The organism is Amycolatopsis sp. cmx-4-54 (assembly GCF_046548895.1).
Lineage (GTDB): Bacteria > Actinomycetota > Actinomycetes > Mycobacteriales > Pseudonocardiaceae > Amycolatopsis.
The window spans coordinates 115344-171977 of record NZ_JAEBEJ010000008.1; the positions used below are offsets into that span (position 1 = coordinate 115344).

49 protein-coding genes, 1 tRNA gene and 1 pseudogene (1 of these 51 cut by a window edge) are annotated in these 56634 nt (G+C 68.6%); 33 read left to right on the top strand and 18 right to left on the bottom strand.

Annotated features, from left to right (window positions below):
* Together ACLJQ7_RS25865 and ACLJQ7_RS25870 are read right to left on the bottom strand one after the other, a co-directional pair.
* Positions 1-129, bottom strand: the start of a protein-coding gene (locus tag ACLJQ7_RS25865; protein WP_410650756.1) for a helix-turn-helix transcriptional regulator. Its footprint begins 504 nt before the window's first position; 129 of the gene's 633 nt are visible here — the first part of the coding sequence; it begins with the start codon at positions 127-129; its stop codon lies off the left edge, out of view.
* Positions 130-786: 657 nt separating this feature from the next.
* The gene (locus ACLJQ7_RS25870; protein ID WP_410650757.1) at positions 787-1689 is read right to left on the bottom strand and encodes a LysR family transcriptional regulator; all 903 of its coding nucleotides are present in this window, start codon (positions 1687-1689) and stop codon (positions 787-789) included.
* A gap of 494 nt (positions 1690-2183) precedes the next feature.
* Here ACLJQ7_RS25870 and ACLJQ7_RS25875 point away from each other — a divergent pair, with 494 nt between their 5' ends.
* Positions 2184-3734, top strand: coding sequence for a flavin-containing monooxygenase (locus ACLJQ7_RS25875; RefSeq protein WP_410650758.1), 1551 nt, complete (start codon positions 2184-2186; stop codon positions 3732-3734).
* 228 nt (positions 3735-3962) lie between these two features.
* Here ACLJQ7_RS25875 and ACLJQ7_RS25880 read toward each other — a convergent pair whose 3' ends face one another.
* Both ACLJQ7_RS25880 and ACLJQ7_RS25885 read right to left on the bottom strand, forming a co-directional pair.
* A complete protein-coding gene (locus tag ACLJQ7_RS25880; protein WP_410650981.1) occupies positions 3963-4169 on the bottom strand; it encodes an ATP-binding protein in 207 nt (68 codons plus the stop codon).
* 1181 nt (positions 4170-5350) lie between these two features.
* Positions 5351-5423: transfer RNA gene (locus ACLJQ7_RS25885), tRNA-Ala, on the bottom strand.
* Between the two features lie 270 nt (positions 5424-5693).
* On the opposite strand from ACLJQ7_RS25885, the gene ACLJQ7_RS25890 reads away from it, so the two are divergent.
* Positions 5694-7844 (top strand): RICIN domain-containing protein, encoded by a 2151-nt coding sequence (locus ACLJQ7_RS25890; protein WP_410650759.1) that lies wholly within the window; start codon positions 5694-5696, stop codon positions 7842-7844.
* Positions 7845-8055: 211 nt separating this feature from the next.
* Positions 8056-8610, top strand: coding sequence for an HdeD family acid-resistance protein (locus ACLJQ7_RS25895; protein WP_410650760.1), 555 nt, complete (start codon positions 8056-8058; stop codon positions 8608-8610).
* Here ACLJQ7_RS25895 and ACLJQ7_RS25900 read toward each other — a convergent pair.
* Positions 8597-9319: a hypothetical protein gene (locus tag ACLJQ7_RS25900; RefSeq protein ID WP_410650761.1), complete on the bottom strand. Its 723-nt coding sequence runs from the start codon at positions 9317-9319 to the stop codon at positions 8597-8599. The two genes, ACLJQ7_RS25895 and ACLJQ7_RS25900, sit on opposite strands and share 14 nt — an antisense overlap.
* Before the next feature lie 25 nt (positions 9320-9344).
* On the opposite strand from ACLJQ7_RS25900, the gene ACLJQ7_RS25905 reads away from it, so the two are divergent.
* The 7 genes from ACLJQ7_RS25905 (at position 9345) to ACLJQ7_RS25935 (ending at position 18238) form a co-directional block, all read left to right on the top strand.
* Entirely contained in the window at positions 9345-10997 is a 1653-nt protein-coding gene (locus ACLJQ7_RS25905; protein WP_410650762.1) for an FAD-dependent oxidoreductase, read from the top strand.
* Entirely contained in the window at positions 10994-12415 is a 1422-nt protein-coding gene (locus tag ACLJQ7_RS25910) for an ATP-binding protein (RefSeq protein WP_410650763.1), read from the top strand. The genes ACLJQ7_RS25905 and ACLJQ7_RS25910 overlap by 4 nt, the downstream gene beginning before the upstream one ends.
* Positions 12416-12554: 139 nt before the next feature.
* Positions 12555-13643 (top strand): hypothetical protein, encoded by a 1089-nt coding sequence (locus tag ACLJQ7_RS25915; RefSeq protein WP_410650764.1) that lies wholly within the window; start codon positions 12555-12557, stop codon positions 13641-13643.
* A complete protein-coding gene (locus ACLJQ7_RS25920) occupies positions 13643-14797 on the top strand; it encodes a toxic anion resistance protein (protein WP_410650765.1) in 1155 nt (384 codons plus the stop codon). Before ACLJQ7_RS25915 ends, ACLJQ7_RS25920 begins: the two co-directional genes overlap by 1 nt.
* Entirely contained in the window at positions 14794-16416 is a 1623-nt protein-coding gene (locus ACLJQ7_RS25925; RefSeq protein ID WP_410650766.1) for a substrate-binding domain-containing protein, read from the top strand. Before ACLJQ7_RS25920 ends, ACLJQ7_RS25925 begins: the two co-directional genes overlap by 4 nt.
* Complete coding sequence (locus ACLJQ7_RS25930) at positions 16413-17009, top strand: hypothetical protein (RefSeq protein WP_410650767.1); 597 nt, start codon at positions 16413-16415, stop codon at positions 17007-17009. The genes ACLJQ7_RS25925 and ACLJQ7_RS25930 overlap by 4 nt, the downstream gene beginning before the upstream one ends.
* A 131-nt stretch (positions 17010-17140) precedes the next feature.
* A complete protein-coding gene (locus ACLJQ7_RS25935) occupies positions 17141-18238 on the top strand; it encodes a peptidase inhibitor family I36 protein (protein ID WP_410650768.1) in 1098 nt (365 codons plus the stop codon).
* A gap of 50 nt (positions 18239-18288) precedes the next feature.
* Here ACLJQ7_RS25935 and ACLJQ7_RS25940 read toward each other — a convergent pair whose 3' ends face one another.
* Together ACLJQ7_RS25940 and ACLJQ7_RS25945 are read right to left on the bottom strand one after the other, a co-directional pair.
* Positions 18289-19083 (bottom strand): LmeA family phospholipid-binding protein, encoded by a 795-nt coding sequence (locus tag ACLJQ7_RS25940; RefSeq protein ID WP_410650769.1) that lies wholly within the window; start codon positions 19081-19083, stop codon positions 18289-18291.
* Positions 19084-19128: 45 nt separating this feature from the next.
* Positions 19129-19383 (bottom strand): hypothetical protein, encoded by a 255-nt coding sequence (locus ACLJQ7_RS25945; protein ID WP_093932065.1) that lies wholly within the window; start codon positions 19381-19383, stop codon positions 19129-19131.
* A gap of 175 nt (positions 19384-19558) precedes the next feature.
* Here ACLJQ7_RS25945 and ACLJQ7_RS25950 point away from each other — a divergent pair, with 175 nt between their 5' ends.
* The gene (locus tag ACLJQ7_RS25950) at positions 19559-20263 is read left to right on the top strand and encodes a class I SAM-dependent methyltransferase (protein WP_410650770.1); all 705 of its coding nucleotides are present in this window, start codon (positions 19559-19561) and stop codon (positions 20261-20263) included.
* 8 nt (positions 20264-20271) lie between these two features.
* Here the strand turns inward: ACLJQ7_RS25950 and ACLJQ7_RS25955 are convergent, their stop codons facing one another.
* Both ACLJQ7_RS25955 and ACLJQ7_RS25960 read right to left on the bottom strand, forming a co-directional pair.
* Positions 20272-20880 (bottom strand): hypothetical protein, encoded by a 609-nt coding sequence (locus tag ACLJQ7_RS25955; protein WP_410650771.1) that lies wholly within the window; start codon positions 20878-20880, stop codon positions 20272-20274.
* Positions 20881-20929: 49 nt separating this feature from the next.
* On the bottom strand, positions 20930-22399 hold the full coding sequence (locus tag ACLJQ7_RS25960) for a M20/M25/M40 family metallo-hydrolase (protein WP_410650772.1): 1470 nt from the start codon (positions 22397-22399) through the stop codon (positions 20930-20932).
* A gap of 155 nt (positions 22400-22554) precedes the next feature.
* Between ACLJQ7_RS25960 and ACLJQ7_RS25965 the strand changes: the two genes are divergently transcribed.
* Positions 22555-23739 (top strand): hypothetical protein, encoded by a 1185-nt coding sequence (locus ACLJQ7_RS25965; RefSeq protein WP_410650773.1) that lies wholly within the window; start codon positions 22555-22557, stop codon positions 23737-23739.
* A gap of 31 nt (positions 23740-23770) precedes the next feature.
* On the opposite strand, the gene ACLJQ7_RS25970 is transcribed toward ACLJQ7_RS25965, so the two are convergent.
* Both ACLJQ7_RS25970 and ACLJQ7_RS25975 read right to left on the bottom strand, forming a co-directional pair.
* Positions 23771-24952 (bottom strand): DUF222 domain-containing protein, encoded by a 1182-nt coding sequence (locus tag ACLJQ7_RS25970; RefSeq protein ID WP_410650774.1) that lies wholly within the window; start codon positions 24950-24952, stop codon positions 23771-23773.
* A gap of 110 nt (positions 24953-25062) precedes the next feature.
* A pseudogene (locus ACLJQ7_RS25975) lies at positions 25063-25155 on the bottom strand (vitamin B12 dependent-methionine synthase activation domain-containing protein); the annotation flags it as partial.
* Positions 25156-25616: 461 nt separating this feature from the next.
* On the opposite strand from ACLJQ7_RS25975, the gene ACLJQ7_RS25980 reads away from it, so the two are divergent.
* Together ACLJQ7_RS25980 and ACLJQ7_RS25985 are read left to right on the top strand one after the other, a co-directional pair.
* Complete coding sequence (locus ACLJQ7_RS25980) at positions 25617-26189, top strand: RNA polymerase sigma factor (protein WP_410650775.1); 573 nt, start codon at positions 25617-25619, stop codon at positions 26187-26189.
* Complete coding sequence (locus tag ACLJQ7_RS25985; protein ID WP_410650776.1) at positions 26182-27066, top strand: CU044_5270 family protein; 885 nt, start codon at positions 26182-26184, stop codon at positions 27064-27066. The genes ACLJQ7_RS25980 and ACLJQ7_RS25985 overlap by 8 nt, the downstream gene beginning before the upstream one ends.
* A 111-nt stretch (positions 27067-27177) precedes the next feature.
* Here the strand turns inward: ACLJQ7_RS25985 and ACLJQ7_RS25990 are convergent, their stop codons facing one another.
* Complete coding sequence (locus ACLJQ7_RS25990; RefSeq protein WP_410650777.1) at positions 27178-27744, bottom strand: TetR/AcrR family transcriptional regulator; 567 nt, start codon at positions 27742-27744, stop codon at positions 27178-27180.
* An 86-nt stretch (positions 27745-27830) separates the two neighbouring features.
* On the opposite strand from ACLJQ7_RS25990, the gene ACLJQ7_RS25995 reads away from it, so the two are divergent.
* From ACLJQ7_RS25995 to ACLJQ7_RS26005, 3 genes are read left to right on the top strand one after another with little or no spacing between them, the layout of a single operon-like run.
* A complete protein-coding gene (locus tag ACLJQ7_RS25995; protein WP_410650778.1) occupies positions 27831-29057 on the top strand; it encodes an amidohydrolase family protein in 1227 nt (408 codons plus the stop codon).
* Positions 29054-29908 carry an alpha/beta hydrolase gene (locus ACLJQ7_RS26000; protein WP_410650779.1) on the top strand — a complete coding sequence of 285 codons (855 nt, stop codon included), beginning with the start codon at positions 29054-29056 and terminating at the stop codon, positions 29906-29908. The genes ACLJQ7_RS25995 and ACLJQ7_RS26000 overlap by 4 nt, the downstream gene beginning before the upstream one ends.
* A gap of 22 nt (positions 29909-29930) precedes the next feature.
* Complete coding sequence (locus ACLJQ7_RS26005) at positions 29931-31196, top strand: NAD(P)/FAD-dependent oxidoreductase (RefSeq protein WP_410650780.1); 1266 nt, start codon at positions 29931-29933, stop codon at positions 31194-31196.
* A gap of 341 nt (positions 31197-31537) precedes the next feature.
* On the opposite strand, the gene ACLJQ7_RS26010 is transcribed toward ACLJQ7_RS26005, so the two are convergent.
* Both ACLJQ7_RS26010 and ACLJQ7_RS26015 read right to left on the bottom strand, forming a co-directional pair.
* Positions 31538-33889 (bottom strand): LuxR C-terminal-related transcriptional regulator, encoded by a 2352-nt coding sequence (locus ACLJQ7_RS26010; protein ID WP_410650781.1) that lies wholly within the window; start codon positions 33887-33889, stop codon positions 31538-31540.
* Positions 33886-35031, bottom strand: coding sequence for a molecular chaperone DnaK (locus ACLJQ7_RS26015; protein WP_410650782.1), 1146 nt, complete (start codon positions 35029-35031; stop codon positions 33886-33888). The genes ACLJQ7_RS26010 and ACLJQ7_RS26015 overlap by 4 nt, the downstream gene beginning before the upstream one ends.
* 294 nt (positions 35032-35325) lie before the next feature.
* On the opposite strand from ACLJQ7_RS26015, the gene ACLJQ7_RS26020 reads away from it, so the two are divergent.
* The 4 genes from ACLJQ7_RS26020 (at position 35326) to ACLJQ7_RS26035 (ending at position 39798) form a co-directional block, all read left to right on the top strand.
* Entirely contained in the window at positions 35326-36402 is a 1077-nt protein-coding gene (locus ACLJQ7_RS26020; RefSeq protein WP_410650783.1) for an IniB N-terminal domain-containing protein, read from the top strand.
* Between the two features lie 120 nt (positions 36403-36522).
* The gene (locus tag ACLJQ7_RS26025) at positions 36523-38289 is read left to right on the top strand and encodes a dynamin family protein (protein WP_410650784.1); all 1767 of its coding nucleotides are present in this window, start codon (positions 36523-36525) and stop codon (positions 38287-38289) included.
* Positions 38286-39491, top strand: coding sequence for a GTPase (locus ACLJQ7_RS26030; RefSeq protein WP_410650785.1), 1206 nt, complete (start codon positions 38286-38288; stop codon positions 39489-39491). Before ACLJQ7_RS26025 ends, ACLJQ7_RS26030 begins: the two co-directional genes overlap by 4 nt.
* Before the next feature lie 112 nt (positions 39492-39603).
* Positions 39604-39798 carry a hypothetical protein gene (locus tag ACLJQ7_RS26035; RefSeq protein WP_410650786.1) on the top strand — a complete coding sequence of 65 codons (195 nt, stop codon included), beginning with the start codon at positions 39604-39606 and terminating at the stop codon, positions 39796-39798.
* A 230-nt stretch (positions 39799-40028) separates the two neighbouring features.
* Here the strand turns inward: ACLJQ7_RS26035 and ACLJQ7_RS26040 are convergent, their stop codons facing one another.
* Positions 40029-40430, bottom strand: a complete 402-nt coding sequence (locus tag ACLJQ7_RS26040; protein WP_410650787.1) for a PPOX class F420-dependent oxidoreductase — start codon at positions 40428-40430, stop codon at positions 40029-40031.
* A gap of 142 nt (positions 40431-40572) precedes the next feature.
* Between ACLJQ7_RS26040 and ACLJQ7_RS26045 the strand changes: the two genes are divergently transcribed.
* The 5 genes from ACLJQ7_RS26045 to ACLJQ7_RS26065 all read left to right on the top strand — a co-directional run bounded on the left by ACLJQ7_RS26045 (position 40573) and on the right by ACLJQ7_RS26065 (position 46290).
* The gene (locus ACLJQ7_RS26045; protein WP_410650788.1) at positions 40573-41790 is read left to right on the top strand and encodes a glycosyl hydrolase family 8; all 1218 of its coding nucleotides are present in this window, start codon (positions 40573-40575) and stop codon (positions 41788-41790) included.
* 161 nt (positions 41791-41951) lie between these two features.
* Positions 41952-42920: an ABC transporter substrate-binding protein gene (locus tag ACLJQ7_RS26050; protein ID WP_410650789.1), complete on the top strand. Its 969-nt coding sequence runs from the start codon at positions 41952-41954 to the stop codon at positions 42918-42920.
* Entirely contained in the window at positions 42907-43806 is a 900-nt protein-coding gene (locus ACLJQ7_RS26055; RefSeq protein WP_410650790.1) for an amino acid ABC transporter permease, read from the top strand. Before ACLJQ7_RS26050 ends, ACLJQ7_RS26055 begins: the two co-directional genes overlap by 14 nt.
* Positions 43799-44566: an amino acid ABC transporter ATP-binding protein gene (locus ACLJQ7_RS26060; RefSeq protein WP_410650791.1), complete on the top strand. Its 768-nt coding sequence runs from the start codon at positions 43799-43801 to the stop codon at positions 44564-44566. Before ACLJQ7_RS26055 ends, ACLJQ7_RS26060 begins: the two co-directional genes overlap by 8 nt.
* Complete coding sequence (locus ACLJQ7_RS26065) at positions 44563-46290, top strand: aminotransferase class V-fold PLP-dependent enzyme (RefSeq protein ID WP_410650792.1); 1728 nt, start codon at positions 44563-44565, stop codon at positions 46288-46290. The genes ACLJQ7_RS26060 and ACLJQ7_RS26065 overlap by 4 nt, the downstream gene beginning before the upstream one ends.
* 53 nt (positions 46291-46343) lie before the next feature.
* Here ACLJQ7_RS26065 and ACLJQ7_RS26070 read toward each other — a convergent pair whose 3' ends face one another.
* Complete coding sequence (locus tag ACLJQ7_RS26070; protein ID WP_410650793.1) at positions 46344-47627, bottom strand: macrolide family glycosyltransferase; 1284 nt, start codon at positions 47625-47627, stop codon at positions 46344-46346.
* Between the two features lie 289 nt (positions 47628-47916).
* Here ACLJQ7_RS26070 and ACLJQ7_RS26075 point away from each other — a divergent pair, with 289 nt between their 5' ends.
* The 6 genes from ACLJQ7_RS26075 to ACLJQ7_RS26100 all read left to right on the top strand — a co-directional run bounded on the left by ACLJQ7_RS26075 (position 47917) and on the right by ACLJQ7_RS26100 (position 53550).
* On the top strand, positions 47917-49485 hold the full coding sequence (locus tag ACLJQ7_RS26075) for an alpha/beta hydrolase (protein ID WP_410650794.1): 1569 nt from the start codon (positions 47917-47919) through the stop codon (positions 49483-49485).
* Positions 49486-49589: 104 nt separating this feature from the next.
* Positions 49590-50555: an ABC transporter ATP-binding protein gene (locus tag ACLJQ7_RS26080; protein ID WP_410650795.1), complete on the top strand. Its 966-nt coding sequence runs from the start codon at positions 49590-49592 to the stop codon at positions 50553-50555.
* A complete protein-coding gene (locus ACLJQ7_RS26085; RefSeq protein ID WP_410650796.1) occupies positions 50552-51283 on the top strand; it encodes an ABC transporter permease in 732 nt (243 codons plus the stop codon). The genes ACLJQ7_RS26080 and ACLJQ7_RS26085 overlap by 4 nt, the downstream gene beginning before the upstream one ends.
* 20 nt (positions 51284-51303) lie before the next feature.
* Entirely contained in the window at positions 51304-51933 is a 630-nt protein-coding gene (locus ACLJQ7_RS26090; RefSeq protein ID WP_410650797.1) for a hypothetical protein, read from the top strand.
* Positions 51930-52253, top strand: coding sequence for a transcriptional regulator (locus tag ACLJQ7_RS26095; protein ID WP_410650798.1), 324 nt, complete (start codon positions 51930-51932; stop codon positions 52251-52253). Before ACLJQ7_RS26090 ends, ACLJQ7_RS26095 begins: the two co-directional genes overlap by 4 nt.
* On the top strand, positions 52240-53550 hold the full coding sequence (locus ACLJQ7_RS26100) for a DNA polymerase IV (protein ID WP_410650799.1): 1311 nt from the start codon (positions 52240-52242) through the stop codon (positions 53548-53550). Before ACLJQ7_RS26095 ends, ACLJQ7_RS26100 begins: the two co-directional genes overlap by 14 nt.
* A 98-nt stretch (positions 53551-53648) precedes the next feature.
* On the opposite strand, the gene ACLJQ7_RS26105 is transcribed toward ACLJQ7_RS26100, so the two are convergent.
* Positions 53649-54068, bottom strand: coding sequence for a hypothetical protein (locus tag ACLJQ7_RS26105; protein ID WP_410650800.1), 420 nt, complete (start codon positions 54066-54068; stop codon positions 53649-53651).
* Positions 54069-54157: 89 nt separating this feature from the next.
* On the opposite strand from ACLJQ7_RS26105, the gene ACLJQ7_RS26110 reads away from it, so the two are divergent.
* Entirely contained in the window at positions 54158-55285 is a 1128-nt protein-coding gene (locus ACLJQ7_RS26110; protein ID WP_410650801.1) for a CapA family protein, read from the top strand.
* A gap of 57 nt (positions 55286-55342) precedes the next feature.
* Here the strand turns inward: ACLJQ7_RS26110 and ACLJQ7_RS26115 are convergent, their stop codons facing one another.
* Positions 55343-56368 carry a family 2 encapsulin nanocompartment cargo protein polyprenyl transferase gene (locus tag ACLJQ7_RS26115; protein WP_410650802.1) on the bottom strand — a complete coding sequence of 342 codons (1026 nt, stop codon included), beginning with the start codon at positions 56366-56368 and terminating at the stop codon, positions 55343-55345.
* Positions 56369-56634: the final 266 nt, after the last annotated feature.

Consider the following 56634-nt stretch of genomic DNA (forward strand, 5'->3'; position numbering starts at 1 on the left):
GACCACCACCGTGGCAAGTCGGCGCTCGGTTGTGCCGACGATCCGCAGGCCACCGGCGCGCAGCATGTGCACGGTACCGGCCCGGCCAACCTCGTCGGCCGCTTCGACCAGGACTGCAACGTCGTTCACGACGCCTCCTTCGAGCTGCTACCGCTCAACTGTGCAGCTGTCGTCTTCAGTGCTTCTACAGGCGTGCCACATGGCACTAGTCTTCTGACGCTATTCGGCGGCTATCTGCTGCATCGTCTTTGACGAAGTTTGCTCAAATGAGCGAGCTGGTATCTCTCACGGGCCGGCTCGGTCAGTGCAGGCGGCGTCGATCGCGAGGCGGTGGCCGGGGTGGTCGAAGCCGGCCATCGACGCAGAGTTCGAGGTCAGCCGCATCGAGATGCCTTGGATTCTCGATTCGGTCCGGGGGCGTACGGGTCGAGTTCGATCTGCCGCAGCCGGTCGGTCACGCTGTGAGGCAAGTTGCGCGACGCATCCGGGGTGCGGCGTGTGGTGGTCATCACGTCGTCCGGTCGTACGCAACCGCGGTCCGTCCGGCGTCTGCCCGCGGCCCGAAAACGCTGATCACGCCGTGCGCGGTGCCCCGGTCATCGATGAACGGCGCGCTGACGGCGGCCAGGTCGTCGTCGCTCTCGCCATCGTGTTCGGCCGGCGCGGTGGTTGAGGATGGACTTGTAACCCTGGTCCATCCAGCACACCGACCTGCCCGGCGGGCAGCTACTGGACACCTCCACCGGGAACGCCAGCGTGGATGAATACCTGCGGCCGGGCACGGTCTTAGTTGCTCGCCTCGGTCAGCAGGGCCTGGGCGGACCGGCGAAACGCGGCCACCAGGTATGCGCTGTCCCCGGCGCGGGTGGCGAGCACCACCTGACATGGCTCGACCCCGTGCAGCGGGATCGAGGTCAGGTCCGGCCGGGTGCCCTCGGCGTGCAACCCGGCGGGCAGGATGGCGACCACCTGGCCGGACGCGATCAGCTCGAATACGTCCTCGAGGTGACTGACCAGCGGCCCTTCGGGTACCGGCGTGCCATCGGGACGGGGGTCGACACGCCAGAACGAGTCCCACTCGGCAGTGGGCAACCTCGGCACCGGCTCGGTCGCGATGTCGTCGAGGGTGACTGATTGGCGGCCGGCCAGCCGGTGGAACCGGGCGACGAGCAGCACACGGGGCTCGTGGTGCAGGACAGTGACCCGCAGTCCGTCGGTGGCGAACGGCAGCCGCGTCACGACCGCGTCCACCCGGTGGCCGAACAGGGCCGTCCGCACCTCCGCCAGCTCCAGGTGCAGTGTGTGCACCTCGGCCTCGGTGTGGTGGTGGCGCAGGTGCCGTACCGCCGGAGTGATGATCAGGCCGCGGGTATGGCCGACGGTGAGCTGATTCGGCACCGCGGCCGCACGGGCGTCCGCCGCGGCCAGTGCGGCGAGCGTCAGCAGTTGCCTGGCGTGGGGCAGGAACGCGGCCCCGGCAGGAGTCAGGCGGGTGCCCTGCCGGTCGCGGTCGAACAGCCGGGCTCCGACACGCTGCTCAAGGGTCCGGATCTGGCGGCTCAGGGTCGGCTGGGTGATGTGCAGCAGTGCCGCGGCACGGGCGAAGTGCTGCTGCTCGGCGACCACCGTGAAGTAACGGACCAGCCGGAGTTCGAACTCGGCCGACGGTACCGCGTTGGCTGTGTCCACAACACCGCAAGATAGCCCACTCGCGGCCCGTGATGCCCGGAACGCATCACGGGATGCGAAACAAGCCTTGGACGCGCCCCTGGGCAGCGTGGAGTGTGGGAACGGAGAGGAGGACGCCATGCGACTGATCTGCGTCGAAGAACATGCTGTCGCCCCGGAGAGCGTGCGGGCCGCCAAGTCCGCACATGGACCGTGTCTGCGGGCGACCGCGATGATCGCCGAGATGTTCCGAACCGGGCGACGGGGAAACGTTGGTCTTCATCGCTAGCGTGCGCTCCCCCGCTCTTTCAAGGCTTCCGGAGCTTTATCGCCACGTGGCTAATCGAGATAACGCGTCTGCCGATCGCGTCCTCGTTCTCTCTGACAGCCGTTGCCAGGGTGACCTTGTCGACCGTGCTCACAGTGCCCTGAGGGCTGGAAATCCGGACGTTGCCGACTTGGAGCGGGGTGACGGGATCGGGGTGAACTGATTCCCGCCATGCGCGACGACCGCTTTGTCAGAACTGATGTGGAGTGAAATCATGATCGAGTACCACGAGACCGTCGTTGTCGGCGGGGGTTTTGGTGGAATCTGCGCTGCGCACGACCTCCTGGAGGAGGGCCGGGGCGACTTCGTCATCCTCGAGCGTGCCGGAGAGCTGGGTGGGGTGTGGCGGGACAACCGCTATCCCAACGCGGCCTGCGACGTCCCGGCACATTTCTACAGCCTCTCGTTCGCGCCAAACCCGACGTGGACGCGCAGCTACGCGCCATGGGACGAGATCCTCGCCTACATCAACAAAGTGGCCGACGATCTGGGAGTCCGGGACCGCATCCGGTTCAACGCCACTCTGGTGTCGGCGAGCTGGGAGGAGCTCGCCGGTGTGTGGAACCTGCGTACCGCTGAGGGAGCATCGCTGTCGTGCCGGTTCCTGATCATGGCGAGTGGTTCACTCAGCACCCCTCGCGTTCCTGATCTCCCGGGCCGCGAGACGTTTCGCGGCGAGGTGATCCATACGGCGGAATGGGACGAACGAGTCTCCCTCGAAGGCCGGCGCGTGGTGGTCGTCGGTGCGAGTGCCAGCGCCGCGCAGGTTCTCCCTTACGCCGTCGACGTGGCCGAGAGCGTGCTGGCGGTGATCCGCACCCCGCCCTATGTGATGCCGAAGGACGAACAGTTCTACGACCTCGAGGCGCAGGCACGATTCCGGGACGAACCGGAGCGGATGGAAGCTATCCGCCTCGACGCCGAACACAGGTTCAACGTCGAGGCGGAAACACAGGCGGTCATGGACGAGGCCCAGCTCGCCAAGGTCGAAGGACAGTGGCGTGACTACATGGAGTCGGAGATCGTCGATCCCGGCCTGCGTAACCTCCTGACACCGTCGTACCGGTTCGGCTGTCGCCGGCCGGTCATCTCCAGCACGTTCTACCCTGCCCTCGCCGACCGCAGAACCACCGTCTGGTCGGCCGGGATCTCGTCCATGACCGCGACCGGCGTCGTGACCGACGACGGGCGCGAATGGGACGCCGACGTGGTCGTTCTCGCGACCGGCTTCACCGCGACCGACATGTACGCCGGGATAGAGTTCCACGGTGAATCCGCACGGTCGCTGAAGGCGGATGCGTGGCGCGAAGCGCCACATGCGTACAAGGGCACCCTCGTCGCGGAGTTCCCCAACCTCTTCCTCGTGACCGGTCCGCACACTCAGGCGAGTGGGTCCATCATCGCGGTCATCGAGGCGCAGATGAAGATGATCATGCAGTACATTCAGCTTGTCGACGAGAGCGGCGCCGTCTCCGTCCAGCCGTCGCAGACGGCTCAGCAGAGCTTCAACGACTGGGTCGACAGCGCGATGGCGGACTCCGTCTGGGAGGCCGGTGGGTGCCATAGCTGGTATCGCCTGGGCATGGCGGGCAAGGTCGTGACCAAATGGCCCGGAAGCCTTGCGAGCTTCCAAAAAATGACCAGCACGGTCGACCTGGGAGATCTCGTGTTGAAGTCTGGCGGGCCCGGGGCCCCGGCCCTGGCGGCCACGTCTGTCAACGACCCGGGTGCCCCGTAGGACGAGGACGTGGTGATGGTCGGTCGACACCGCAGGAACGAGCGGCGATCGAAGACCTCGCCGGAAGGCTTGAATCCCATCCCATCGACAAAGAGCCGCCGGGTGGCCTCGTAGTCCGCGGACCCGGCCACGACGTGCCCGAGCCACTCAGCTCGACCCGTCCCGGCCCGTGGTACAGGGCTGCCGTGGCCGGGATCCGCAGTACCACTCCCGCGCCCAGGATGCCGGTCATGATGCCAGCCAGGCGAGCCGGCCCGTGCGTAGTCGGAAGTACTCGGTGCCGGTCTCGATGATGGAGGCGTCGAACGTGAGCCGGTCAACGATCGCGGCGCAGAGGCGCGGGTCGGTGCAGGTGCGGGCCCATTCGCTGAACGCGGAGTTGCTCGCGATCGCGATGCTGGAGCGTTCCTCCCGCTCGGTGAAGACCTGGAACAGTAACTCGGCGCCGCGGGGCCAGGCGGGCCGCCGACGTGTGAGGTTTGTGTGGCCGTCGGTGTCCGCTCGGGATGTTGTGGCGCGCTGTCGTGCAGGTTTGCCCGTGAGGGTTCAGATGTGTGGCTGAAAGGCCTTTCCTTCGCTGACTTCATCGGTGTGCGGGTAGCGTCGGGCAAGTAGTTGATCATTGTTACGTGCTGCAGGAAGGAAGGGGCGTGGCGGATGTCCATGGTTCGCAGCGCGGGGCGGTCGGTGTGCTTACCGCTGTAGTGATCGGTGCTGTCGTATCGATGGCTGGAACGGCCGACGCGCAGTCGCAGTGGCCCCACAAGCAAGGGCACACGGGGCAGGTCGCCCCGGTCAGCTACCAGTGGCAGCACAAGGGCACCAGCGCCCAACGAGTCATGGCGCGCGGTAACCGGGCGTCGGTCAACACACTGGACGGATGGAAGGAAGATGGCTCGTGCGGGTGCGATTAGTGAAGTGCGCCACGTTTCCGCCGTTTATCTACGCAGGGCACACAGCACTCTGAGGTGCGGTCAATTTCTGACCGATATTGATCAGGTCTGTTGATTTACAAGTGCGGTCAGAACGCGCACATCTGCAGTCACTTCATACCGTCACAACCAACGCGGCCTGATCGCCGCGAGATCTGAAGGAGCGAAAGATGTCCCTAATTCGTCGGATTTCCTCAGCAAGCGTGCTTGCCGCGACGGTGGTAGGCGCCGTCCTGTCACTGGCCGGAGCGGCCAGCGCGGAGACTCCTGGAACGGACAGCACTCCGCCCGGCATCACCTGTTGTGCAATCGGCCATCCGTCCGTCGCCGCGCAGGGCACCGCCTACCCCGGCACCGAAAACTAGCCATGCCGCGCGGTCGTCGCCAGCTCCGAGTACGCCCTCGCGGCCCCGTGAGAGATCGCCTGGACCACCTCTGTCACCGCCACCACATCGTGAGCCCGAGCGGTGATAGTTGAGCTCGACGGTTGGCCACCGGTTCCTTCAAACAGCCAGTGTCGTCGAGTGATGGCCGATCGCGGCCGAGGAGCGCGCTGTCACACAAGGTCGTCACCGCAGCTACTGAACAGTAGCTGAAGTTCGCCCAGTCAATTCTCAAAGTGAAGCAGAACGAAAAAACCGCCTACCTCGGCACATGTGCCAGGTGGGCGGTGTTTCGTCACTGTGGAGCTAAGGGGACTCGAACCCCTGACCCCCTCACTGCCAGTGAGGTGCGCTACCAGCTGCGCCATAGCCCCGGAGCGGCGTTATTCTCCGCATCTCGTGTGTCCATACATTACACCGCCCGCGCAGGCCGTTCACGCGGGGGTCGCTCGATGTGTCCTTGGCGGGCGGAAATCGCGCTGACCTGCATCTTTGAGTCTTATTTTTAGCCTTGTATTGACTCTGCGTGTGACCGCCGTTACGTTTTCGACCATCGTGACGCCGAGGTCCCCGCCCGCTACGCCGCGTCTCCACTGGGCTCCGCCTCAGCTCGCCCCTGCCCGAATGACGCGGAGGAGGTCCCGATGCGGGCCAGAGCAGCCCTGGTAGCCCTGTTTTCCCTGGTCGGAGCGCTGATCGTGGTGGCTCCGGCGCAGGCGGCCATCGTCCCCGACACCTGGTACACGGTGTCGACGACCGGCGGGAAGTGCGTGGACGCGCGTGCCGCCGGAACGGCGAACGGGACGGTCGTCCAGCAGTACGCCTGCAACCAGACTTTGTCCCAGCAGTGGCAGTTCCAGCCCACCTCGGGCGGCTACTACCGGGTCAACACCCGCAACAACCCGGTACAGGTCTGGGACGTGGCCGAGGTGTCGACGGCCGATGGTGGGCTGATCCATCTGTGGGCCTATGGCGGCGGGAACAACCAGCAGTGGCAGCCGGTCGAGGAATCGAGTGGGGCGTATCACTTCGTGAGCCGCAACAGCGGCAAATGCCTGGACATCCCCGGTCTCTCGACCCAGGACGGCACGCAGCTCCAGCAGTACGCCTGCAACGGCACCGGCGCCCAGTCCTTCCGGCTCACCCCGGTCTCCGGCGCCGCGAACCCCGACCTCGGGCCGAACGTGCTCGTCTTCGACCCCGGTATGTCGCAGGCGGCGATCCAGTCCCAAGTGAACAGCGTGTTCTCGCAGCAGGAGACCAATCAGTTCGGCTCGAATCGCAAGGCGCTGCTGTTCAAGCCGGGTTCGTACAACGTGGACGTCAACGTCGGGTTCTACACGCAGGTGCTCGGGCTCGGGCTGTCTCCCGACAACGTGACGATCAACGGCGCGGTGCACGCGGAGGCCGACTGGTTCCAGGGTAACGCGACGCAGAACTTCTGGCGTGGCGCGGAAAATCTCTCCGTCACCCCCACCGGCGGCACCGACCGGTGGGCCGTTTCGCAGGCCGCGCCGTATCGGCGCATGCATGTCCGCGGCAACCTGCAGCTCGACGACGGCGGCTGGTCGAGCGGCGGGTGGATGTCCGACGTCAAGGTCGACGGCCAGGTCCGGTCCGGCTCGCAGCAACAGTGGATCTCGCGCAATTCGCAGTTCGGGAGCTGGAGCGGCTCCAACTGGAACATGGTGTTCGCCGGCGTCAACGGCGCACCTTCGACCAGTTTCCCGAATCCGCCGTACACCACGGTGAACACGACGCCGGTCGTGCGGGAGAAGCCGTTCCTCTACGTCGACGGCGCCGGCGCGTACCAGGTTTTCGTGCCTTCCAAGCGCACCAACGCCTCCGGCATCACGTGGGGCGCCGGGCAGCCGGGATCCTCGCTGCCGATCAGCCGGTTCTTCATCGCGAAGCCCGGCACGACGGCGGCGCAGATCAACGCGGCCCTCGCCGAAGGCAAAGACCTCCTGATCACCCCGGGTGTCTACCACCTCGCCGAGACACTCCGCGTCACCCGGCCGGACACCGTCGTGCTCGGCCTCGGCCTGGCGACGCTGATCCCGGACAACGGCATCACGGCGATGACGGTGGCCGACGTCGACGGCGTCAAAGTCGCTGGCGTGCTGATCGACGCGGGCACCACGAACTCCACCACGCTCATGGAGGTCGGCCCGGCGAATTCGGCGCAGGATCACGCGGCCAACCCGACCTCGCTGCACGACGTCTTCTTCCGCGTCGGCGGGGCGGGCGTCGGCAAGGCCACGAACAGCCTGGTGGTCAACAGCGACGACGTCATCGGCGACCACCTGTGGATCTGGCGCGCCGACCACGGCAACGGCGTCGGGTGGACCACCAACACCGCCGACACCGGCCTGATCGTCAACGGTGACGACATCACGATGTACGGCCTGTTCGTCGAGCATTACCAGAAGTACCAGACGATCTGGACCGGCGAGCGCGGCCGGACGTACTTCTATCAGAACGAAATGCCTTACGACCCACCGAATCAGACCGCTTGGATGAACGGCTCGACGCGGGGTTACGCGGCCTACAAGGTGGCGGACTCGGTGACGAACCACGAAGCCTACGGGCTCGGGAGCTACTGCTACTTCAACGTGAATCCGAGCGTGGTGGCCGATCGCGCAATTGAGGTGCCGAACACCCCGAACGTCCGGTTCCGCAGCATGGTCGCCGTCTCCCTCGGCGGGAACGGGACGATCAGCCGGGTGATCAACGACCGCGGCGGACCGGCGAACTCGGGATCGACCGTGGCGAATCTGGTCGCCTATCCCTGATGACCCCGGTGCGCGCCGGGATGGCGGTCGCGGCGCGCACCGGTCCTTCACTGCGGGGCGAACCGCGGGGGAGGCGGGGTTGCGAAAGCCACTTTCGCAACGTTGAAGGTTGCGAAAGTGGCTTTCGCAACGCTTGCCGGAGGCGGGAAAGGCCTCACCCCAACGGGTGGCGTGCCGCGCGCGGCCGCACAGGCGCTCCGATACTCGGGGCATGCCTCTCGCCGGTCTCACCGTCGTCGAACCCCGCCTGGCCTGGCCGCTCGCCGCCCTGCGCGGGGTTTTCGCCATCCTCTTCGGCATTCTCGCGTTGATCTGGCCGGGAACGACCGTCCTCGCCCTCGCGATCCTCTACGGGATCTACGCCATTTTCGACGGCATCGGCGGCATCATGCAGGCCTTCCGACCGGGTGACGCCGCCCATCGCGCCGCCTACGGGGTGCTCGGCGCGTTCGGGATCATAGCCGGTGTCCTGGTCCTGATCTGGCCGGGGATCACGGTGCTCGTGCTGGCCCTGCTGGTCGGCTTCTGGGCGATCTTCACCGGCATCGTCGAGATCGTCGCCGCGATCCGGCTGCGCAAGCAGATCGAGGGCGAGGCGTTCCTCATCGCGGCGGGCGCGCTTTCGCTGATCGCGGGCATCGTGATCGTGTTCAACCCGATCGCCGGCGCGTACGGGATCGCGGTGCTGGTCGGGATCTACGCCCTGATATACGGCGTGATCCTGCTCGTGCTGGCCTTCCGCCTGCGGAAGCTCACCCGAGCCTGAAAGCCTGCCGGAGATGGACCCGCGCTCCGGCGCGGCGCAGGTTCGACAGGCTCGGCGAGCCTTCCGCGGCGGTCGCGACGGCGAACCGGCGGCCTTCGCGGGCGGCCGCGGTCAGGCCGTGGAGGAGCAGCCGTGCCTGCGCGCCTTTGCCGCGATGCTCCCGCGGCGTGGCGGACCCGCCGAGGACGACACCGGAGCCGTGCGCACTCAGGGCCGCGGCGGAGATCGGCACCCCGTTCTCCATCAGCAGCGACCGCCTGATGCGCGGGTCGGCGTGTTCGGCGGCCATGAACGCCGTCACGACGTCGTCGCTTTCGTATCCGCCGAGCAGGACGCGGAGGAAGACGTCGAGGTCGGGTGAGTCGTCGACGTCCGCGTCCGACGCCGCGAAGGCGAGCGGAAGAGTCGCGATCGGACGGACACCGATGGGTACGAGACCGGCGCCGGGAAACAGGCCGGGCGGCAGCACCAGCGTCGGCGGGTCGCCGTTCCAGCACGACGCACCGGCCAGCCGGACGGCTCGCGGCAGGTTCGCTTCGGTGACGCCGGTGATCGTGCGCAGGAACCGCAACCCCGGGGCGGTGGCCAAGACGACGAACAGACCGTCTTCACGCCACGCGGAGAAGCTGCCCGGCAGATCCGCCGCCGTGGCCGCCTCGCACGCGACGGCGGCACGGGCGTAGATCACTTCTTCGGCCTCGGTCAGCATGACCCCAACGTAATAGGCTGATCCGGTGAGCCAGCCGATCCTGTTGACCGTCGACGACGATCCCGCCGTGTCCCGTTCGGTCGCCCGCGACCTGCGCAGACGCTACGGAAAGGACTACCGGATCATCCGGGCCGATTCCGGTGCCGACGCCCTCGAAGCGCTGCGCGAGATCAAGCTGCGCGGCGACGCCGTGGCCGCGATCCTCGCCGACTACCGGATGCCGCAGATGGACGGCATCGTCTTCCTCGAGAAGGCGATGGACCTGTTCCCGAACGCCCGCCGCGCGCTGCTGACCGCCTACGCCGACACCGACGCCGCGATCCAGGCGATCAACGTCGTCGACGTCGACCACTACCTCCTCAAGCCGTGGGACCCGCCGGAGGAGAAGCTCTACCCGGTCGTCGACGCGCTCGTGGAGACCTGGCGTGCGGTGGGGGAGCGGCCGGTCGACGAGATCAAGCTCATCGGCCACCGGTACTCCTCGCCGTCGTTCCACCTGCGCGACTTCCTGGCGCGCAACGCCGTGCCGTACCGCTGGTACTCCGTCGACGACGACGAGGGCCGCCGGATCCTCGAAGCGGCGGACGCCGCGCCGCAGGACATCCCGGTGCTGGTCACCCCGGACGGCACGGTGCTGCGCCAGCCGTCCGGGCCGGAGCTGGCCGACGCCGTCGGGCTGTCCACGCGCCCGGCGCAGGAGTTCTACGACCTGATCGTGATCGGCGGCGGGCCCGCGGGGCTCGGGGCGGCGGTGTACGGCGCGTCGGAGGGGCTGCGCACCGTCATCGTCGAGCGCAAGGCGACCGGCGGGCAGGCGGGTACCAGCTCCCGCATCGAGAACTACCTCGGCTTCCCGGACGGCGTTTCCGGCGCCCAGCTCACCGACCGCGCGCGGCGGCAGGCGCTCAAGTTCGGCGCCGAGGTGCTCACCGCTCGCGACGTCGTGGGCCTGGAGGCACGCGGCTCCGCGCGCGTGGTCATGTTCGGCGACGGGACCGAGATCTCCGCGCATTCCGTGGTGCTGGCCAGCGGCGTCACCTACCGGGCGCTGGAGGCTCCCGGCGTCGCCGAGCTCGCCGGCCGAGGCGTGTACTACGGCTCGGCAGCGACCGAAGCGCCCGAGTGCAAGGGCGAGCACGTCTACATCGTCGGCGGCGCGAACTCGGCGGGCCAGGCGGCGGTGTTCTTCGCCAAGCACGCCGCCGACGTCACCATCCTCGTCCGCGGCCAGTCGCTCGAAGCGTCGATGTCGCACTATCTGATCGAGCAGATCGCCGGGATACCGAACATCCACGTCCGCACCCGGACCACGGTGGCCGAGGCGCACGGCGACGATCATCTCGAACGGCTGACCCTGTGCGAAAACGGCGCGACCGAGACCGTGCCCACCGGGCACCTCTTCATCTTCATCGGCGCCGCCCCGCGCACCGACTGGCTCGGCACGGAGATCCAGCGTGACGACCACGGTTTCGTGCGGACCGGCCCCGATCTGCTCACCGACGGCGGCCCGCCGCCGGGCTGGCCGCTGGACCGCGACCCGCACTACCTGGAGTCGTCCATCCCGGGCGTGTTCGTGGCCGGTGACGTCCGGGCCGCGTCGGTGAAGCGTGTCGCGTCGGCCGTCGGCGAAGGCGCCATGGCGGTCACCCTCGTCCACCGATACTTGGAGGAGCAATGAGCGTTCTGCCCAGGGAGGAACTGCGCGGGCTCTTCCTCTTCGAGCATCTCAGCGAGGAACAGCTCGACTGGATCGACGAGCACGCCATACTGGAGCACTACACCGGCGGCGAGACGGTCATCCGCGAAGGCGAACCGGCCACCTGCTTCTATCTCCTATTGTCGGGCGCGCTGCGGATGACGCGGCTCGTCGGCGGCACCGAGGTCGAGACGATCCGGTCCGATCAGCGCGGTGCCTACTGCGGTGCGACGCAGTGCTTCGTGCACCAGGAGACCGAACACACTTACGGTGCTTCGGTGCACGCGGTCAGCGACCTCACCTTCCTGACCCTGCCCGCGGCCGAGTTCGCCACCGAGTTCCGACGCTGGTTCCCGATGGCGACGCATCTGCTGGAGGGCATGTACCTCGGCTGGCGCAACAGCGACACCGTGATCGGTTCGCGGCGGCGGCTGTTGGCGCTCGGCGAGCTTTCCGCCGGGTTGACCCACGAGCTCAACAATCCGGCGGCCGCCGCCGTCCGCGCGACGGCGGCGCTGCGGGAGCGGGTCGCCGGGATGCGGCACAAGCTCGCGATGCTGGCGAAGAAGAACGTCGACCCGACGCTGCTGGAGCAGTTGCTGGACATCCAGGAGCAGTTGGTCAAGCAGGTCGCCTTGGCCCCGAAGTTGACCGCCATGCAGCAGGCCGACCGCGAGGACGAGATCGGCGACTGGTTCGACGGCCACGGGATCGACCAGGGCTGGGACCTCGCCGACATCTACGTCCGCGCGGGCCTGACCGTGCCCGATCTGGACCGCCTGCTGGATTCGGTGGGCGAGACCTTCCTCGACGGCGCCGTCCGCTGGCTGGCCTACGCGCTCGAGACCGAGATGCTGATGGGCGAGATCGAGGATTCGACGACCCGGATCTCGGTGCTGGTCGGCAAGGCCAAGCAGTACTCCCAGATGGATCGGGCGCCACACCAGTGGATCGACGTCCACGAAGGACTCGACTCGACGCTGGTCATGCTCGCCGGGAAGATCGGGCCGGGAATCCGGGTCGTGAAGGAGTACGACCACGCGGTGCCGAGGATCCCGGCGTACGCGGGCGAGCTGAACCAGGTGTGGACGAACATCATCGACAACGCGCTCGGCGCCATGGGGACCGAGGGCACGCTGACCCTGCGGACGTCCAAAGTGGACGATCACGTGCACGTCGAGATCGGCGACACCGGCCCCGGTATCCCGGTGGAGGTGCGGCAGCGGATCTTCGAGCCGTTCTTCACCACGAAACCGGTGGGACAGGGGACCGGGCTCGGCCTGGACATCTCCTGGCGCATCGTCGTCGAACGGCACCAGGGCGATCTGCGGGTCGACTCGGCGCCCGGTGCCACGCGGTTCACCGTACGCCTGCCGGTCTCGGAGCAGTCCGTGATCTGATTTTCCTTCTACCCCAGCGTTTCGCCAGAAACTACCGACGGCTTCCGTTCATCGATCGTTCACTTCGAAATGGCTCACCCGCGCGTCAAAAGAGTCGAACGGGCTGAAAGATCGAGCTGGTGAACGAGGGGGTGGGCCGGTGAAACGCCGTCTGTCGATCGGCCTGGCAGTGGTGCTGCTGCTGGCCGTGGTCGCCGTGATCGTCTGGGGCCGGGACGGTGACGACAACACCGCGCGGGGTGCGGATCTCACCACGGTGCGTGGTGTCATCGGTTCGGAGAAGCTGGCCTTCTTCTCCGACAAGCGGGTGGCGGACGCGTTCGCCAAGCATGGGCTGAAGGTCGAGGCCGACACCGCCGGTTCGCGGCAGATCGCGAGTATGGACCTCGGGAAGTACGAGTTCGCGTTCCCGTCCTCGTCGCCCGCCGCGCAGCGGATCCAGCGCGACCACAAGGTGACCGGGGTGCACACGCCGTTCCAGTCGCCGATGGCGGTCGCGACCTTCGAACCGATCGTGAACCTCCTGAGCGCCAACGGAATCGTGCGCAAGGGCGCCGGGGACTACCAGGTGCTCGACATCGCGAAGTACCTCGAAGTCGCGCAGAAGAGCACGCGCTGGGACCAGCTTCCCGGCAACACCGCGTTCCCCGCTCGCAAGAACGTGCTGGTCACGACCACGGACCCGCGCGAATCGAACTCGGCGGCGATGTACCTGTCGATCGTCTCCTTCGTCGCCAACGGGAACAACGTGGTCAGCACGCCGGAGGCCGAGGCGAAGGTGCTGCCCGCGGTGTCGAAGTTGTTCATCGACCAGGGCTACACGCAGAACAGCACCGAAGGCCCGTTCGAGGACTATCTCGCCGCGGGGATGGGCAAGACGCCGATGGCGCTGATCTACGAGTCGCAGTTCGTCGACCGGCTGGTCCGCGCCGACGGTTCGATCCGGCCGGACATGCGCCTGCTCTACACGGCGCCGACGGTGTACTCCAAGCACACGCTGGTCCCGTTGAAGCCGAACGGCGACCAGGTGGGCAGGCTGCTGGCGACCGACCCGGAACTGGGGAAACTCGCCGCCACCTTCGGCTTCCGCACCGGGGACCCGCGTTTGTTCGCCGACGTCGTCGCCGCGGCCAAGGCGCCGGTCCCCGCGGATCTGGTGGACGCCGTCGAGCCGCCGTCGTTCGAAACGCTGGAACGGCTGCTCGACGCCGTGAAGAAGCAGTACTGATGGACGATTTCACGCTCACTCCACCCGAACCGGTGGAGGCGATCCCGGCCGAGCGGGCAGCGGGCCTGGTCACGCTGGCGCCGGAGGTCCACGCCGAGGTCGCGAAACGCGCCGAAGATTTCGCCCGCCGCCTCGAAGCGCTCGACGTCCGGTCGCCGGAGTTCACCCGCGTGCTGGACGAACTGCTCGCGGTCGGCGAGTCCGACATGCGGGCGGCGGCGACCGTCGCGGGCGCGCTGCTGGACCGCTCGACACGCGCGCTGGCGGAAATCGGGTCACCGCAACAACAGGCGGCGGTCAGCCTGGCCGGCCTCCGGCGGACCGTGGCGGAGATCGACCCGGCGAAACTGCCGATCACCGGCCGCAAGCTGATGGGCCTGATCCCGGTCGCGGGCAGCGCGAAGAAGGCGCTGGACCGCTACCGCGCGGCCAACGAGCCGGTGAACGCGCTGGTACTGGACCTGCGTGCGCGGCAGGACGTCCTGCGCCGGGACAACGCCGCGCTCAAGGGCGAGCGGGAACGGTTGTGGGTGACGCTCGGCAAGCTGTCGGAAGCGGCCGCGTTCGCCGAAGCCGTCGACACGGCGGTCGAACGCCAGGCCGGGATCTTCGACTTCACCGATCCCGCGCGAGCCAAGTCGCTGCGGGCCGACGCGCTGCATCCGATCCGGCAACGGCATCAGGACCTGCTGACCCAGCTCGCGGTGAGCGCGCAGGGCTACCTGGCGCTGGATCTGGTGCGGCGCAACAACGACGAGCTGATCCGCGGGATCGAGCGGGCGGTGTCGACCACGGTCGCGGCGCTGCGGGTCGCGTTGCTGGTGAGCGCGGCGCTCGCCGGTCAGCGGGACGTCCTCGACGAGGTCCGGGCCGTGCAGGCCACCACCGACGGGCTGATCAGGGTCAACGCGGAAATCCTGGAATTGCGCAGCGCCGAGATCCAGCGCGCCGGCAGTGATCCCGCGGTGGCGGTGGAGACGATCCGCGAGTCGTTCGAGCGGATCTACCGGAGCATCGACGCGATCGACGAGTTCAAGGCGGGTGCCGTCTCGACGATGGCGGCGACCGTGGAGGCGCTGTCCGGGGAGATCCGGCGGGCCGAAGACCATCTGCGCCGGTCTCACGAGACGGCGACGGCCGAGGGGGCATCGTGAAACGCTGGGCTGTGCTCACGGTGGCGGCGACCTGCGCGCTGTCATTGGTTTCCTGTGATTCGAGTGAAGGCGGGACGGGCCTGGGGGAGGCCGAAGCGGGTACGTTGCGGGTGCTCGCGGGCAGCGAACTGGCCGACCTTCAACCGCTGCTGGAACAGGAGGCGGCCGCGACCGGGGTCAAGGTGAAGTTCCAGTTCACCGGGACGCTGGAAGGCACCGAGTCGCTGGCGAACGGCAAGGTGGACGGCCAGTACGACGCCGTGTGGTTCTCGTCGAACCGGTACCCGGCGGCGGTTCCGGAGGCCGCGAAACGGCTGGGCGAGCAGGTGAAGATCATGAGTTCGCCGGTGGTGCTCGGCCTGTCCGCGTCGTCGGCGCGGCGGCTCGGCTGGACCGGGCGGCCGGTGGGCTGGGGTGAGATCGCCGAACAGGCCGGAAAGAAAGCCTTCACCTATGGGATGACCGATCCTTCCGCGTCGAACTCCGGTTTCTCGGCGCTCGTCGGGGTTGCGTCGGCGCTCGCGGGGGCGGGCAACGCGATCGACGCGCGGCAGATCGCTTCCGTCACCCCGAAACTGACCGAGTTCTTCAGCGCGCAGGCGATGTCCGCGGGCTCGTCCGGCTGGCTTTCCGAGGCCTACCAACGACGGGCGACCGGCCAGGACCCCGGCAAGAAGGTCGACGGCCTGATCAACTACGAGTCGGTCCTGCTGTCGATGAACGCGAGCGGGAAGCTCCCCGAGCCGCTGACGCTGGTGTACCCGTCCGACGGCGTCGTCACCGCCGACTACCCCCTGACGTTGGTGCAGAGCGCGAATTCCGATGGGCGGGACGCGCATCGCAAGCTGGCCGAACGGCTGCGCACGCCGGACACCCAGCGCAAGATCATGGAGACCACGCAGCGCCGTCCCGTAGTTCCGGGTGTCCAGCTGGGACAGCAGTTCGCGCAGAAGGACCTCGTCGAGCTGCCGTTCCCGGCTACGCAGCAAGCGGTGGACGCGTTGCTGGGCGCCTACTTCGACAAGATCCGGCGGCCGTCACGGACGCTGTACGTGCTCGACACCTCCGGTTCCATGTCGGGCGACCGGATCGAGTCGCTGCGCGCCGCGCTGATCGGGCTGACCGGCGCCGACGGCTCGCTGACCGGGCGGTACCGCCGGTTCCGCAGCCGCGAAGAGGTCACGATGCTGCCGTTCGACACCGTGCCCGGCAGCCCGGAGACGTTCACCGTCCCGGAAGGCGATCCACAACCCGCGCTGGACAAGATCAAACGGTTCGCCGAAGGCCTCGACGCGAACGGCGGCACGGCGATCTACGACAGCCTTCAACGCGCGTACGACATCATGGGTCCGCTGGTCGCCCGCGACCCCGATCGGTTCACCTCGATCGTCCTGATGACCGACGGGCAGAACGCGAACGGTTCCAAGTTCTCGGACTTCCAGCTGAGGTTCCCGTCGTTACCGGAGGCGGTGCGGCAGATCCCGGTGTTCACCGTGATCTTCGGTGAAGGCGACTCCGCCGAACTCGGCGAGGTCGCGAAACGCACCGGCGGCAACGTGTTCGACGCGCGAGGGGACGTCCTGCCCAAGGTGTTCCAGGAAATCCGCGGTTACCAGTGATCCGGTACCTCGGCTCCACGAAGAACCTCGCCGGCTGCGTCGGCGGGCTGATCGGGCTCGCGCTGTACCTGACCGGCGTCGTCGGCGGGCTGTGGCCGCTCGTCGTCGCGGGGCTGTACGCGGTGTTCGCCCTCCTCGCGCCGCCCGAGCGGGTCCGGCTCGTCTCGGCGGACGCCGTCGCCGAGGCCGGGCAGCTGCGCGCCGATCTCGGCTCGTTGGTGGGCAAGGTGACCGCGCGAGCGCAGCGAATGCCGGAGTCCTCTGTGGACGGTGTGCGGCGGATCGCCGGGGTGCTCGACGATTTGCTTTCGCGGCCGGAGCGGTGGGCGGCGAACCCGGACGTCCAGCACGCCGTCACCCGGTTGGCGCGAACCGATCTGCCGCTGTCGGTGGAAACCTACCTGAATCTGCCGTGGTGGTTCGCCGCCAAACGCCGGGCCGGCGGTGAGCCGAGCGCGTCCGATGAACTCCTCACGCAACTGGAGCTGCTGGAGACCGAAGCACACCGCATCGCGGAACGGTTCTACGCGGGCGACGTCCATCAGCAGGCCGACCACACGCGCTATCTGCGCGAGCGCGGCGAATCCGGTTGAGCGGTCCCGATCAGCGGTAAGCGAGAACAGGTCTGCCGGTCGTTCTGCATGGGCAAGGCGGTTTTCCGGTGGTGCACTGGTGAAGCCGATCCGTTCGGGGTCGGTTTCCGTCTTCCCCAGGGAGTTCAGACGTGCACAAGTACAGACTCGGGGCGGCCTTCCTGGCCGCTGTGGTGATGTGTCTCGCCGGCGGTGTCCCGGCGAACGCCGGCGAGCGCGGCGAGCACTGTGTCGCCGACACCGCGACCGGAGCCATCCGGTGCTTCGACAGCGTCGGCGAGTCCTTCGCCGCGGCGTCGGCAGGCGAGGTGGGCGCCTCCGCGACGGTGATCAGCGTGCTGTACGAACACGGGAACTTCGGCGGCGCGAGCCTCACCGTCACCGGATCACCGTGCGTCGACGGGACCACCCAGAACCTCGGCTTCCTCGGTGACTGGAACGACAAGATCTCCTCGTTCCAGACCTTCAACAACTGCTACATCACGATGTACGAGCACGCCGAATACCAGGGCGGCTCTCAGGAGTGGTACGCCAACGACAGCGCCAACTACGGGTCGAACATGAACGACAAGGGCAGCTCCGTGGTGTATTCGCGCGGGCCGTCCCGCGCCGAGCTGCTGAAGGACTGCGGCAACGCGACCAAGACCTGCAACGCCCACGTCGACCAGCGCGGTCAGGACTTCTACGGCAACTGGGGCCGGGTCGACACGGTGTTCAACTGCAGTGCCAACAAGATCACCCAGGTGATCGGCAAACGGGACACCCGAAGCGGGAAGAACACGGTGTCGAACGAGATCAGCGTGAGCGCGGGCTTCAAGTTCCTCGTCGACTGGTCGGTCGCCTACAAGCGCACGTGGGGCCAGGAATGGGGCTGGGAGACCAGCGAAAGCGTCGAGACCCGGATCGAGGTCAACCCCGGCTACTGGGCGGGCCTGGACCGCTCACCGGTGATGCGGGTGGCCAGCGGTTCGTACGACATGTGGTACGACAAGCGCAGGTGGGGTCACCACCAGTGGTACGTGTGGAACTTCAGCGGTGAAGGCCCGGCGCCCGGTGTCGTCGGCCAGACCAGGACCGTCGGCAAGAAGATGACTTCGGACGAGAAGAAGAAGGTGTGCGGGAAGTCGGCCGGTCTCGTGCGGTCATCCGCCGTCCCGCAGGCGGAAAGCGCCGCCGCGAAGCCCGCCGCGCCCGCGGTGCGTGTCGCGCAGGGACCGCTGCACAGCTAGCTCGGTGATCCGGCTCTAGCTCGGTGATCCGGCTCGGCGGCCGCGAGCGATCAGCGGCCGCCGAGTCCCGGCAGGGTCAGCGTGGCCACCGCCGTCGTCACCCAGCCCAGCAGGTCGCCGAGCGGGATGGTGGACAGCTTCTCCGGCCACTTCTCCGCCAGTGCGTGCAGGACCAGGTGTCCGTCGTGTGCCTCGACCGCGACGAGCCGGACCCCTTGCGGGAGTTCGGGCAGTGGCAGGACGATCGGCTTGAGCCGGGACGGCGGGCCGAACCGTCGGCGTCCGATGTGGACGGACATCGGCCGGAGGATGATTGCGTCGTCCTCCACAGTGGACTCCAGGGCGAGATGGCCCCAGCGGGGCCGCTTTTCCCAGCGGATGTGGAAATGCCCGTCCTCGCCGGGGGTCACGATGATGCCCGGCCGGACCTCGGCGGCGCGCGCCTGGAGGACTTCCGGTGACACGCGGATCGCCATCTTCACCTGCTCGGGGATGGCGGCCGGGGACGGGAGCGAGCGGAGCCGGACGTTCGACGCCAGCACGGTGATGCGTTCGAGCGGTGTCCCCGGCCAGTCGACGTCCTCGACGACGATACGGACGTCGCCGACCTTGCCGGTCGCGGCCAGGCTGAGGCTGTCGGCCTCGTAGTCGAGCCCGGTCAGGGTGAGCCCGACGTCGTGCCCGTCCACCTTGGCCGTCAGCCGCCGCCCGACCAGCTGTTCGGTGACGGTCTTCAGGATCGCGGCCGGGGTGACGGGCACGCTGGGCAGCAGCGCCCGCCCGGCGGCGGCCAGGCCGAACAGCTCGGGAAGCGGGTTCAGGTCGAACCATCTGCCGTCGCTCATCCGTCCAGTGTCGCCGAACGGGACGCCGATCGCCGCCGCAGGGGGTCAGCGGGCCGCGAAACGGGCGATCACACCCGCCAGGATCACCCAGAACGCGGCGGCCAGACCGTAGTCGAGGATGACCGCGAGATTCGGGTCACTCACCGGGAAGAGTCCCGGCCAGAACAACGCCAGCGGTTTGGCCAGCGCCTGGATGAAGATGAAGAAACCGTTGCCCGCGTTGGCTCCCGCGAGCACCATCACCATGTACAGCAACTCGATGAATGCGAACAGCGCGCCGATGCCGGTGATGACCCGCACGGCCGTGTTGCTCCTGCTGGTGGTTCGCCATCTGGACATGCCGGAAAAGTTCCCGGTTTCCCCCGTGGCAAACGCTTCAATCGGCAAGTTGCGCCGATTGGCCGTACCTCGCCCACTGCTCGGAGGCGTCCGGTGACGGAACGCCATTCTTTCGATATCGATTATCATTGTCGCTATGACTCTTGGGGACTGGCACGACCGCTGGGAACGGCTCATGGCGAGGTATCAGCCGGGACGGGAGCGGGCGATCGAGCGGATGATCGACCTGGTCGCGTCGCACTGTGACGGCCCGGCGCCGCGCGTGCTGGACTTGGGTGGCGGCACGGGCACGCTCTGTGCTCGTCTGCTCGAGCGCCTTCCCGCGGCGGAGATCACCTTGGTCGATCTGGATCCGGTGATGCTGACGATCGCCGGTGCGTCCCTGCCGCCCTCCGTAAGAGTTGTCCGGGCCGACTTGCGTGACCCGGATTGGGTCACGCGGCTGCCGTCCGGCGGCTATGACGCCGTTCTGGCGGTCATGGCGTTGCACTACCTGCCGCCCGGCAGGCTGACCGAGTTGTACGCCGAACTCGCCGGGCTCGTGCGGGCGGGCGGACTCGTGGCCACTGTGGACGACATGCCGGACGAGGACGCCGTGGCGACCACGAGCGACGGCGGCGAAGACCCCTGGAGTACTTGGTGGGAGCAGGCCGCGGCGGATCCGGTGCTCGGCCCCGCGGTGGTGGAACGGGCCCGGTTGTTCGGCGACGCGCCTTCGGCCGAATGGCATCCGCCGGCCGCGTGGCACCTGCGCGCCTTGGGGGCAGGGCCGGTCGAGAAGGCCGTTGTGGCTTGGCGGAACGGTATTCAAGCCGCTGTGGTGGCCTTCAAACCTCGCTGAGCGTTCGGTCACTCGCCGGGCGGTGCGCCTCGCCATTGCCATCCGGCTCGCGACGGACGGCCCGGTATCTCCGTTCGGTCCGTCGCCCACAGCAACGCCGTCCATGGATCGATGCCGGTGGCGTCCACCTCGGGGAACATCCGCGCGAGCACTCGCGCACAGACGTCGCTTGGCGGGTCGAGAGTGACGTCGAGACCCCTCGCCATGTCCTCCCCGTGGACCAGGACCTCGATACAGCCCATTCCGGCGAAACCCTCGAGGTCGGCACGGCCGCTCGGGTGGTACGCGCGGACGTCCGGGGCCACCGTGCGGAGGGTGGCGCTCAGGATTCCGCCGCCTACCGTGACGAACTCCAGCATCTCCGACGGCGTCGCGGCCTGGTCGGCGACGGACTCGAAGCAGACGAAACGCGGCGTCGACGGCCGGGCGATCAGCAGTCCCGCGTAGGAGATGAGGCAGTCGCCGAGATGCTCGGCCGTGTGCCAGGCGTCGAGTTCGCCGGTGCCCGGCGCGGCCTGCCAGTCACGGCCCGACGCCTCGCGCAGGCTGTCCGTCACGCTCGTGATCGCCGCGTCGAGGTCGTCGGGGGTGACAGTGCCTTCGGAAGTGCCGGTCATCGTGGCATCAGCTCAGTGGCCTCAACTCAGTGATCTCAACTCAGTGATCTCAACTCAAGGGCGTCGGAAACGCGACCGGACCGCGGCGGCCGTTCTTCCCGACCGCGCGCACACCGAAGAACACGTTGTCCTTCGACAGATCCACTTTAGCCTCGGTCCTGTCGCCGACCTTGATCGCGTGCGTCCAGTCGGGCGCGGTCGTCTCCCGCCACACGACCTCGTAACCGGCGAGATCGGGGTCTGTCCCGCGCCGCCACACCAGATCCGTGTCGTTCGTCAGCTGGTTCGTCCGGATCCGGACGTCTTCGGGGGTGCCCGGCGCGGTCGCCAGCGACCACATCGTCGCGGCGTTGACCCGCGCGACCCTGGTGATGAACGGGAAATCGCAGAACTCCGGCAGATCGCCGAACCGCTTGCCGTTCTCCACCCGGACGTCCTGATGCTGGTGCGCGTAATCCTCGTGCGGTTCGGTGAACCGCGCGGCCGGATAGCCCTGTTCGAGGAACGGGATGTGGTCGCCGCCCCGGAGGTAGCGGTCGCGCCGGTGGATCACCCGGACGGTCATACCGGTCACCTCGTTCTCCGCGACCGACCGCACGAACCGCGCCAGCTGCCGGGAGGGCGAATCGTTCTCCCCGCCGACCGCGCGCCGGATGTCGGCCTGCGCGGGCGTTTCCGACGTCGGCACACCTTCGGCGAACAACCGGATCGTGCGCGGGTCCCTCGTGCCGTCGTCCGCCCGGCTCGAACCGACGATGTCGTTGGTGAACATCGCCTGCACGTTCGTGCCCGCCGCCTTGTACAGCGTGGCCATGTGCCGCGCGCCGAACAGACCCTGCTCCTCGCCCGCGACCGCCGCGAACACGATGGTCGCCGCCGGGTGGCGAGTGGCGAGCACCCGGGCGAGTTCCATCGCGACGGCCACTCCGGAAGCGTCGTCGTCGGCCCCCGGTGCGTCCTTCATCGCGTCGAGCGGATCCGAACACCGCGAGTCGTAGTGGCCCGACACGACGTAGACCCGCTCCGGGGTGGTGGAGCCGCGCAAGGTGGAGACGACGTTGGTGATCGTGGTGGCGACCGGGATCCGGGGTGGAGCGGGCTGCTGGAGATACGACTGCAATTCGACCTTCATCCGGCCGCCCGACCGCTGCGCGGATTTCGTCATCTCCGCGAAGATCCAGTCGCGGGCGGCACCGATGCCGCGGACGGGGTCGGTCTGCGAGGACAACGTGTGCCGGGTTCCGAAAGCGGCGAGTCTGCGTACGGTGGCCTCGATGCGGTGTTCGTCTATCTCTCGGAGGATCGCCCGGAGCTCCGCGTTGGGGCGTTGCGGGGTGAGGCGTTCGCCTGGACCTCGAACTTCTGGTTCTCCGGCGCCGGCCGGGACGCTGGCTTGGGCTGTAGACGACAGGGCTGTAGAACCCAGGGCTGTAGTAGATAGAACAGTAGTAGACAGGGCGGCCGCCGAGAGCGCCGCCGAGGTGGACAGGAAAACTCGTCTGGACCTTTCCTCAACCATTCTCCTGTTCCTACGCGCCTTGTGGTCGGGCGTCTACCCGCGAAAAGGATGAGCGCGGCGCGCGGGAGATGGGAGACGATCGCCGGGTGATGTTCGGGAGAAAGAAGTCCGTGGCCGAGGCGCTCCGGGAAACACTGGAGAGCCGTGGGCGCCGTGTGGACGTGCTCGTCGATGCGCTCGTGCGCGTCGACAGGTCCGGCGATGCCGCCGAAATCGCGGCTGCCTTTGAGACGATCACTGAGACACCGGCGCTCATCGCGACACTCGACGAGTACTGGCGGTACGAGCGGGCTCTGGATGACGTCGCCCTGCCACTCAGGACCGGCAAGGCAGGGCTGCTGGCAACCGCGATCGCTGCTTCGCATCACAACGGTCGAATCCGGGAACTGGCGGTCACGAGACTGCTGGCGCGACCTCGCCCGGAGACGCTTCCGTTCCTGCTGTTGCGCATGACGGACTGGGCGTCGCCGGTCAGTGACCTCGCCCGGGCGGGTGTCGTCCGGCTGCTGCACGAGGATCCGGCGGTCTACCTGCGGCCGGCTGCCGAAACGATGCTTCACCTGGGGCGCCGTCGTCGCGGCGGCTTCGGCGTGCGACAGCTGTACGCGGCTGCTTACGACGCCCCCGTGGCAGTGCTCGAGCAGCTGATGTGCTCGGTGAGCTCTGTGGTGTCGAACTCCGCAGTGTCGAACTCTGTGGTCTCGAGCTCTGTGGTTTCGAACTCCGCAGTGCCGAACTCTGTGGTTTCGAACTCCGCGGTTCCGCGGTTCGCGTTCGAGGTGCGAACCCGGCGCGGCGATCTCGAACTCGACGAGTTGATCCGGCTCGCCCTGACGAATCCCGACAAGGGTATCCGCGCCCGAGCCGGTGAGGCCGTCGCCCGCGACGCCGTCTGGACAGGTCGCGTGGACGTCCTGCGCAAGCTGGCCACCTGCCGCCACGGCGAGGTACGGATCAGCGCACTGACCGGACTCGCGCGCCTCGGCCACTGGGAGGAGATCGTCGGTCTGCTGGACGACCGTTCCACGCTGATCCGTGCGCTCGCACGGGATGCCGCCCGGCGTACGGGCGTCGACGCCGTCGCTTGGTACCGATCCGCTGTGTCCGATGCGAACCCTTCCCTTGGCGCCATCGCGGGGCTTGCGGAGTCCGGGCGGGCCGAGGACGGGCAGCGGCTGTACCCGTTGCTGAGTCATCCCATGGCCAGGGTGCGGGCGCAAGCCGTTGGGGCGCTTCGGATTCTGGATGCCGTTCCGGTCGATTCGGTGCGGCCGATGGTCGAGGATCCTTCGCGACGAGTGGTCCGGGCGGCGTTGAAGGCGTTGAAGACACGGGCTTGAGTTTCGCTGCCGCATCGGTGGAAAGCGTTGCTCAGCCTTGAGGTTCGTCGTCATCGGGATCCGTGCGTGGTTCGTGGAACGGCTCTGGCGCTGTCTCGTAGGTATGACCGCTCGGCGTGGTGATGATCATGCCGCCGTCGCCGGTGGGCACGGCCGACCACCCCGGTTCCTCTCGAAGTAAGTTGTGGCCTTTGCAATAAATGTGACAGTTGTGCTGGTTGGTCTTGCCGTCGCGGGCCCAAGAGGTGATGTGGTCGATCTCGGAGAATTCGGCAGGCCGGTGACAGCCCGGTTGCGTGCACTCGCGATCCCGCGCCTTGATCAACCGGGCCAAGGACGCCGGTGACCGGTATTTGTCGGGGCAGGCTTCGAGCAGTTGGCCCGTGGTGGAGTCGGTGATCAGCCGCGACCAGGTCGAGCCGGGGTCGGCGGCGATCTCGCGGACCAGCCAACCGGGAATGGGCCCGTACCCGGCGAGTGTCGCGGGGTCGTTGCGCGCGCCGACGAGTGTCAAGAGATCGACATAGACATGGATGTGCGCACGCGGCTTGCCGTGTCCGTCCTCAGCCAGCAGGCGTTCGGCGAAGATATCGGCGCGATGCTGGTCGAGGGTGCGGGATTGGTCCTTGTTCCGCCGGGCTCGCGCGGCTCGGCTCAGCGACGCGTAAACGGAACCGGCGACTTCCGTGGGAAGATGGCCGGAGATCGTGGACATGGTCTCGTCGTGGTGTTCCAACGAGATATGTCGCAACGCGCGTTTCTTGGCGGCTCGTTCGCGATAGCCGTCGGGATCGAATTTCTGCACGGCGTGACTCACCGAGCCCCGGATCGCGCCAGGAGCACGATCGGCGAGACGTCCGATCAGCCAGGCGTCCACCTGCGCCGCGACTTCGTCCGATACTTCCCGTGTCAGTTGCATGACCTTGGAAGCCTTGTACAGGTCGATATCGCCACGCTCCAACGCTGCCAGCGTGTTCGGCAGGCGGGCGACAAGAGCGCAGGAGGTCTCGACGAGCAGGTACGCGTGATTGCGGGTGACCGAGAAGCGCAAGGCGACCTCCTCGGTCACAGATCTTCGGGACCCACCGCGAGCGGCGAAGTCGGCTAATGCTCGTACCTGACGTCCCTGTGTCCGACGAAGCGAAAGCTCTTCGTCGAATGCGGTGTCGAGAAAGCGAGCGGCTTTCGGGTTATAAGGGAGAGTTGTGGTCATGCTCATGATCATACTCGAACTTACGTTCGAACGCGACTGGCCGAGTGATCGAATTTACGCGGAGAGTGAACGGGACTTTCGTGCAGTCGGAACCCCGCTGACGGCCGCCCCATCCCGAGCCGGTCGGAATCGAGCAGCTCGAACAGCTCCTGTTTCTCGCTGTGATCCGGGCTCGCCGGGTAGCCCAGCGCCGGGCGGATACCGCCCGGCTCGCCTGCTGTGAACAAGTGAGTGAGCGAGGAGGCCGGGAGGCGCTGGTGGCGCGGAGCCGGCTCGACCGCTTTATGGGCGACGGCACGTCGAATAGCGGAATCGGCCACGGACGGACTCCGAGCCCGGCACGGCGGGCCACTGGTGAGGCGTAGTGTCGGATGGCCTCAGCATCCTGGTAGCGCCTGAGCTTGGCCGTCGATTTCGACCCGGCATGGACGAACAGCACTCGCTTACACCCGCCAATGTCAGGCCGGACTGGACCCGCGTGAGTGGATGACGACGAGCCGGCCAATCCTCCGCAGGATCGCGCGTTCGCCCGAGAACAATCCGGATCTGCTCGATGCCGCGGGCGGCAAGTCACGGCTGGGTGGGAAGAAGAAACCGGCCGACGGCGAAGTAGTGGTGAAAGCCGGCTGTCGACGGGAAGGATCCACATGTCAGAGGCGGACACATGACGGCGGGAACGGGCGAGCAGGTGACCGACGCCGACCTGGCCGCCCGGTTGCCGCAGGACCCGGAACTGTTCACCGAAGTGCACGATCGCTACTTCGCGGCCATCTACCGGTATGTGGCGGGCCGGCTGGACGCGCAGACCGCGGAGGACATCGCCGCGGAGACGTTCCTCGTCGCGTTCGACCGGCGCGGCACGTTCGACGCCGAACGCGGTGAGGTGCGGGCCTGGTTGTTCGGTATCGCCACGAATCTGGTGGCCAGGCACCGCCGCAGGGAGGCTCGCCACTATCGGGCGCTGTCACGGGCGAGCGTCGCACCGGTGGTCGAGGGCCATGAGAGCAGGGTGGTCGCGTCCGTGGCCGCCCGGCGGCTGCTTCCTCAACTCGCGAAAGCCTTGTCGCGGCTGTCCGCCGGGGAACGGGACGTGCTGCTGCTCGTGGCGCTCGGCCAGCTCGGGTACGAGGAAGTGGCCGCGGCGCTCGGTATCTCCTCCGGCACGGTCGGTTCCCGGCTCAATCGCGCACGCAAGAAGCTCAACTTCATCCTCACCCCGGAGGCACTCGATGAATGACCTGCAGACGCTGCGCACCGCGCTGACCCTGGACGAGCCGTCCCAGGACGTGATCGACCGCAGCAGGCACCGGCTCCAGAACCGGATACACGGCGGCCGGACCTCCCGGCGGCGGACCGGATGGCTGATCGCGGGGGCCGGGCTCACGGCGGCGGCCGCTGCCGTCGTGGCGATCGCGGCCATGCCGGCCGCGCCGGTCGACGGCCCGCCGATGCGGACGGTCAGTGGGCAGGAGATCCTGCTCGCGGCCGCCACCGCCGCTGAGCGTTCCCCGGAGGGCGCCGGCACGTACTGGCACGTGAAGGTGACCGTGGCGGACGGCGCTGTTGCTTCGAGTGCGTATGAATACTGGATCAAGCCCGACGGTCAGGCGTGGATGCGGGGAGCGAAGACGGGAGGCGAGGTCATGCCGATGAAGGCGCATTCAGCCACCCCGTTCTCGCTGGTCGCCGTCGATCTGACGCTCGAGCAGTTGCGTGCCCTGCCGGCCGACCCGGACGCGTTGAAGGCCTGGATCGCCGAGGCGCTCGAGCGCAGCGACGCCAGGACGAGCGCGGGCAAGCTCACCGCGAGCGACCGGGAACAAGCCGGCTTCCAGTCGTTGATCTCACTGGTGTCCACCCTGCCGGCCACACCGGCGGTCCGGGCCACGGCCTTGCGCGCGATCGCCGACCACCCAGGTGTGCAAAACCTCGGCACGGTGCCGGGCGGACAGGGCCTGTCGCTGCCCACGGGCGAGCGGCTCGTCGTCGATCCGGCGACCGGACGGGTGAACGGGACGTCGGTCTTCGTCACCATGGACGGGGCGGTGAACAAGGTGGCTGACCCCGCCGGCGCCAGGATCGACGCCGAGTGGACCGACACCCTGCCCGAGTAGGGGATCGGTGGCCGGGAGCATGTCCCGCTCCCGGCCGCCGACGACCACACGGGGCGTTCACCGATCCCGCCGAGATCCACGGCGTCGAAGCGATCCAGTCCGCGGAACGGATCAGCCCTTGTTCATGCGCAGGATCAAAGCGACCGCGTCCTCCGAATGGCCTGTCGGAGTCAGGGCCTCCTGGAGGAGCAGGCCGCGAATCGCGGCAATGGTGACACCGGCCAAAGTCAGCGCTTCCTTGGCGTCGAGCCCTTCGTGTTCCGCGAGTGAGGCCAGCATCTTGGTCAGGTCGTCGAGCGAGTCGATGAACTCGCGAAATTCCTCCGGGCTGTACGCGGCCAGGCCTACGACGTGAAAGAAGCCGCGGACACGCGACAGCTGCTCGGGACGGGTGTAGGCCCGCCAGATCGCCATGACGAAGTCGTCGAAGGTGCCCTGCCGGGCGGTCTCGAAAAGCGCCTCGTTGTCGCGGGAGCGCTGCGCCTTGAGCATGGCCGCCAACACGCCGGGGAGCGACCCGAAGTGGTAGCGCAGGAGGGCGTGGCTGGTCCCGGCCCGTGCGGCGATCTCGCGGAGTGACACCTCCGGCGCGGGAAGCGCCTCCTCGAAGGCGTCGAGAAGCCGAGCCAGGAGACGCTCGCGTGCGTCGCCTTTGCGTTCCGCGCTTGACAAGATCACTCCCACAGTTTATCCATTGGAAAAGAAAGCCGGTGGTGCCGTCACCCATGGTCGCAGCCGGCTCGCGACGGTGGAGGGAACGACTCATGGGACGTGTTCAGGTGGTCGGCGCGGCGGTCGTCGACGGGTCGGGTCGCGACCCGGTCGACGTCGACGTCGGCATCGAAGACGGGTACATCACCCAGGTCGGTGCCGCCGGCGCAGGCGGCGAGCGCTTGGAGGCCGGAGGCCTGACGATGACGCCCGGGCTGATCGACGCTCACGTCCACTTGGGCTTGTCGAGCCCGATCCAGCCGCAGTTCTCGTTCCGGCTGAGCGCCGCCGAGCTCGCGGCGGACATCTTCGCCACGGCCGGCGCGGCGCTCGATTCCGGCTTCACCACCGTTCGGGACACCGGCGGGATCGACGGCGGCGTCGTCACCACGATCGCCAAGGGCAAGGTCAGGGGGCCACGCGTCCTGTCCTGCGGACCGGTTCAATGCCAGATCGGCGGGCACGGCTACTACGGAGCCGAGTGGGAACCCACCGAGCTGTGGAACAGCCATCACGTCCCGGGTCTGTGCGCCCTGTCCATGATGTCGGGCAACGCGGACGAGCTGCGGCACAACGTGCGCGAAGCCTTCCGTCGTGGAGCGTCCTTTCTGAAACTCTGCGTGACCGGCGGAGTGGTCGGGGCGCACGACCGGCTGACCGACACCCAGTTCACCGTCGAGGAGATCGCCGTCGCCGTCCAGGAAGCCGCGGCGCGGGGCACCTACGTGACCGTTCACGCCCACAACAACGACGGAATCCGGAACGCGGTCGAGGCCGGGGTGCGCTGTGTCGAGCACGGCACCGACCTCGACGAAGCCACCGCCACCCTGATGGCCACTCGCGAGGTCGCCCTCGTGCCCACGTTCGCCGTCGTCGAGCAACTGCTGCATGACACCGCCGGAGCAGGCCTCGACGAATCGACCCGCGATCGTGTGCTGGGTGTCCGCGAGCGGATGACCGAGGCGCTCGCCGTCGCCAAGGAGGCCGGAGTGCGGATCGGGCTGGGTTCCGATCTCATCGGCCCGGCTCAGCACTGTCGAGGCGAAGAACTCAGGCTGCGCGCAGAGCTCGAAACACCGATGGAAGCCCTCGTGGCCGCCACCAAGACCAACGCCGAGATCCTCGGCCTGTCCGGCCAAATCGGCGTCATCGCTCCCGGCGCCCAGGCCGACCTCGTGTTGTGGAACGGGAACCCGGTCGAAGACCCGGAGCTGTTCGCTGATCCCGCCAACGCCGTCCTCGTTCTCAAGGCCGGCCGAATTGTGAAGGACCTTCGATGAGCACCATGTGGCACGGCTGCCTCGCCGACACCGACTACTTCGAGATGCGCTCCAGCGGAGGGCACGACTACGGCGTCTGGGTCACCACACCACCGGGCTACGACCCCGCCACGACGCGAACGCCTGCCGTGTACGTACTCGACGGCAACTTCGCCGTGGGCCAGACGGCTCCGCTCATCGTCACCCAGGCGGATCCCATGCAGCGGATCCAGCCCTACCTCCAAGTCAGCGTCGGCTACGCGGGCGAGGAAGCACAGCACTGGGATCGCCTGCGCAACAGGGATCTCGTGCCACCTGGCGAGCCCATCGCCAAGGAACTCGTCGAAGCCGTGGAGATGGGAGTTCGATCGGGCGCGAGGACCCGCGAGGAATCAGACGCCTACCTTGCCGAACTACGCGACACCCACGCCGATGCGTTTCTGAGCTTCCTCACCGCGGACCTGCACCCGCGGATCGAACGCGACTACCACACGGCCACAAGCGGTCACGGCCTTTTCGGCTACTCCTACGGCGGCCTCTTCAGCCTCTACGCCTGGCTCACCGGTTGCACGCTCTTCGAGAGCATCGGAGCGGGCAGCCCCGGCGTCGCCAGTGAAGACAGTCAGGTCTTCGCACAGCTCCAAAAGCTGGGTGACCGGCAGCAGGCCGCCAAGCTTCACGTGACCATGAACGACCGAGAGCTACTCGGGGACCTGGCCATTTACCAAAGCCTCGCGAAGAACACGGCCTCCGTCCTGCATCGCCTCACCGCGCGCGGCGAAGCCGTCACCAGCGCGGTCCTGCGCGAAACGCACGTGACCGGCCTGCAGGCTTCGTTCCTCAGCTACCTCAGGACTTGCCGTGCCCGGTAAGCGCCCGAGTGCGGATGCGGTCGTGATCGGGGCAGGGGTGATCGGTTCGTCGATCGCCCTCGAGCTGGCGCGGTCGGGGTACCGGGTGACCGTGCTCGATCGGGCCGCGGGGCCTGGACAGGGGTCGACCTCGGCGTCGAGTGCGATCGTCCGGTTCAACTTCTCCACCACCGCCGGGGTGGCGACGGCGTGGGAGGCGCATTTCGGCTGGCTCGACTGGGCAGGCCACCTCGGGCACGATGTCGGCGACCTCGCGATGTTCCGCAAGAGCGGGCTGGTCATGCTGGACGTCGAGGCGGCGCCGCGTACGTCTTGGCTTCCGTTGTTCGACGGGATCGGTGTTCCCTACGAGGAATGGGACAGCGTGACGTTGGCCGAGCGCGTTCCGGGTATCGACGTCGGCCGCTATTGGCCGCCGAAGCGGCTCGGAGACGAGGAATTCTGGGAAGACGCGAAACATTCGCTCGGTGGCGTGTACACCCCGGACGCCGGTTACGTCTCGGACCCGAGCCTCGCCGCCGTGAACCTCGCCGTGGCGGCCTCGGCGTGCGGGGCGGAGTTCTGCTTTCGCAGCACGGTGACCGCGCTGGAGACGGCCGGTGGACGCGTGACGTCGGTGCGGCTGTCGGACGGCACCCGGATCCCCTGTGCCGTCGTGGTCAACGCGGCCGGCCCGTGGTCGGGCGCGGTGAATCGGCTGGCCGGCGTGGGTTCGGACTTCACGGTCGGGGTGCGCCCGATGAGGCAGGAAGTGGCGCACGTGCCCGCCCGGGACGGTTACGAAGGGCCCGTGGTGGCGGACATGGATCTGGGCACTTATTTCCGCGCTGAAGTAGGAGGGGGACTGCTCGTCGGCGGAACGGAACCGGAGTGTGATCCGCTGCAGTGGACCGACGACCCGGACGCCGTCGACCTCAACCCGACGGCCGCGGTCTTCGACGCTCAGGTGACACGGGCCGCGCGGCGGTTGCCCGACCTGGCGGTGCCCAACCGGGCGCGCGGCGTGGTGGGCGTCTACGACGTCGCCGACGATTGGACTCCGATCTACGACCGCACCGAACTCGAGGGCTTCTACCTCGCGATCGGAACGAGCGGCAACCAGTTCAAGAACGCGCCGGTCGTGGGGCGGCTGATGACGGAGCTGATCGACCGGGTGGAGAACGGCGCCGACCACGACGCGTCGCCCGTCCGGTTCCGCGCGCCGCGCACCGGCCTGGAGATCGACCTGGGCGCGTTCTCCCGTAAGCGCGACCGAAACACCGCGAACTCGGGCACGGTGCTGGGCTGAGCATCACGGACCGGCCGCCACGCCTGGGGCCCCAGGTTTCACGAAATCCCGCCTGGACCGCGAGATCGACCAGTTCGATCCTGGCCCCGATGCTGGTAGGTGAACGAGCGACCGTAAGGCAGGAGTCGAATTCGATCGGTGCGCCTCGATCCGCCAGGCGCTGTTCGTCCGTCGTGACGTGCTTGGACCAGTAGCCGATGTGGTCGAAGCGGGAACCGTCGATCGCGTCCCACGGACTGCCGGTGGAGAACACGATGCTGTAGTCCCAGGGCATATCGTGGCCGGTTCGTCGCAGCGGACCGCGGCGAACCTCGCGGAGCGGTAGCCAGGCCCGAAGCGCCTCAGCCCTTGCCCGCGGGGAGCAACTCCCGCAGCATGGCCAGTAGCTCCCGCCGGTCGCCGGCGCCGAGTTTCCCCCGGATCCGCGCCATGTGGTGCTCCACGGTCTTCCCCGAGATGAACAGCTTGCTCCCGGCCTGTTTGTACGTCAGCCCGTCGACGACCAGCCGGGCGACCTCCAGTTCCCGTTCGCTCAGCGCGCTCAGCCCGGTGGCCGCGGTGGGTTCCGGTGCCCGCCCTTGGAACTGGCGGGCCGCTTCGAGCAGCTGGACCATCGCCTTCCGGTCCGAGGTCCGGATCGCCGCCTGCCCGGCCAGCCGCGAAGCGTCCCAGCAGAGCCCGAGTTCGTGCAGTTCCGAGGAGGACGCGGTGATCTCTTCGGGGTCGAAGGAGCCGGTCAAGACGGCGAGCCAGCCGGACGCGGCGGCCGCGAGCGCGGCCGGATAGCGGCCGCAGGAGGCGAAGTCGTCGAGCGCGGCCAGATGTTCGCCCGCCGACGCGTGATCTTCGACGGTGATGGCGGCGTGGAGTTCGTGCCAGCGCAGTGTGGCCGTCCACAGTGGAGGGTTGCCGAGCGCGTCGAGTACCGAGTGTGCCCGCTCCAGCAGGCCTGCCAATTTGGCGCCCGCGCCGCCCCGAGCGGCCGCGATGGCGAGTTCTCCCAGTGGCAGCAAAGAATACAGATCCGGCTGCTGGCGCATCGACGCCTGGTATGCCCGGTCCCAGGACCGTTGCAGGCCGGGAAGATCACTCGCCCGCCGCGCCAGTCCCAGCTGCAGGGTGGCGGCGAAAAGTTCGTCGCGCGCTTCGAGACCGTCCGGCGGCATCAAGGCCTCGGCGGCCGTCTTGAGGTCGCCCGCGGTCATCGCGACCCAGCCGAGCAGCAGCCGGTGCCGTTTCGCGAGCAGGTCGCCGCCGATCCGTCCGTCCACCGCGCGTCTCAGCACCGACTCGGCCAGCGCGAGTTCGCCGGAATGCAGGCCCACCAACGCCGCGAGGGCCGCCGGGCTGTCCGGGAGCGGCGCCGGCGCGCCCGCCGATTCGAGCATCGAGGCCGCGCCCAGCAGGGCCGACAGCGTCTCCGCGCCGCAGCCGGACACCGAGCCGGTGATCGCCCGTGCCATCCGTGAAGCGGCGCCCGCGAACAGGGTCGGGACCTCCGGAGTTTCCAGCACGCCTCGGGCGGCTTCGAGTTTTCCGGTGCCCAGCAACGCGATCGCGGCGAACGCCTTCGAGCCCGCCCGGCCCGACCATTGGTACAGCTCCGCGCTGTGCGCGAGTTCGCCGCGATGCGCCAGCACGGTCGCCGCCACTTCGGCGCCCGCGGCCCTGGCGTCCGTATCCGACGTGCTGCCGAGCATGCCGTCGCCGAGCCGGAGCGCGGTGTCGAGGTCCCCGGCCAGCGCCGCGGCGTGCGCCCAGCCGACGGTGAGCGCCGCGCCGCGCCCACCGGCCTCGGACGCGGCTTCGTAGAACCGCGCCGCGAGTTTCGTGTCGTCGGACATCGCCTCACGGGCGGCCGCCTCGAAGGCCGCCGCCGCGCTCGCGCCCGAACTTCCCGTGCCCAGCAGGGAACGAGCGAGCTCCAGTACCGGAAGCCCGTCCCGCAGCTGGAGTTCCACCAGCCGCTGCAGCACCGTCAGCCGCCGCCCTGGCGAACCCCAGGTCCGGATGGCCTCGGCGGCGATCGGCAGCAGCACGTCGTTCTCGCCGAGCAGCCCGGTCGCCCTGGCACTGTCGAAGACCTCGGGCAGTCCTTCGCGATCGCGGTTCAGCAACGCCGCCAGCAGATCGAGATTGCGGCCCGCGCCCGCCTCCGCCGCGATCAGGTAGCGGTGCACGTCGTCGTCCAGCTGCTCCAGTTCACCGCGGAAGTCCGCGAGCCCGCCGGTGACCGCGCGGAGCACGAACCCCGGGACACCGCCGGTCCTGGCGTGGACGGCTTCCGCCGTGGCCGCGTCGCCGCCGGCGTGCTCGACGAGCCGCCGGACGTCGTCGACGCCGAACGCGCCCAAGGCCACCGACCTGCCGAAGGAATCGGCGAGTACGCGCAGGGTCGTCATCCGCGCGGCAGGCCGGAAGGCCAGCACCACGGGCGCCGTGGTTTCTTCGGCCTGGGCCTTGATCTTCGCGAGTTCGTCGTCGTCGAGCTGATCGGCGTCGTCGACCAGCAGCGCTTCGACCCCCGCGTGCGCGTAGTGCCGTCCGAGCTGGCCGAGCAGATGGGTCTTGCCGTGCCCGCCGGGGGCGACGACGGTGACCCGCACCGGGAGTTCCGGGGCGGTGGTCACCTCGTCGAGCAGGCGCCGGGCACCGGGATGGATGATGCCGGGCTTGTCGAGCAGTGCGTTCAACAGCGACCTTCGGGAGTGGACGGCGTGGCACCGGGGGTGGGCGGCGCGCACGAGCTCGAAGTGGTGGGAGGGGCTTCGGGACCCTTGTCCGCGGTGGCTTCTCGAGTGGTCAGGGTGAGCAGCAGGGTGGCCGCGGCCAGGACCACGACCGCGGCCCCGGCGACGAGAGGCTTGCGCCGGCTGAGCAGTTTCGCCGCCCCGGTGCGTTCTGGCAAGGGGAAGGGTGTGATGTCCACCGGCGGCCGTTCGGGTCGCTCGGTGAGCTCTTCGGGTAGGTCGACCCGGGGGAGCAAGGTGGTTTCGATGGTGGCGACGGCGTTCGATCCGGCCCCGCCGGGTCGAGGAACGTCACGCCGCGCGGCGATGTTGGCCGCCCCGGTCGCCACCGTCAGCACCGGGTCGCTCGAAGCGAAGAGGGGGCACGGCGTCCGGCCGGGAACCGGTGGGGCCTCGCCGCAGAGCACGATGCCCGCCATCGTCCGCGGCGGGATGCCGGCGCCGTGCGCGAGTTCGAAGACCCTGCCGACGGCCTCGCCGGGGTCGACGCCTTCCACCGTCTTGACCGGCTGCCAGCCGTTGACCCCGGCGGCGGCGATCGTGACCACCGCGCCGTCCGGGCCGAATTCGCAGACACCGGCGGTGACGTCGCCGTGCGGGGCGAGGTACGCGTGCAGGGCGGCGATGGGCGCCGCCACCAGCCCGGCACGGGGGAACCCGGCCTCGGCCAGCGCCCGGCGCAGCAGGTCCCGGCGAAACGATCCCCAGCCGACGGGGTGCGTGAGCACGATGTGGCGCGGTTTCTCGCCGAAGCGTTCGGCCGCTTGATCCACCGCGGCGTCCACGAGGACCGCGCTGAGGGATTCGGGCGGGAACCGCTCACCGCCCACGATCACGGGGACGTCGTCGCCGACCCGTTCGTGGAACCCGGTGAGCAGGCGGGCGGGCGCGGACCGGCCCGCCTCGACCGCGGCGTCTCCGGTGAGCAGGTAACCGTCGTCGTCGAGGAACACCGCGGACGCCGCCGCCGGGCCGCGCGCGCCGAGCCACGACGGCTCGGGCACGCCCCAGCCGTCGCCGGAGTCCACGCAGGTGGCGGCGGTGGTGCGGGTCGAGGCGATATCGATGCCGAGGACGTAGGGCAACGAGCATCCTCCTTCGCTTGACCAGCCCCTAAGGACCAAATAGGGCCACTCACCCGAACGGCTTGACCCATCCGGGTGAGGGTTGGCATTAAACCCAACCGAGTGCGTCTCGGTTAAGCCCCTAACGCCCTAACGATGTCATACCGATCCCCTATCGGCTGAGTGAGTGACGACCAGGAGTGATCCCCGATGTGCCCAGTGGCACCGGCTCACTAACTTCGGTGACCTGCGCTCAGCCGTGCCCTCCGGCCGCTGTGCCTTCCCCGCCGACTAGACCTCCAGGAGAGTCCTTTCATGGGTTCCGTCCAGACCCTGCACGACTTCACGCTGAACCTGCTGAACGACACCGCGGCCCGTGCGGCGTTCGCCAACGACCCGCAGCAGGTGCTGGCCGACGCCGGCCTCGGTGACATCAACGCCGCCGACGTGCACGAGGTCGTCCCGCTGGTGCTCGACTTCGTCCCGGTCGGCACCGTCACCGACCTCACCGGGAACGCCGCGGCCACCGCCGACAACCTGGCGGGCTTCGGCGGCGTCACGAACGCCGTCAATGGCACCGACGGCGAGTGCGCCGACGGCGTCCAGGGCGCGATCGACCAGCTCACCGCGCTGACCGCCGGCCTGCCGGTCGCCGTCCCCGGTGCCGACACCCTCCCGGCCCTGCCCGAGACCGGTCTCCCGGGTGTCCCGGCCGTGCCGGGCCTGCCGGAGCTCGGCCTGCCCGCCGTCCCGGCCGTGGGCGACCTGCCGGTCGACGTCCCGGGCCTGCCCGCCGTCCCGGCCGTCTCCGACGTGACCGACGTGTCGAACGCCGCCGCCGGCGTGACCGCCCTCGCGCAGAACACCGTCGGCGGCTTCGGCCTGACCGACGACCTTTCGCGTGGCCTCGACGCCGCGTCCGTCGGCCAGGCAGGCGACCTCGCCAACGGCGCCGTCGACACCGCGACCGGCCTGGTCCCCGAGATCCCGGCCGTGGACGCCGTCCAGGTTCCGGCCGTCGACTCGGTTCCGGCCGTCGGCGACCTGACCGGTGACCTGCCGCGCACCGACGTAGTCGCGGGCGACGCCCCGAACTTCCTGTCCGAGGTGGGCGACCTGACCGGCACCATCGGTCACGTCGACATCGCCGACGTCACCACCAAGGTGCACGACATCGCGAACAACTACGGTGACGTCGCCAACAACCACGGCGACGTGGCCGGCGCGGTCACGGGCAACGTGGCCAACGAGGTCGCCAACGTCGCGAACCACGCGGGTGTCACCGAGGTCCACGACACCGTTTCCGACGTCACCGGCACCATCGGCAACATCGGTGACGTCACCATCGGCGCCGGCGACATCGCGTCGAACAACGACATCCACATCGGCTGATACGAACATCTTTCAGCTTTCTGCCAGGGCCCCGCGATCGCACCAGGTCGCGGGGCCCGCACGGCATGTTGGCCCATGCCACATTGATTCCGCGCTTGGTTAAGGGAACACTGCATCTCCGTGACAGCCCCCGCCTGGCTCGACGTGCTCAACGAGACCTTGGACGCCTGTGCCGCCCACGGTCGCGCCGATCTGGCCGAACGCCTCCGGCGCAGACGAGACCAGCGGGCGCCGGGCACCCGGATCGCGGTGGTCGGTTTTCCCAAGCAGGGCAAGGGTTACCTGCTCAACGCGCTGTTGAACGCGCCGGTCTGCGCGGTCGGGGACGCGAGTACGCCCGCGGTTCCCACCGAGATCGGTTACGCCGCCGATCCCGCCGCGACCCTGGTCGGGCACGCCAGGGAAAGCGTGCCGGTCGGTGAGCTGGCCAAGGAACTCGAAGTCCGGCCGCCCGGTTCCCTGCGCCGGGTCGAAGTCGGCCTGCCGCGCGAACTGCTCGGCACGGGACTGGTGCTGGTGGACACCCCGGCGATAGGGGATCCCCGATCGCCGCGCACGGCGGCCACGCTCGACGTCCTCGCCGACGCGCACGCGGTGATCCTCGTCTCCGACGCGACACAGGAACTCCAGCCCGCGGAACTCGCGCTGGCCAGGCATATCCGCACCTGGTGCCCGGCGCTGGTGCTGGCGCTGACCAAGATCGACGTGAGCCGGGACTGGCGGGAACTAGCCGCCCGCAATCGCGCGGCGCTGTCGGAGACCGGTGTCGTCGCCGACGTCTTCCCGGTGTCCGCGACGGTGCGCCAGGCCGCCGCGAAGGCCGGTGACGCCGTCCTCAACGGACGGTCCGGGTTCCCGGAACTGCTGAACTGGGTGGGAGAGCAGGCCGCGCGCGGAGGCGAACGCACCCGGGCGCTCGCCGCGGCGGTGAGCGTGCGGGCGGCGGCGGTCGAACTGGTCGAGACACTCCAGACGCGGCTCAACGCGGTCTCCCAGGACAACGGGGTCGACCAGGTCACGCTGCTGCACCAGGCACAACGGCGCGCCGAGGAACTACGGCGGCAGAACGTCCGCTGGCAGAACATGTTGTCGGACGAGATCACCGATCTGGTCTCCGACGCCGAGTACGACCTGCGCGAGCGGACGCGGATGATCGTGCGGCATATCGACCGCACCTTCGACGAAGGCGATCCCGTGCAGATCTGGCCGGATTTCCAGACCTGGCTGGAAGAGAGTCTCGCCGAGGCCGTCGAAACGAACTACAACTGGGTGTCGGACCGGTCGGAGTGGATCGCGCAAGCCGTCGCCTCGACCTTCGGGCCGCACTACGGCCAAGCGCCCGACCTGCCGCTGACCGGATCCGGCGTGGACTCGATCCCCGAGGTCGGCGCGCCCAAGATCGAGCGATTCAAGATCGGGCAGAAACTCTTCACCGGATTGCGCGGTTCCTACGGCGGCGTGCTGATGTTCGGCCTGGTCACCAGTCTCGCCGGGCTGCCGCTGATCAACCCGGTGTCGCTCGGCGCCGGGGTCGCGTTCGCGACCAAGAGCGTGCGCGACGAAGGCGGGACGCGGTTGCAGCGACGTCAAGCGCTGGCGAAGGCCGCGGCGCAGCGCCACGTCGACGACGTGTTCATCCGGTTCAGCAAGGAGATCAAGGACGAGGTGCGGCAGGTGCAGCGGCGCCTGCGTGATCATTTCGCCGCGGTGTCCGACCGGCTGTCGGAAGAGCTGACGCGGCAACGGGAACTGATCATCGCCGGCTCCGCCGAACGGGACCGGCGCACCCAGCGGGTCAAGAAGGAGATCGACCGGCTGGCCGCCCTGCACCGGAAGGCGGGGGCGCTCGGCACCGGCGCCACACCGCGCCGGGAGCTTTCGGCGTGACCCCCCTGGACATCCGGGAACTGCTGAACGAGGCCGCGGCGCATTACCGGGATCGTCCGCACGCGGTGTCGATGCTGCGGGAATGCCTGGAGCGCCTGGAAGAACCGCTGCGCGTCGGGTTCACCGGAACGCCGGGAACCGGAAAGTCCACTTTGGTCTCCGCGCTCGCGGAATGGCCGACACGGGCCTTGCGCGAAATCGAACTGCTCGACACCCCGGCCCCCGCCGAACACGTCGACGCGACGGTGCGCCTGGTGCGCTATCTCGAACCCGACGAACTCGCGGGCACCCGGCAGGTGGGCGGTTCGGCGTTCGCGCGGCAGACGGCGGTGAATTCCGTGCTGGTGCTCGCCCACGCGGACGAGGTCGGCGCGGGCCGGATCGACGCCTTGCTCACCGCGAAACAGCTGGCGCGGCGGGCTTGGCGCGAGAACCCGGACTGCGCGGGATTCCAGGGCGTCATCGCGGTCGCCGGGCAACTCGGGTACGCGGGGCGGGCGCTGCGGGACGACGAATTCGAAGTGCTGCGCGTGCTGGCGTCGGTCTCCCGGCCGGAGCTGGAGCGGTATCTGCTGTCCGTCGATTCCTTTGTGGACGATCCATTCCCGGTGGGGGTCCCGCCGGAATCGAGGAAGCACCTGGTGTCGCGGTTCGGGCTCTACGGGGTCCGGCTGGCGATCACCCTGATCCGCACCGGTTGCGAGAGCAGGCTGAAACTGTCGGCGGAACTCGTGCACCGCAGCGGTCTCGGCGACCTGAGGGACGCGCTCGCCGGGTGTTTCGTCGCGCGGGCCGAGGCGTTGAAGGCGCGCACGGCGGTGGTGCGGCTGGAGGGCCTGCTCGCCGCGGAACCACTTCCGCACGGCGACCGGCTCGCCGCCCGCGTGGAGCGTTTCGCCGCGGCGGCGCACGACTTCCGGGAGCTACGGCTCATCGCCGGTATCCGCGGCGGCCGCACGGCGTTGTCCGGAGAGGTCGCCGAGGAAGCCGTCCGGTTGCTTGGCGCGCAGGGGCTGGCGCCCACCGAGCGGCTCGGTCTCGAACCCGACGCGGATCCGGCCGAGATCCACGCGGGTGCGGAAAGCGCGCTCGTCCGCTGGCGGCACGAGGCGGAGCGGGCCGACGCCGCGCACGCCGAACGCGCGGCCGCCCGCGTGATCGTGCGCTCGGTCGAAGGGCTGCTCAGCCTTTTCGTGGCTTGACGCCCGTCGGTCCCCGGATCACCATAGACCCTCTCTATGGCGGCTCTGACCAGGCGAAAGGGGTCCGGCATGCCCGAGGCGGCTGTCCGCGGCGAACGACGAAACGGTTCGTGTGGCGCAGAAACGCGTGGACGACGCCCGGGTCAGGACGGTCGGGAAGGTGGTGGCCGAGCTGATCCCCGACCGGCGCCGCGCCGAGGTCGTGACTTCGCTCGGACTGGCGATGCCGGTCGGGTACCGGCAGGTGGCCTCGGCGGGCGGTTTCACCGACCTCGGCGAATACACCCGGTTGGTACTCGCGGGTTAGGCACTGTCCTGCATGTCTGATCGATGGGCCGCCTGGGCGCGAAGACCGCGGACACGACTTGCAGGACTAGCGCGTGTTTCACAAGTCAAGTTCGCGGTCTTCGCGCCCAGGCGGTCCCTGGCGGCACGGGCGGATGCGGCCGAGTACGACCCGGTACGAGGCCGATCCGCCCGCACCGTCAGGAACCACCTGGATCACGAAGCCCATCGAACAGACTTGTGAAACACGCGCTAGGCGTTGCCGAGCACCCGGGTCACGGTGATCTCGACGACCACGCGTTCCGGGTTCGGCTTGGGCTGCCGGTAGCGCGCGGCGTAGCGGTTCTCGGCGTCGAGCACCGACTCCGGGTCTTCGCGCAGCACGGCGCGTCCCTCCAAAGTGGACCATCGGGGCCCGTCGATCTGGCAGGCGGCGACCGGAATGCCCTGTTCGCCCGCTTCCTTGAGCAGGCGGGCCTTCTTGGACGAGCGGAACGTGATCACCCTGGCGATCCCGGCCTCGAAGTCCACCGTGACCCCCACCGCGACGACGTGCGGGGTCCCGTCGGGGCGGACCGTGGTCAGGGTGGCGAGGTGCCGTTCGGTCCAGAAGTCCCGGAAGGACTCGCCGCGCGCGCTCAGGTCGATCGTCATGCGGCCTACGCTAGGCCACCGTTCGCGAAGACGTCTTTTGAGGTAATAGTAAGGAAACTTTCTTAACTCTCTTGTTTTTGACGCGCCCTGGTGTCACTCTCGAAACGCGCCGCCGCCATCAACGACGTTTCCGGAGGAGCCGATGAGAAAGACCGTTCGGACAGTGCTGGCCGCGGCCGCGCTGACCGCCGGGCTGGTCGCCACGACCGCCCCCGCCACCGCGGTGACCACGCAGGGGACCCCTTACCTGCCGGGCGTTCTGCGTCCGTCTGTGGCCCAGTCGACACAGGACGCGGCGCTCGCCAAGTACTACGACTACTGGAAGAAGAACTTCCTGACCACCAAGTGCGGGGCGGGCACGTACGCGGTCAAGGCGCCGGACGCCGACCACGCCTTCGTGGCCGAGGGCCAGGGTTACGGCATGACCATCGCGGCGATGATGGCGGGCAAGGACTCGCAGGCGCGCACGGTCTTCGACGGCATCCTGAAGTTCGTCAAGGCGCACCCTTCGTCGATCGACAAGGACCTGCACGCCGCCGAGCAGAACGAGAGCTGCACGAGCGTCAACGGCGTCGATTCGGCGACCGACGGGGACCTCGAGATCGCCTACGGCCTGCTCCTCGCCGACAAGGTCTGGGGTAGCGGCGGTTCGGTGAACTACAAGGCCGAGGCGCTGCGGATCATCAAGGCGATCAAACGCAGCGAGGTGCATCCCACCACCAAGTTCATGCGGCTGGCGGACTGGGCCGACAGCGGCAAGTACATCAACAGCTCGCGTTCCTCGGACTGGATGCCGGGACACCTTCGCGCGTTCGAGAAGGCCACGGGGGACTCGTTCTGGGGTCAGGTCCGGACCCGGCAGGAGAAGGCGGTCACGCAACTGCAGCAGCAGTACGCGCCGAAGACCGGCCTGATCCCGGACTTCGTGGTCAACACGAACTCCACGCCGAAGCCCGCCCCCTTCGACTTCCTCGAGGGCAAGGACGACAAGTACAGCTACAACGCCTGCCGCGACCCGTGGCGCCTCGGGGTCGACGGCATCACCGTGTCGGGGAGCCCGGCGCAGGACCAGGTCCGGAAGATGAACACCTGGATCCAGCAGAACACCGGCGGCGACCCGGCCAAGATCACCACGGGCTACCTGTTGTCGGGCGCCAAGATCCCGGGGCAGACGGGTCAGCACCCCTGCTTCACCGCCTCGTTCGCCATCGCGGCGATGAACGACCCGGGCAGCCAGGCCTGGCTCGACAAGCTGTGGACGTCGATCACCACCTGGTCGCCGAACGCCAAGGACTACTACGGCACCGGCATCACCCTGCAGGTCCTGATCATCCTGTCGGGGAACTACATCGCGGTCTGACCTGGCTCGCGTAAAGGCCCCCTTCCCTCGGCTCAGCCGCGTGAAGGGGGCCTTCACGCGCGAAACGGACATCCAGCGGACAGGATTTCAACTGGTTGTTGACCTCTTCAACAGCCAGTTGTAGCGTCGGCGACCACCTGAAGCCCCCGTGGAGGTCCGTCATGCCGTCGACGCCGCTCACCCTGACCCGAACCTGGCGCCTGGCCGTGCTCACCGGCGTGGCCGCGCTCGTCACCGCGGCCTGCGGAGGTGGGCCCGACGGAGCCGGCGGCCAGGAACCCGCTGCTCCGGGCGCTCCCGCCGCGATCCCGGACACGACGGCGCTGATCGAGTCCGTCCAGAAGGACACCGCCGTCGCCGGCACCCTGCCCGCGAAGTACACGCAGGCCGGGATGCTGCACCTGGCCTCGAACCTGCAGTCCGCGCCCAACAACTTCTACGCCGCGGACGGCAAGACCCCGATCGGCTACGAGGTCGACCTCGCCAAGGCCATCGGCAAGAAGCTGGGCGTCGCCGTGCACCACCAGGACATGGCGTTCGGTTCGCTGATCACCAGCCTGCAGTCCGGCCGGGTCGATCTCACGATGGCCGCGATGAACGACACCAAGACCCGCCAGGCGCAGATCGATTTCGTCGACTACTTCTCCTCCGGCATCACGATCATGGTCCGCAAGGGCAATCCAGACCAGATCGCCGGCGCGGACACGTTGTGCGGCAAGAACGTCGCGGTGGTGCAGGGGACGAGCCACCAGAAGTTCGCCGAAGAACAGAACGGCAAGTGCGCGCAGGCGGGCAAGCCCGCGCTGACCGTGACCGCGACCGATTCCGACACCCAGAACCAGAACCAGCTCCGCACCGGCAGGGTCGCCGCCATCCTCAACGACCTGCCCAGCGCGGTGTACATCTCGCGGACCGCGGGCGAGGGCAAGTTCTTCGAGGTCGTCCCCGGCGAGCCGATCAACGGCGGGCCGTACGGCATCGGCGTCAACAAGGAGAACAAGCCGCTCGCGGAGTCGATCCAGAAGGCGTTGCAGTCCCTGATCGCCGATGGCGGCTACGGCAAGATTCTCCAGGCATGGGGCGTCGAGCAGGGCGCGGTCAAGGAGGCGAAGCTCAATGGCGGAAGTTGAGCCGCTGCCGATCGTCCGGCTGAGGCACTGGGGCCGCTGGGTCAGTGCCGTGGTCATCCTCGCGCTGCTGGTGCTGCTCGGGATCGCGCTCGCGAACGCGCAGATCCAGTGGGATTCCGTCCCGGAGTTCCTGTGGTACCGGGTGATGGCGGTCGGCCTGCTCAACACCGTGCTGCTCGCGGTGATCGCGCAGGGTTCGGCGATCGTCATCGGGATCGTGATCGCCCTGATGCGCCGCTCGGCGAATCCGGTGGCGCGCTGGTTCGCGGCGGGCTACATCTGGCTGTTCCGCGGCCTTCCGGTGCTGCTGCAGATCCTGATCTGGTACAACCTGGCGCTGGTCTTCGAGTTCATCTCGATCCCGCTCCCGTTCGGCGGCTACCTGCTGCACGAGCAGACCAACGTGCTGATCACCGCGTTCACGGCCGCGCTGCTGGGCTTGGCCCTCAACGAAAGCGCGTACATGGCGGAGATCGTCCGCGCCGGGCTGAACAGTGTCGACAGTGGACAGACCGAGGCGGCGAAGTCGATCGGGATGTCGCCGGGCGCGACGCTGCGCCGCGTGGTGCTGCCGCAGGCGATGCGGGTGATCATCCCGCCGACCGGCAATGACTTCATCAACATGCTCAAGGGGACGTCGATGGCGTCGGTGATCGGCGTGACCGAGCTGATCCACGCCGCCAACAACATCTCGTCCAACAACCTGCTGGTGATGGAGACACTGCTGGCCGCCGCCGTCTGGTACATGGTCGTGGTGACCGTCGCCGGGGTCGGACAGCACTATCTGGAGCGCGCCTTCGACTCCGAAGACCGGTCGAGGGGCCCGTTCTCCCGTGCCGCCAAGGCCTTGCGCACCGCGCCGCTGGTGAGGAGTGAACGTGTCTGAGCCGCTGCTCAAAGCCGTCGGTGTCCGCAAGAGCTACGGCCACACCGAGGTACTGGGCGGAATCGACCTTGAAGTCCACAAAGGACAGGTCGTCTGCCTGCTCGGCCCGTCGGGTGCGGGGAAGAGCACCTTCCTGCGCTGTGTCAACCATCTGGAGACGATCGACGCCGGTCAGGTCTGGGTCGACGGCGAGCCGATCGGTTTTCGGCTGCGCAACGGCAAGCTGTACGAGCTGAAGGAACGCGAAGTCGCCCGCCAGCGACGCGACATCGGCATGGTGTTCCAGCGGTTCAACCTGTTCGGCCACCGGACGGCACTGCAGAACGTCGTCGAAGGACCGGTGCGGGTGCTCGGCGTCCCCATGGCCGAAGCTCGCGTCCAGGCGATGGAACTGCTCGATCGGGTCGGCCTCGCGCACCGGGCCGACGCCTACCCGGCGCAACTGTCCGGCGGGCAGCAGCAGCGAGTCGCGATCGCGCGGTCGCTCGCGATGAAACCCAAGCTGATGCTGTTCGACGAGCCGACGTCGGCGCTCGACCCGGAACTCGTGGGCGAGGTGCTGGCGGTGATGGGTACGTTGGCCGCGGAGGGGATGACGATGGTCGTGGTGACGCACGAAATGGGGTTCGCGGCCGAGGCCGCGGACGAGGTGGTGTTCATGGCCGACGGCGTGGTCGTCGAGACCGGGCCGCCGGGGGAGATCCTGAGCGCTCCGAAGCACGAGCGGACCAAGCAGTTCCTGGCACGGGTCCTCGCATGACGCGGATCTCCCCGCGGTACCTGCTGCAATTCGACGAGCCGGCCGGGTACCTCGACTTCGCGCGGTTCGGTCCGCCGTCGCACGCCGTGCTCGACACGACGGCGAGCCTGCTCGACGCCTCCACCAAGGCCGGTCCGTCCACTGTGGACGACCTGATGCGGCAGGAGACCAGGGCCAAGGCCGCCGCCGCGCGGTTGTCGGGCAGCGACACCGATCACACGGTGTTGTTGCCGCACACCAGTCTCGGGTTGTTCCAGGCGGCGTTCAACGCGCCCGGTGGCGAGGCGCTGGTGTCGGCGGCGGAGTTCCCGGCCAACACCTACCCGTGGGCGCGGGCCGAACAGGCGGGACGGCTGACCGTGCGGCGGCTGCCGCTGGGGAACGTCACCGCGGACGCGGTCAAGGCGGTACTGACGCCGGAGACGTCGCTGGTCAGCGTGAGCGCGGTCGACTTCCGCACCGGGTACCGCGCCGATCTGGCGGCGATCCGGGAGGTGGCCGGCGACAGGCTGCTCGTGGTCGACGGGATCCAGGGCTTCGGGGTGACCGAGGCGCCGTGGGAGGTCGCCGACGTACTCGTCGTCGGCGGGCAGAAATGGCTGCGGGCGGGCTGGGGCACCGGTTTCGCCGTGCTGTCCGACCGCGCGCTGGAGCGGATGGAACCGATCCTCTCCGGCTGGACCGGCGCGCGCGATCCGGGACTGTTCGATGACGAGATCCACCCGGCCGACGAGACCGCGGCCTCGTGGTCTCTCTCCAACCTGAGCCCGATCACCTCGGGCGCGTTCGCGGCCGCGCTGGAACTGGTCGAGGAAGCGGGCGTCGGAGCCATCGCCGGACGGATCGCCGAACGGGTCAGCGAACTCGAAGAGGTCGTGAAATCCGTTGGCGGGGAAGTGGTTTCGGCCGTCGCCCGGCGGGCGGGGATCCTCGCCTTCACGTGGGAGGGACACGCGGCCGAACAAGTGGGTTCCGCGCTGGCGAACGCCGGGATCACCGCGACCGTGCGGCCGGAACACGTCCGGCTGTCACCGCACGCGTCGACTCCGGCGAGCGCGGCCGAACAGGTGCGGACGGCGTTGGAGCGGCTGAAGAAGCCGGTCACGGTGTTCGATGCGCCGGTCGTCGCTTCGGCGGCTTCGGGTGATCTGCTCACCGCGCTCGTCCCGGCGGTGCACGCGCTCGCGGCGATGCTGGGGCCGGGCAACGAGGTCCTGCTGCACGACCTGAGCAGGCTGCCGGACTCGATCGTCGCCATCGCGGGGGACCTCACCGGCCGGACGGTCGGCGGGCCGATGACGGATCTACTGCTGGGCCTGGTCCGCCGCGGCACCACGCAGGACCTGACGAACTACGAGACCCACGGCCCCGACGGGCGCGCGATCCGCTCCTCGACACTCTTCCTGCGAGACGCCGACGGGGTCGCGATCGGCTGCCTGTGCGTCAACCGGCTGTCCGACGGCGCGCCGAAGGCGAACGGGCACGAACCCGAGACGTTCCCACCGGACGTCGACAGCCTGCAGCGGTTCCTGGTCGGGCGCGCGGTGGCGAAGGCCGGGATCCCGGTGGACCTGATGAAGAAGCGGCACAAGGCGGCCGTGGTCCGGGAACTGGACGAGGCTGGGTTCTTCCTCATCAAGGATTCGGTGGACCACCTCGCCGGGGAACTCGACGTCACGCGGTACACGATCTACAACTACCTGAACGAGATCCGGGGCACCTGACGCGCGTGCCATGAAAGGTCCTTTCCTTGCAAAATTTGCAAGGAAAGGACCTTTCATAGCGCTCGGGTGGGGCTAGACGAGGAAGGACTCCACCGCGTCGGCGGCCTTGTCGATCCCGCCGTTCCCGCGCGTCTCGGCCCGCACTTCGGCGAGCCTCGCGGCCACCTCGGGCGACCCGGCGACCCGGCGTCGGCGGCCTTGTCGATCCCGCCGTTCCCGCGCGTCTCGGCCCGCACTTCGGCGAGCCTCGCGGCCACCGAAGGCGACCCGGCGACCCGCTCGACGGCGGCCCGCAACGTCGAGGCCGTCACCTCGTCGGCCGGAAGCTGCTCGCCGACACCGAGTTCCGCCAGTTTCGCCGCGTTGCCGAAACCGTCGGTGGCCAGCGGGATCGCAACGGTCGGCACGCCGTACCACAGCGATTCCGTGCTGCCGCCCATACCGGCGTGCGTGATGAACGCCGACGCTGCCTCCAGTACCGCGAGCTGCGGCACGAACTGATGCACCTCGATGTGCTCGGGCAGCGGCCCGAGCGCGGCCGGATCGGTCTGGCCGATGGAGATGACCACGTGCCAGTCCGAGTCGCGGAAGCCGTCGACACAAGCGCGGAACAGGTCGAGCTGGTCGGTGAACGCCGTGCCGAGCGACATCAGCAGGACCTTCCTGCCGCTGGACGGCGGGGTCCAGCTCCGGTCGGCGAGGCGTTCCGGGTCCAGCGCCGGGCCGACGAACCGGACCGACGACGGCACGCGCTCGACGTTCGGCTGCATGGCCTTCGGCAGCAGCGCGAGCACCTGGGGCGGATGGGAGATCCAGTCCCAGGCGTCGGCCTCGATGCCGTTCTCGTTCAGCCATTGGGTGAACGTGGCGAAATAGTCCTTCCCGGTCGGCGAGGTCCGGATCGAGGTCAGGATCTCGCCCATGTCCTCTTCGTAGCCTTCCCAGGCGACATATGTCGGGGAAAGCTGCACCGCCGGAACGTCGTACCGCCTGGCCAGCAGCGGAGCCGGGAGGCCGCCGATGTCGTACAGCAGCAGGTCCGGGCGGTTCTCGTCATAGAAGCCGGTGAGCACCGGCATCGCCTGGATGCCCTCGTCGAGGAAGACCCGCATCTGCGACGCCGGATCCTCCGGCCACGCCGCCTGATCGCCGAGGGGGAGGATCGACGGATGCGGGACGACCTCGGCCCCGGTCGGCTCGATCAGCCCGGTGAGCGGCTCGCCCACGGCGTAGGTGACCCGGTGCCCGCGAGCGACCAGCTCACGGATGATCGCGAGCGAGGGATAGATGTGGCTCGGCGCGGTGCTGCCGATCATGGCGATGTGCTGGTTCTGCATGATGTCCTGTCTGAATTCATGAAGGAACGTCAGACGGCGCGCAGAAAGGGGGCCACCCGATCGCGGGCGGCCCTGCGGTCACGCCGTCTCAGGCGGTGCGCATGCGGATGAAGTAGATCATGATCGACAGCCTAGCGATCCCCGCGAAGCCGCCCAACCGATTAACGGGTTGCCCGGTTTGCCGCGATCGGGACCCGCCGTTGGTAGGGACCTTTGCCGGAAGGCTTTCGCGGGTCACCGACGTGGATAGGGTTTCGGGGCTTTCACCTTTGGAGGAAAGGGAAAAACCTTGAGACGTGTGCTCATCACCGTGCTGGCCGTCGCCACGCTCGCGTCGGTCGCGGTGGCCGCGCCCGCCGTCGCCGCGGAAGAGACGCAGCCCGCCGAGACGATCACTTGGGGGGCCTGTACCGACCAGACCTTGATCAACGCCGGCGCCGAATGCGGCTACCTGCCTGTTCCGCTGGACTATTCGCGCCCGCGCGGCGAGAAGATCCAGCTCGCGCTCAGCCGCGTCAAGCACAAGACGCCCGACGCGCAGTACCAGGGCGTCATGCTCACCAACCCCGGCGGGCCGGGCGGTTCCGGGCTGCTGCTCGCGACCAGCGGGACGCGGGTGCCGAACCACGCGGGCGACGCCTACGACTGGGTCGGTTTCGACCCGCGCGGGGTCGGCTCCAGCAAGCCGGCGCTTTCGTGCATCCCGAACTACATGGACTACAACCGGCCGAACTACGTGCCGACGACGCGGCAGCTGGAGAAGACCTGGTTGCAGCGCTCGAAGTCCTACGCCGACGCATGCGCGGAGAAGAACAGCCGCGCGTTGCTGGAGAACATCAAGACGACCGACACGGTCAAGGACATGGAAAGTATCCGCAAGGCGCTTCGCGTGGAGCAGCTGAACTTCTACGGATACTCCTACGGCACCTACCTCGGCCAGGTCTACGGAACGCTGTTCCCGCAGCATGTCCGCCGGATGGTCCTCGATTCCACTGTGGACCCTCGCCACGTCTGGTACCAGGTCAACCTGAACCAGGACGTGGCATTCGACGTCAACCTGAACATCTGGTTCGGCTGGGTCGCGTCGCACGACGACGTCTATCACCTCGGCAAGACCCAGGCCGCGGTGAAGCAGGTCTTCGACGAGCAGCTGAAGAAGCTGGCGGCGGTTCCGGCGGGCGGCTACATCGGGCCGGACGAGTTCATCGACGTCTTCCAGCAGGCTTCCTACTACCAGTTGCGCTGGACGCTGCTCGGGGACGCGCTGGCGAAGTTCGTCGACGAGGGCGACTGGCAGACGATGAAGAGGTTGTTCGAGGCCTTCGGCGGCCGCGGTGACGACAACAGCTACGCCGTCTACCTGGCCGTCCAGTGCACGGACGTCAAGTGGCCGTCGAGCTGGCAGCAGTGGAAGCGCGACAACTGGCGCACGTATGAAAAGGCGCCGTACTTCACGTGGCAGAACGCCTGGTTCAACGCGCCCTGCCGGTACTGGCCCGCGAAGCCCGGCATGCCGGTCAAGGTCGACGGCTCGAAGGTGCCGAGTGTGCTGATGATCGGCGAGACCCTCGACGCGGCGACGCCGTACGAAGGCAGCCTCGAAGTGCGTAGCCGTTTCCCCGGCGCTCGCCTGATCGGTGAGCCCGGCGGCACGAGCCACGCCATCACCCCACGCGGCAACGCGTGCGTCGACAACCGGATCGCCGACTACCTGGCGACCGGGGCACTGCCCGACCGCAAGCCCGGGCGGACGGCCGACGTCGAATGCGCGCCACTGCCACTCCCGGTGCCGCCTCCGGCACCCGCCGCGGCTGCCGCTTCGGCCCCCGGCGCCGCGCTCTCCCGGGTGCCCGCCTAGCGCAAGTCCGTGAAGGCCTCCTTGAGGGACTCTGGGTCCCTCAAGGAGGCCTTCACGGACTTCTGGGGTTTCCGCAGCAGGGGACTTTGTGTTACAAAGTGCGGGTGAGCTTTGTGGTTCAGAGTGCTCGAAGGGGGAAAGTCACGGCGGACGCGTTCAGGCTCGAAGGGCTGGTCAAACGCTTCGGCGACGTCCTGGCCGTCGACGACGTCAGTGTGCGGGCCGCATCGGGGGAGGTGGTGGCGCTGCTCGGGCCGAACGGTGCGGGCAAATCGACCACCATCGACATGCTGCTGGGCCTGAGCAGGCCGGACGCCGGTCAGGTGCGGGTCGCCGGGCTCGGCGCGGCCGAGGCGATGGACCGGGGGATGGTCGGCGCGATGGCGCAGAACGGGACGCTGCTGAGGGATGCGACGGTCGCCGAACTCGTCGGCCTGTTCGCCTCGCTGCACCGGAAGTCGCTGCCGGTCGGTGAGGTGCTCAAGCGCGCCGGCGTCACCGAATACGCGAATCGCCGCTGCGGGAAGCTCTCCGGCGGCGAACAGCAGCGGGTGCGGTTCGCGCTCGCGCTGGTCGGCGATCCGGACCTGCTGGTGCTCGACGAGCCGACCGCGGCCATGGACGTCGACGGGCGGCGCCGGTTCTGGGCGTCGATGCGCGAGTACACCGAGACGGGCCGCACGGTCCTCTTCGCGACGCACTACCTCGCCGAGGCCGAGGACTACGCGGACCGTGTCGTGCTGATGCGGCACGGCCGGGTGGTCGCGGACGGCCCGGTCGGCGAGGTCCGGGCCGCGGTCGCGGGACGCGTGCTGCGCGCACTCGTCCCGCAAGCCACCGAAGCCACGCTCGCCGCGCTGCCCGGGGTGTCGCGCGCGGTGCTGCGCGCCGGGCACGCGGAGCTGAGCTGTGCCGATTCCGACGCCGCCATCCGCGGCCTGCTGCGCGAGTTCCCGCTCGCCTCGAACATCGAAATCACCGCTGTGGGACTGGAAGAAGCCTTCATCGCGCTGACCACGGACGCGCCTGAACGGGGAAACACGGCCGAGACCGAGGGGGCCTTGCGATGAACATGACCTACCTGACGCTGGAGATCAAACGCATCGTCCGCAGCCCGCAGTTCGCGTTGTTCACCATCGGCATGCCCTTGGCGATGTTCCTGTTGTTCGGCGGGATCTTCGGCGCCCGCGACATCGCTCCGGGGATCTCGACCGCGACGGTGACGATGGTGAACATGGCCGCGTACGGCGCCATGACCGCCGCGCTGTTCACCGGCACCCGGGTCGCCACCGAGCGCACCGACGGCTGGCAGCGCACCCTGCGGCTGACACCGATGCGGGCGTCCGGCTACCTGATGGTCAAGGTGTCGGCGGGATTGTTCGTCGCGTTGCCCGTGCTGCTGGTGATCTTCGCGGCCGGGATGATCCGCGGCATCCGGCTCGAAACCGGCCAGTGGCTGACCATCTTCGGCACGCTCTGGCTCGGGACGTTGCCCTTCGCGGTGCTGGGCCTGATGATCGGCCTGTTCGGCAAGGGGGACACCGTCCAGGCCGTGACCGGCGCGCTGATGCTCCCGCTCGGCATGTTCGGCGGATTGTGGATCCCGCTGCAGGTCCTGCCCGGCTGGATGAACACCGCGGGGCACCTCATGCCGACGTATTGGCTCGGTGAGATCGGCCGCGCGCCGGTGCTCGGCGGTGCGGGCACGCTGACCGCCGTCGCGGTGCTCGCGGCGTGGCTCGTGATCCCCGCCCTCGTGGTGATGGCGAGGTTCCGGCTCGACACGGCGAGACTGTGAACCCGTGTTAGTTTTCCGAAGTGGTGGAGGATGAACGGGACGGCGACGAGCGGCCGATGACGCCCGAGGAGTCGCTCGCGCTCATCGCCACGCAGTCGGAGAAGACCCGGCGCGAGATCGGGCCGAATCCGGCGGTGCTGCTCGCCGTCTGGGGACTGGTGTGGCTGTTCGGTTTCGGGCTGATCTACCTCTCCGCCCCGCCGACCGCGCTGATGCCGCTGTGGGCCGCCGGGGTGATCACCGTCGCCGGGTTCGCCGGGGCCATGGTGTATTCGGCGATCTACGGCATCCGGACCGGCCGAGGAGTGCGCGGTCCGTCCCGGCTCGTCGGGGCGATGTACGGGTGGAGCTGGATGATCGCGTTCGGCGGGCTGACGGTGGTGAACACCGCGCTGATCCGCCTCGGCCTCGACGCCGAGCTGATCCCGTTGCTGTGGTCCGGGACATCGCTCATCCTGACCGGCCTGATGTACCTCGCCGGCGGGATGCTGTGGCAGAGCAAACTGCAGTACGGCCTCGGCGTGTGGATCATCGCGTGCGGTGCGGCGAGTGTGCTGGCCGGAGGACCGCACAACTTCCTGGTCCTGAGCCTCGCGGGTGGCGGTGGCTTCCTGGTGGCGTCGCTGGTCTTCCTGGTGCGGACGCGATGAGCGAAGACGGGCTGCCCCAGCTCGACCCGGTGATCCACGCACAGGCACGGCTGCGGGTCACCGTCGCGCTGTCGAGCCTGGGGCCGGGGGACAGCATCACTTTCCCGCGGCTGCAGCAACTGCTGGACATGACCCCGGGCAACCTGTCGACCCATCTGCGCAAACTCGAGGACGCCGGCTACGTCGAGATCACAAAGGCGTTCGAGCACCGCACGCCGGTGACCCTGGTCGAGCTGACCAGCCGCGGTCGCGCCGCGTTCGAGGAGTACACGAAGGCCCTGCATCGTCTTCTCGAGGTGCCGGGCGATGGGCGGGCATGACCGGTGGGTCATCCACCTCGACATGGACGCGTTCTACGCCTCCTGTGAACAGCTGACCCGGCCGACCCTGGCGCGGCGGCCGGTGCTGGTCGGCGGTGCGGGACCGCGCGGCGTGGTCGCCGGGGCGAGCTACCAGGCGCGCGAACACGGGATCAAATCGGCGATGCCGATGTCGCAGGCCCGGCGGCTGCTGCCGCCCAACGGGGTCATCCTGCCGCCGCGGTTCAAACTCTACGAACTGCTGAGCACCCAGGTGTTCGACCTCGTCGCCCAGTACGCGCCCGTGCTGGAACGGATCTCCCTCGACGAGGCCTTCGCGGAACCGCCTTCACTGGCCGGTGCCTCCTCGGACGGGGTACGGGAGTTCGGTGCGCGCCTGCGGGAGCACATCCGGTCCGAAATCGGCCTGGTGGCGTCGATCGGGGCGGCGTCGGGGAAGCAGGTCGCGAAGGTCGCGTCGGATCTGGCGAAACCGGACGGGCTGCTCGTCGTCGACCAGGGCACCGAACGCGACTTCCTCGCGCCGCTGCCGACCAGGGTGCTGTGGGGGATCGGCCCGGTGGCGGAAGGGAAACTGCGGGCGATCGGCGTCCGGACACTCGGCCAGCTGACCGCGCTCTCCGACGCCGACGCGGTGTCCACCCTGGGCAGTGTGGTCGGGCGCGACCTGCGGCGGCTGGCCACCGGCGTCGACGACCGGCCGGTGTCCGACCGCGCGGAGCTCAAGCAGGTCAGCGCGGAGACGACGTTCGACCGTGACCTGATCGACCTGGTGAGCCTGCGCCGCGAGGTACGCGACCTCGCCGGGCACGCGCACCGGCGCCTCGTCAACGCCGAACGCGTCGCGCGGACGGTGGTGGTGAAGCTGCGGCACACCGATTTCAGCACCGTGACGCGTTCGGAGACGATGGCTTCGCCCACCGACGAAATCGACCAGCTCGCCGCGATGGCGGAACGGCTGCTGATCGATCCGGCCGAGTTCGGCGGGGTGCGGCTGGCCGGGGTGGCGTTCTCCGGGCTTTCGGTGCCGCATCAGGATCCGCTGTTCACGCTTTCCGTTCCGGTCGCCGAGACGCCCGTGGTCGAGCGAGCTCCGGCGCCGGTGGTGTCGTCGAGCTGGCGCCCCGGGGACGACGTCATGCACGAGTCGTACGGAACCGGGTGGGTGCAGGGCGCCGGGCACGGGCGGGTGACCGTCCGGTTCGAGACGCGTACCAGTGGGCCGGGGGTGGCGCGGACGTTCCCGCAGGAGGATCCGGCGCTGCGGCGGGGCGAGCCCGGCGACTGCCTGGCCTGAGGGTCTTGTGATCAGACGGACGACACGTGTGATTGAGCGGCCGGCACGTGTGATTGAACGGACGACACACGTGATCTGATCACGCGAAATCGTCCCGGTCAGCCCCGGCAGACCGGGACGAAGTTCGCGCTGGTCACCTTCACGTCGCGCGGGCAGTTGCGGAAGCCGAAAATGCACCAGTTCCCGTCGTCGCCTTCGATCAGCAGCGCGCCGTACGCGCGTTTTTCGTTCCGCTGGTCGTTGAGGACCGCCATGGCGGCCTGTCCCTTCTGGTCCACGCCGCCGACGGTGACCGGTGTTTCGCCGGAGACCAGCGCGTCCGGTGCGGCGGGCTTGTCCGGCGTGCGCGGGCAGGTCAAGGCCAGCAGCGCGGGATTGTCGCCGTCGGTCATCGCGTTCGCGATCGCCCCGGCGGTCCCGTCCGCCGTCGTTCTGTCGGCCGACGATCCGCAGGCCGCGGTCAGCCAGAACGCGGCGACGACGAAAGCGATCAGGCCGAACCGGGGGCGCGCGGTCATGGCAGCGATACTCCGCGATCAGGCGTGACGCTGTCCAGTGACCACCCGTAAGGCAGGATGGAGGGACCTTCACCCGATCGAGGGAATCGATGTTCAGCTCCCGTGCCCGTCAGACCACCGCCCTCCTCGGCGCCGCCCTCCTGCTCGCGGGCTGTTCCGGCGCGCCGGAACAGCCGCCTTCGCCCGCCACGTCCGAGGCGCCGGCGGCGAGCCAGGCGCCGGACGGGTCGTTCACCGTGGTCGCGACCGGTGACGTGCTGATCCACCCCGCGCTGACCGAGCAGGCGAAGGAGGACGGCGGCGGCAAGATCGACTACCGGCCCCTGCTGGCCGGGATCAAGCCGCTGATCTCCGGTGCCGACCTCGGCATCTGTCATCTCGAAACCCCGCTCGCGCCGAAGGGCGGGCCGTACAGCGGCTACCCGTCGTTCAGCGCGCCGCCCGAGATCGTCGACGCGCTCAAGGACACCGGGTACGACACCTGTTCGACGGCGTCCAACCACACGATCGACCAGGGCGTGGACGGCGCGACCAGGACACTCGACAAACTCGACGAGGCCGGGATCAAGCACACCGGTTCGGCGCGTTCGGCCGAAGAGGCGAAGAAGCCGCTGATCGTCGACGTCAACGGCGTCAAGGTCGCCCAGCTCTCCTTCTCCTACGGGTTCAACGGGATCAAGGTGCCAGCGGGCAAACCCTGGCTGGTCAACCAGACCGACGCCGAAGACGTGATCGCCGAGGCCAAGGCCGCCCGGAAGGCGGGCGCGCAGGTCGTCCTCGCGAGCCTGCACTGGGGCACCGAATACCAGCACGACCCGACCGCCGAGCAGCGCTCACTGGCGAAGAAACTCCTCGGCGACGACTCGATCGACCTGATCATCGGCCATCACGCGCACGTCGTGCAGCCGTTCGAGCAGATCAACGGCAAGTGGGTCGCCTACGGCCTCGGCAACAGCGTCGCCCGGCATTCGGAGCCGAAGGGGTCGACCGAACAGGGCGCGGCCGCGCGGTTCCGGTTCGTGCGGGACGGCGAACGCTGGAAGGTCGACAAGGCCGAATACGTCCCGACGCTGGTCCGGCTCGGTCCGCCGATCCGCCTGCTCGACCTGACCACCGGCCAGGCCGGGAACGCCGGCGCCGAAGCGCTCAAGGCCACCGACGAGGTCGTGCTCAGCCGTGGCGCCGGTGACCAAGGGCTGACCCGGCCCGGTCGCTGACCTGAGGAGGACAGGGGTGGGCCCTTCCCGCCCACCCCTGCCTTACCGCGCCCGCCTTCAATACCGTCGCCGCACCACCAGTTTCGCGAGGGCCGCGAGCTCGGCGCCTGGGCGGGGCACCGGGTTCGAGACGGCGAGGTGATGCAGCGCGCCGGTCAGGAGCGCGTCGGCCTGCTCCTGACTCCACGCCCGGCCGCCCGCCCGTTCCACCAGCTCGGCCGCATGGGGCAATTCCGCGGTGTCGAGGGTTTCCTTGCGGTACAAGGCATCCAGTTCTCGCCCGGCGTCCGTCCCCGAGTGGAGCGCGGCCACCACCGGCAGGGACTTCTTCCGGTTGGACAGATCCGAGTGGACCGGTTTCCCGGTCACCGCCGGATCGCCCCAGATCCCGAGGAGATCGTCGATGTGCTGGAACGCCAGCCCGAGCGCCCTCCCGTACTCGGTCAGCCGGTCGACCTGATCCTGCCTCCCTTCCCCGGCCAGCGCCCCGAGCGTGCACGACGCCCCGAGCAACGCGCCGGTCTTCCCTTCGGCCATGCGTACGCATTCGGCGGTGCCGACGTCACCGAGCTCCTCGAACTTCAGATCGGCGCTCTGGCCTTCCAGCAGATCGATCACGGCGGTGCTGAGCACCCGCAGCGCGGTTTGCCCGAACGGGGACAGCACCTCGAAGGCCCGGCACAGCAGGGCGTCCCCGGCGAGGATCGCCGCGCCGGTGCCGAAAACGGTCCAGGCCGTGGGGCGGTGCCGCCGGGTGGTGTCGGAGTCCATCACGTCGTCGTGCAGCAGGGAGAAGTTGTGCACCAGCTCCACCGCGACACCCACCGGGACGGCGATCTCGGCGTCCCCGCCGACCGCCTGCGCCGACAACAGCGCCAGCGCCGGCCGCAGGGCCTTCCCGCTGTCCGAAGTGGACGGACGACCGTGTTCGTCCCACCAGCCGAAGTGGTAGCCGGCGATGAGCCGCATCGATTCGGGCAGGCCGTCGACCGCGTCGCGCAGTGCCGGGTCGAGCAGATTCCGGCTCCAGCTCAGCACTTCACCGGCTGGCCGGGTGCCGGTATGGGTCTCGGTTGTCGTCAACGGACTCCCTTTCAGTCGACCCGGTGAACTGCTGTTTTCCGCAATTCGTGATACCCATTCGGGTAGGGCAGGGGCAAAGTCAACATAGCAAGGGGTAATGCCCGGACAAACAACTCGATCGGGTCTGCGGAGAGGTTCACCTGATTGCCGGGCTACTCCGGACGCGCGCACCGGAGACGGCCGTTCGGGCGCCGGAGCTCCGCGAAATGCCGGTATACGGCGGGGTCGGTGACGTCTCGTGGTGGCCGCTCACTCGGTCGTGAAGC

What these genes read in the sequence shown, in the direction of transcription:
- ACLJQ7_RS25995 (WP_410650778.1), top strand. Translation starts at nt 27,831, where the DNA reads ATGGGACGTGTTCAGGTGGTCGGCGCGGCGGTCGTCGACGGGTCGGGT.
- ACLJQ7_RS26100 (WP_410650799.1), top strand. Translation starts at nt 52,240, where the DNA reads ATGGGCGGGCATGACCGGTGGGTCATCCACCTCGACATGGACGCGTTC.
- ACLJQ7_RS25960 (WP_410650772.1), bottom strand. Translation starts at nt 22,399, where the DNA reads ATGGTTGAGGAAAGGTCCAGACGAGTTTTCCTGTCCACCTCGGCGGCG.
- ACLJQ7_RS26070 (WP_410650793.1), bottom strand. Translation starts at nt 47,627, where the DNA reads ATGCAGAACCAGCACATCGCCATGATCGGCAGCACCGCGCCGAGCCAC.
- ACLJQ7_RS26085 (WP_410650796.1), top strand. Translation starts at nt 50,552, where the DNA reads ATGAACATGACCTACCTGACGCTGGAGATCAAACGCATCGTCCGCAGC.
- ACLJQ7_RS25940 (WP_410650769.1), bottom strand. Translation starts at nt 19,083, where the DNA reads ATGAGCGACGGCAGATGGTTCGACCTGAACCCGCTTCCCGAGCTGTTC.
- ACLJQ7_RS26050 (WP_410650789.1), top strand. Translation starts at nt 41,952, where the DNA reads ATGCCGTCGACGCCGCTCACCCTGACCCGAACCTGGCGCCTGGCCGTG.
- ACLJQ7_RS26110 (WP_410650801.1), top strand. Translation starts at nt 54,158, where the DNA reads ATGTTCAGCTCCCGTGCCCGTCAGACCACCGCCCTCCTCGGCGCCGCC.
- ACLJQ7_RS26040 (WP_410650787.1), bottom strand. Translation starts at nt 40,430, where the DNA reads ATGACGATCGACCTGAGCGCGCGCGGCGAGTCCTTCCGGGACTTCTGG.
- ACLJQ7_RS26055 (WP_410650790.1), top strand. Translation starts at nt 42,907, where the DNA reads ATGGCGGAAGTTGAGCCGCTGCCGATCGTCCGGCTGAGGCACTGGGGC.
- ACLJQ7_RS26000 (WP_410650779.1), top strand. Translation starts at nt 29,054, where the DNA reads ATGAGCACCATGTGGCACGGCTGCCTCGCCGACACCGACTACTTCGAG.
- ACLJQ7_RS25890 (WP_410650759.1), top strand. Translation starts at nt 5,694, where the DNA reads ATGCGGGCCAGAGCAGCCCTGGTAGCCCTGTTTTCCCTGGTCGGAGCG.
- ACLJQ7_RS25920 (WP_410650765.1), top strand. Translation starts at nt 13,643, where the DNA reads ATGGACGATTTCACGCTCACTCCACCCGAACCGGTGGAGGCGATCCCG.
- ACLJQ7_RS26105 (WP_410650800.1), bottom strand. Translation starts at nt 54,068, where the DNA reads ATGACCGCGCGCCCCCGGTTCGGCCTGATCGCTTTCGTCGTCGCCGCG.
- ACLJQ7_RS26020 (WP_410650783.1), top strand. Translation starts at nt 35,326, where the DNA reads ATGGGTTCCGTCCAGACCCTGCACGACTTCACGCTGAACCTGCTGAAC.
- ACLJQ7_RS26065 (WP_410650792.1), top strand. Translation starts at nt 44,563, where the DNA reads ATGACGCGGATCTCCCCGCGGTACCTGCTGCAATTCGACGAGCCGGCC.
- ACLJQ7_RS25955 (WP_410650771.1), bottom strand. Translation starts at nt 20,880, where the DNA reads ATGACCGGCACTTCCGAAGGCACTGTCACCCCCGACGACCTCGACGCG.
- ACLJQ7_RS25980 (WP_410650775.1), top strand. Translation starts at nt 25,617, where the DNA reads ATGACGGCGGGAACGGGCGAGCAGGTGACCGACGCCGACCTGGCCGCC.
- ACLJQ7_RS25895 (WP_410650760.1), top strand. Translation starts at nt 8,056, where the DNA reads ATGCCTCTCGCCGGTCTCACCGTCGTCGAACCCCGCCTGGCCTGGCCG.
- ACLJQ7_RS25910 (WP_410650763.1), top strand. Translation starts at nt 10,994, where the DNA reads ATGAGCGTTCTGCCCAGGGAGGAACTGCGCGGGCTCTTCCTCTTCGAG.
- ACLJQ7_RS25950 (WP_410650770.1), top strand. Translation starts at nt 19,559, where the DNA reads ATGACTCTTGGGGACTGGCACGACCGCTGGGAACGGCTCATGGCGAGG.
- ACLJQ7_RS25985 (WP_410650776.1), top strand. Translation starts at nt 26,182, where the DNA reads ATGAATGACCTGCAGACGCTGCGCACCGCGCTGACCCTGGACGAGCCG.
- ACLJQ7_RS25970 (WP_410650774.1), bottom strand. Translation starts at nt 24,952, where the DNA reads ATGACCACAACTCTCCCTTATAACCCGAAAGCCGCTCGCTTTCTCGAC.
- ACLJQ7_RS25900 (WP_410650761.1), bottom strand. Translation starts at nt 9,319, where the DNA reads ATGCTGACCGAGGCCGAAGAAGTGATCTACGCCCGTGCCGCCGTCGCG.
- ACLJQ7_RS26045 (WP_410650788.1), top strand. Translation starts at nt 40,573, where the DNA reads ATGAGAAAGACCGTTCGGACAGTGCTGGCCGCGGCCGCGCTGACCGCC.
- ACLJQ7_RS26095 (WP_410650798.1), top strand. Translation starts at nt 51,930, where the DNA reads ATGAGCGAAGACGGGCTGCCCCAGCTCGACCCGGTGATCCACGCACAG.